Source organism: Legionella bozemanae (assembly GCF_900450575.1).
Classification (GTDB): domain Bacteria; phylum Pseudomonadota; class Gammaproteobacteria; order Legionellales; family Legionellaceae; genus Legionella; species Legionella bozemanae.
Genome location: NZ_UGGY01000001.1, coordinates 405343 through 463013 on the forward strand (window position 1 = coordinate 405343; position 57671 = coordinate 463013).

Genomic DNA, 57671 nt, shown 5'->3' on the forward strand with positions numbered 1-57671 from the left:
CAAGAACTCATGAGTAAAAACATCACGGTGAACAGTCTTTCTCCTGGCTATGTGGATACTCGATTAATGAAAGGGATTAGACCAGATATTTTAGAAGGGATTATCGCCCAGATTCCTGCGAAGCGTTTAGCACAGACTCAAGAAATTGCCTGGGCCGTAGAATTTTTAGTTAGTGAAAAAAGTCGATATATTACCGGGGCTAATCTTAGCGTGAACGGCGGGCTCCATATGTATTAATAAGATTGCATTCTCTTCTTTAATTAAAGATCCATCCTCTTCCATTTTAGGAAGAGGAAAAAAGATGAAGTTTTTAACAATGCAAAATCGTCTAAATATCAAGAGAAAATTATGACTCGATTAATAAAAAAATACAAAAATCGCCGGCTTTATGATACTGAGACAAGTCAGTATATTACCCTTGAAGAATTGCAACGCTATGTAGTAGATGGGGTGCAATTTAAAGTGGAAGACTCACTCACCGAGAAGGACTTAACGAATGCCATTTTGCTCCAAATTATTGTGGAAATGGAGGCTGGTTCCACTCAATTTTTATCTTCAGATATTTTGCGACAAATTATTTCTCTAGCAAATCATCCTATGCATGCTTCTTTAAAACAGATGATGGAACAGATGTTTCAAGTTATGGAGAAACCTTTACAAAATAATCCTTATCGCCAAGCGACTGAAACTTGGAATCAGCAAATGCAAAAAATGATGCAACAATGGCAGAGTTTATTTAAGGGTTAGGTGTCTTGGCTGAGTTTTAACGCAACGGACGATAAGAGGATTTAAAAATTATTTTTTATGCTGCATTGCAAAAAAAAAATTCCTAACCCATTGACAAATTTGTTCTCTATAGACTAATATTAAATTGTGCAATGCAACATAGAGGAGAGTATCATGGCGCAACAAAATTTCGAAAGATGGACTGAAATGGCTAAAAAATTTCAAGAACCTTTTCAAGCTATAGCTGAATTGAATGTGAAAACTTTGCAAGGTATGCATTATCTAAAGCCTGAAGAGATTGCGAGTATTAAAAAGCCTGAAGAACTGTTGGAGAAGCAAATTAGTCTTGCTGTTGAAAATGGCCATAAAGCTTTAGATTACATGCAAAAATCTTTTCAAATTATTGAGAAGGCAATGTTAGGTTTTGTACACGAAGCTAAAAAGGCATCTGAAGTAAAGCATTAATTTAAATATCTTTTTTAAAAAAGCAGTTCCAGTATTTAAGTCTGAACTGCTTTTTTATTTTCATTGATTATAGTAGGTCGGAACCTTGATCGAACAGGTATAGTTGAGTGCAGGATGAACGAAAATTGCTTCGGGAAACGGGGCATAGGCGGCTATGTGAGTATTTTTCCGGAGCAATTTTCGTTTAAGATGCGCCAAATGACTGTTCCTTGATCGGGTGACCTTATACCGCTGATTTCATGCATAATCCATAGCTCACATGAATTTAAAAAGATCAGGAATTGATTTTCTGAAAAATTGATATACTCTTAAGAAAGACTTGTTTAATTTTGAGTCAATAATATGATTTTTTTACCACTTATTAAGGAAAACTATTTTCAAGGAGGGTATCATGCAAGTCAAAGAAATTATGTCATCTAAACCAGAATTCCTACTTACCACTGCTACGATTACTGAAGCAGCTAAAAAAATGCGCGAATTAGATACAGGGTTTTTACCCATTGGCGATAAAGCAAAAGATAAAATTGTCGGTATAGTTACTGATCGTGATCTCGTTATCTCTGCTCTTGCCAATAAGAATCCATTGGATACGCCGGTAAAAAATGTGATGCATAAAGACGTATGGTATTGTTTTGAGAGCGATGATGTTAAAAAAGCATTTGAAAGCATGAAGGAGAAAAAAATACGCCGACTCATTGTGCTTAATAAAGATAAAAAACTGTCCGGGGTGGTGTCTTTAGGTGATATTGCGTTACATTGCGATACCAAACTATCTGGTGAAGCATTGAAAAAAATCTCTGTCCATTAAGATATGTTGACACATTACCTACGTGCTGCGGCACGTAGGTGGAAAAAGCCTATCAGAATAAAATTTGGGTACATTAATCAAATAGAGCATCTAACTCTATATGTCGATTGTATTTATTAAAATTTTTCCAGGGGTTTTCTTTTTTCCCTAAACGCTGAAATATATTCTTCAAATGATAGGATTGGGGGTGTAATGAACGATCATTCAGTTCTTCCCATTCCAGGGGTGTTGCTATAGGAGCTCCCTTTTTGGCACGTAAAGAATAGGGTGCTATTGCTGTCATCGCATAATCATTGCGTAAAAAATCAATAAATACTTTATTTCCACGTTTATTTTTTCGTTGTTCCAAAGTCGTTATTTGGGGATGTCGTTGATGCAGCTTTTCTGCTATTTTTCTTGAAATCTCTTTAATTTTATCAAATTTGTAGTGCGCTTTGATAGGTAAATGTATATGTAGGCCACGGGAACCAGAAGTTTTGACAAAGGTTGTAAGCTCAAATTCATCAAATAGTTTTTTTAAAGCAAGGGCTGCTTCACGCACTTTTTCAAAATCATCATCCTGTGGATCCAAATCAAAAATAATTTGATCGGGTTTTTCGATTGAAGACATAGTTGATAGGGAAATGTGTAACTCCAATGTATTTTGTCCCGCCAAATAAACCAAAGCTTTTTTAGAATGGACGCCCACCATGTTCATTTCTGAATTATTTTGTATAGTGGGTATCGTAAGTTGTTCAATAAAATCAGGAAAATAATCAGGGCGATGTTTGTTATAAAAACCCTCCTGATTAATACCATCAGGGTATCGTTTCAGACTGATTGGTCTATTTTTTACAAAAGGCAGAAGATAATCTGCGATGTTATAAAAATATTCTACAACTTCTTTTTTAGAAATCTTGTCATCTGGATAAAGTTGTTTATCTGGATGAGAGATGTCAACACCGGTAATTTTCATAGGGCTCCTCCCAGAGGTTTATAATACCTATTTTGTATGCTCTTCTCGGTGTACTTCTTTCGCATCCTTGTCCTTTCGAAGGCCCAAAAAACGAGGATGTCTTAATTTTCCATGTTGCGTCCATTCTGTAAAACCAATTTCACCAACAAGATTGGGTTTAAGCCAATGAACGTTCTTCTCTGATTCCTCATATTGACTAAAAGGACAAGATTGTTGTTCTTGTTTTTTCATTTTATTGTGTAAAAAATCAAGAAGCTCATCATTAAAACCTGTTCCTACCCGGCCAGCAAATTTTAATTTTTCGTGTTCATAATAACCAATTAATAAAGCACCAAAACCACTTCGAGTTCCTTGAGGATCTGTATAGCCTCCAATAACAAATTCTTGTTGATTCATGCAATTAAATTTTAACCATTTTTTAGAACGACTATGCTGGTATGGAGCCATGGCATCTTTTGCAATGAGGCCTTCCCAACCTTTTTCGCACGCAGTTTTTAAATATTTTTCCCCTTCTTTATTGCGATGAGGCAGATAACGAATGGGGGTTTTATATTCAAAAGTAGATTTTAAAAGCCCTTTACGTTTACGAAGCGGTAATTTTTCTAATCCATATCCTTCATAATATAAAAAGTCAAAGACATAAGCATACACTGGATATTTTTTGATTAATTCTTGATTTGGATTCTTCACGTGCATTCGATGTTGCAATTGTTCAAAGCTGGTTGTTTTACCACGAAATGCAACCAACTCACAATCAATGATAAAATTGCCCGGAAAATCAAGTAAAGCTTGAGCAATTTCAGGATAAAATTCTTTTTGTTCTTCATTATTTCGTGAAATCATATGAATTTCATTATCTTTTTTATGCAAAAGGCAACGTTCTCCATCGAGTTTTCGTTCGTAGATCCATTGCTCATCAGAGAAATAATCTTGAGTTAGGGTTGCGAGCATCGGAGAAACTTCTTGATTCTGTTCTTTTTTATCCAGCTTATTTTGCATCGAATTGGATAATTGTTTGAATAATTTATTCATCTTTTTTCTCTTCTTTAGCAATTTCATTTAGAGAGCGACCTGTTAATACTGAATTTGGTTTGGTGCTCACAGGATTTTTCCGAGCATCAGCTTCATCATCATCAAGTTTAAAAATGACCCATTGCTCCTTATCTTTTTTTTGTTGGGTACGTGCCATGGCATAACCCCCCTTTATTTTTTCTCCATGTAAGAAAAATTTTAAAGCCCCTTCTTTTAAGGCTTTTTCCATGGGTTTTTTGTCTTCAATGAGTTCATAATGACCAAAGTCCCACACCATAACTGTTCCTGCTCCATACTCCCCTTCAGGAATGATGCCTTCAAATTTAGCATAATCTAGGGGATGATCTTCGGTACGGATGGCCAATCGCTTTTTATTAGCGGCTGTTGATAGTCCTTTAGGAATAGCCCAAGAAATTAATACATTATCGTTTTGTAAACGAAAATCGTAATGCAAATGGCTGGCATCATGTTTTTGAATTACAAAGATATGTTCCTTTTTCTTTGAGGTTGTTCCTTGCGGCTCTTTAGTTTTTCTAAAATCCCTTTTTTGCTGATAATCTTTTAACTGTTTGTTTTTAGACATTATTTAATCCTTATTTTGTGATGTAGAATGAACCTCAACTTTCATATCGAGTTGAGGTCCATTAAATTATTCCTTTATAACTTAGTTGATATTATGGACAATAAAAACACAATATATAAATTTATTGCTCTATTAATTAAATTTCAACAAAATAATCTAGTGAATGGGCGCTTCTAGGGCGGGGAAAAAAGGCTTTTTTAGTTTTCTACAAGAGGATACAATGCCTCAAGATGAGAATGATTCTATAAATGAGATTACTAAAATGGGGGCATTGGGTGATCATTTTTCGTTATTTGGCTAAAGAAGTGTTTATCACTTTGATTTCGCTAACCTCCATACTGGTGTTAATTTTTCTGAGTAATCAGCTGATTCAATATCTCAACAGGGCTGCTTCTGGAAGTATTCCTGGCGTCATTATTATGAAGTTAATGATATTGGAATTGCCCACTTTATTAAGCTTCCTGGTTCCATTAGGTTTTTATATTGCTATGCTGCTTGCATATGGCCGTTTATACGCTGAAAGTGAGATGACGGTATTAGGGGCTTGTGGCTATGGACCAAATCAATTATTAAAACACAGTTTTATTATGGCGACAGGGGTAGCCATTATTGTTGCGGTAATCATGATTTGGGGAAGTCCCTTAATTTATATTGAACGTGCCAAGTTGTTGCGTAGTACAGGAATACAAACTTTAGTACAGACGATTATGCCTGGACGTTTCCATAGCATTAATGATGGTCAGGAAGTATTTTATGTCCAGTCTATGAGCCGTGATCATACTAAGGCAGAGCAAATATTTCTGGCAAAAAAAAGTTCTGTAAATGAACAAACACGTTGGGATATATTATGGGCCGATCAAGCCTTTGCTGAAACAGATGCAAAAACAGGAGAGGACTACATTATTTTGCAAAATGGCAAAGAATACCAGGGAATTCCTGGCCAGGCGGATTATCAAGTCGCAGAATTTGGCCAATATAAAGCACGGCTACCACATCCTGTAATCAAAATTTCTGATGATCTTCGCACAATGAGCACAGCAAGTTTATTACCTTATAATAATGAAAACGTTGCCAAGGCTGCTGAATTACAATGGCGTTTATCGGTACCGATCATGGTATTTACCTTGACTTTAATTGCTGTTCCTTTGAGTCGTATTAACCCTCGTTCAGGAAAATATGCCAAGTTATTACCCGCAATTATTATTTATATTGTATATGCAAATTTATTGTTCATTGCGCGCGATGTAATGATTTCCGGAAAAACGCCACAATGGATAGGTTTATGGTGGGTACATCTGATCGTTATTTGTTTTGGATTAGTACTTAACTGGCGTAATCAGGTGAAGTTGGCATGAGTATGAAAATATTAGATCGTTACATTGCAAAAACAGTTTTAAGCTCTATTGGTTTAGTCACACTCATGTTAGTAGGGCTGCAAATTTTTATTTTATTTGTCGGTGAAATAGGTGATTTAGGGCGAGCTGACTACGGTATTGTGCAGGCAATTTTTTTTATTTTGTTACAAATGCCCTATCAAGTCTATTTATTTTTTCCCATGGCAAGCCTTCTTGGCTGTTTGATTGGGCTTGGGATTTTGGCCAATCATAGCGAATTGGTCATAATGCGTGCTTCAGGAATGTCTATTGGCCAAGTAACTTGGGCAGTTTTAAAAGCATCAGTATTACTTATCGTATTGGTTACGGTGCTAGGGGAAACTTTAGTTCCCTACTTATCTCACTATTCCAATGACTATAAGACTGCTGCAATCAGTGGAGGACAAGCATTAAGAACCGCACAGGGATCTTGGATGCGCTATGGAAATGATTTTATTTCTGTGGGTCTAATACTGCCCAATAATGTCCTCAATAACATTTATCAATTTCGTTTTGATGATCACCATCATTTAAAAATGTCTCGTTTTATTTATGAAGCCAGGTATACCTCAACAGGTTGGGTTGCTTATGGGATACAACAAACAGATTTTGATGCTGATCAAACTAAAGTCCAGACTTTTATTTCCCTTCCTTGGGACGTAGCCGTAAAACCAAAAATCTTAATGATTAGCAGTATTGAGCCTGATGAAATGACTTTAAAAGAATTGAATCGCTACATACGGGAGCAAAAACACAATCATCAGAATGTGCATAATTATCAGTTTGCTTTTTTACAACGAATTATTCAACCACTTACGACCATGGTAATGATGATCCTCGCCATCCCCTTTATTTTTGGTCCATTGCGCTCAACGACTATGGGGTCGAAACTGTTGGTGGGGGCTGCAGTGGGATTTAGCTTTCATATCTTGAGCCGTTTTTTTGGTCCGCTCAGCACTGTATTTCAGTTGCCGCCTGAATTAGCTGCTTTGGGCCCCACTTTTATTTTTGCATTATTGGGTACGTATTTGATGAAAAGAGTCAGGTAGCCTGTCTAAATAGCTATTTGATGATTTACTTCCGATTCTCCTCATCTGTTTTTGTGGTAGAATATTGATCACATAGCATAAAATATCAAAAAAATGAAAATTCAGTGTAAGTTTTGCCGACAACGCATGGAACCCACTGTTTGCTGGGAAAAAAGATTAGTCACTACAGATCAAGCGGTTTATTATTGTAGTTTATGTAACAAGCAATTATTTGTTTTAGGCGGATTTTTGGATAAACCATTTTGGCAGCGCCCCATCTATTTATGGTTTGGTAACTCATTAACCATTGATCTGATTGATTATTGGGAAAAGGCAAAAAATCTTTTAAGTGAGATGCATCTTGGTAAATTAATTTACTTTATTTTATCCATAATTTTGACAGTAATTGCTTATTTCTTTTTTATGTAAAATGACTGTTCCTCTGTTCGCGTATTGCGCGTGTTACACTACTTGCCCAGCGGCCCATCCCGATGACCAAGCCCATTGAAAATTATATCCTCCTAACCAACCGGTAACATCCAAGGCTTCGCCAATGAAATAAAGCCCTGGAATATCTTGAGCTTCCATAGTTTTGGAAGAAATTGCATGGCAGTCTATACCACCAATAGTGACTTCAGCAGTACGATATCCTTCAGTCCCATTAGGTTTTACCAACCAAGAGTTAAGTTGTTTTGTTACAGATTCCAAATGATGATTTGAGAGTTCAGCAAGTTTCTTTTCAGCAAGTTCTGGTGAAATAAAGAGTTCGATAACGCGTTTAGGTAAATGTGTAGACAAGATAGAGTTTAATTGTTTCTGTGGTTTTTCAGTTCGCGCACTTTTTAAGTAATTCAAGAGATTGATTTCAGGCAGTAAATTGATACAAATATGTTCCCCTGCATGCCAATAAGAGGATAATTGTAAAATTGCAGGGCCGCTCAAACCGCGATGAGTAAATAAGGTATTTTCACGAAATTCAATACGCGCATTTTTAACTAAACTATCAATACTAATCCCGGAAAGCAGGGCAATTCTTTCTTTTTCTAATACGTCCAGAGTAAGAGGAACCAATCCAGCGCGCGTAGGCCATACTTTAATCCCAAATTGCTCTGCAACTTTATAGGCAAATGGGCTGGCTCCCATGGTAGGTATGGACAACCCCCCACTGGCAATAACTAGAGATTGACAGTGGAATATCCCTTTAGTGGTATGCAGTTTAAAGCTTTGTGATTTTTGAATTTTTTCTACACTGGTATTTAGGTGGATCTCGACCCCTGCGACATCACACTCTTTAAGCAACATATCTACAATGTCTTTTGATTTATTATCGCAAAATAATTGCCCTAAAGTTTTTTCATAGAAAGGAATTTTATGTTTTTTAACAAGCTCAATAAAATCCCATTGAGTGTAGCGGGTTAAAGCAGATTTAAAAAAATGAGGGTTATGGGAATTGTATTTTTCAGGTTCAATATAATAATTCGTAAAATTACAACGGCCTCCTCCCGACATTAAAATTTTTTTACCTGCTTTATTCGCATGATCCAATACTAGGACTTTACGGTAACGTTTGCCCGCTTCAATGGCACACATTAAACCTGCAGCACCTGCACCTATAATAATGACATCGACTGCTTCCATATTGAATTGACTTGTGTTAAACCTAAACATGTGCAAGGGTAACATGCGATGTGCGTGATTCAAAGTGTTGTTCTTGAGCATAAAGGGATTTTTTATGCAACTTTTTCATTATAAATGCATTTTATGTATGTTCTAAAACGTCTTTTAGCGATCGTATTAGGTGTCATTGTATTGCCATTACGTATCTTGGTATACAATGCGCTTTATGAAGCGATTGCATTTCTTTTGGGAGTTGCTGGGGTAATCAGCTTACCCATTTATTTGGCATCTGTTTTTAAGGATCTCGGGGTTTCTACTGCGAAGAATTTTCTACTGACTACAGTGGTTATTTTTCCACTTGTAGCGGCAGTAATGGCAACTACTTTTGCAGTTATAACCGCTTTTTTGGTTTACAATACTGCAATCAACATGCTTGAATCGTTCTGGCTTGGTTTTAGGAGTGGATTACTGCATGAGATGGATGGTTTTTGGAATGCGTTCGCTTTGCAACATACTTTAACGCAAGACATCGATTTACATACGAGGGCTTTTCAAGCCGGTTTGCATGCAGATGACTTAATCGATGATGTTGATTTTGATGGCTTCCAACGAATAAGAGGAGAATTACAAGATGTTGTTGTAGTAAAGGAGGATTTGGAAGTTCCAGATTTAGAAAGCAAGGGCCCAAGGGAATCCCATACATTATTAAATGATAGTGAATTAGAAAAAATCAACACACTCATAAAGGAATTGACCAATCCCCAAGATCCTTTATCTCCAGAAGAAAAACGACAGTTGGATGCTTTAAAAACTTTGTACACTCAATATAACGATTTATCAAAAAAGCTGGAGGATGTACGAACTGCTTTAATGGAGAATGATAAAACCCGGATTAAGGATGAAATGATAGCCTATAATGAGGTAGAAACACCTATATTATTGGTGAAACAATATATGAAAGAGGAACAGTGGCATAATGTTCCTGCAAACAGCTATGTTACTGATAAGGAAAGTTTATTGCATTGGTTAAAGCAAAATCCAAAACACCCTCTCAACAAAGATCTTCTGAAAAAACCAGAACCTTATAACAAAATGGTAACACGATATACTTGGTATGAACTGACCAAAAAAGATTGCTCCTCCCAAGAATTAACTGAGGCTGCTGCCCAAATGAATGATTTGGTTCATGCTTTAACTCCTCTATTATCTCGGCAAAAAATAAATCGAGGACTAGGCAGCGTACCCCAATCATTTTTTGGTCTAGGGGACAATAATTCTGAATCACCTACAGCACAATTGGATAATACGTTAACAGATCAGATTTTGGGATAATGCTAAGGTAATCTTTTTGCAAGAATAAATTGAACATTATTGTTCTTTTTCTTCTTTTATTCATAATTATGATATTAATTTAAGCTTATACTGTAAGTATTCAAGTGATCTATTTTAAGGACCATCATCATGAATGAACTGGATATTTTGCAATTATTTTATGATGAGATGAAAAATCGCAGTGCGACTCGAGATCAAGTTTTTTTAAATATGGAAGAGGAGGCAGCAGCAATGCTTTCTCAAAAATTAGGACAATCTGTATCTGTTGCCGATCTGCAAAAATTAACGGATATATGCATCGCTAATGAATGGCTGGAGCGAACGACCGCTGATCCTAATTATAAATATTTATCATTAACTGAAGCAGGGCTACAAGTTATTTTAGCGAATCAGTACAGCTAGCCTGGAAAAGCAGTTGAGTTCTATTGTGCCAACTAATAGCACCGAATCTACTGGATTTTTAGCTTGCTCGCTACGAACTCAACTGCTTTTTCTAGGTTAATTGCATATCAAGGGTATAAACTTTAAGCAAAAGTAGGTAAAATGCATCATTTTATTCTTTTTTGTTGTCGATATGCCAAAACGAACCGATATTAAATCCATTCTTATCCTTGGAGCAGGCCCTATTGTAATAGGACAAGCTTGTGAATTTGATTACTCTGGAACCCAAGCAGTACGTGCCTTAAAGGAGGAAGGTTATCGGGTTATCTTGGTCAACTCCAATCCAGCTACCATCATGACGGATCCAGAACTCGCAGATGCGACTTATGTTGAGCCGGTATCCTGGAAAGAAGTAGCACGTATCATTGAAATTGAACGCCCGGACGCGCTTTTGCCTACTATGGGCGGGCAGACGGCGCTTAACTGCGCTCTGGATTTAGTACGTGAGGGAGTTTTAGCAAAGTATCATGTTGAAATGATCGGCGCAACACGAGAAGCGATTGATCGTGCTGAAGATAGAGAAAAATTTCGTCAATTAATGATTAAAATTGGCTTGGATATGCCGCGTTCGGCGATTGCCCATAGCATGGAAGAAGCAATCCAGGTTCAAGCACAATTGGGTTATCCGGCAATTATTCGTCCCTCCTTTACTATGGGAGGCAGCGGCGGTGGTATTGCTTATAACCGTGAAGAATTTGAAGAAATTTGTATGCGTGGATTAGAGCTATCGCCAACTCATGAGTTATTGATTGATGAATCAGTACTCGGTTGGAAAGAATTCGAAATGGAAGTAGTACGCGATAAAAATGATAATTGCATTATTGTCTGTACCATTGAAAACTTTGATCCTATGGGCGTTCATACTGGCGATTCAATTACTGTAGCTCCTGCACAAACACTCACTGATAAAGAATATCAACGCATGCGAGATGCCGCCATTAAAGTGTTACGTGCTGTAGGGGTTGATACAGGAGGTTCAAACGTACAATTTGCTGTTAATCCAGAAGATGGGCGAATGCTTGTGGTTGAAATGAACCCCAGGGTTTCTCGAAGCTCTGCTTTGGCCTCCAAGGCAACTGGTTTTCCTATTGCAAAAGTTGCTGCAAAACTGGCTGTTGGTTACACGCTTGATGAGTTAAAGAATGAAATTACTGGGGGTAAGACGCCGGCTTCGTTTGAGCCAAGCATTGATTATGTAGTCACTAAAGTGCCACGATTTAATTTCGATAAATTCCCACAAACTTCAGATACCCTGACGACGCAAATGAAGTCAGTTGGTGAGGTGATGGCAATTGGATCCAATTTTCAGGAGTCCTTACAAAAAGCAATACGAGGTTTAGAGATAGGGCGTTGTGGTTTGCATCCCTTATTCAAGAAAAGCGATTTAGCGCGTTTAAGAGGCCATTTGCGAGCACCAACTCCTGATAGGCTTTGGTATATCGCTGATGCGTTTAGAAATGAGATGACCCTTGAAGAAATTCATCAGGAAAGTCGTGTTGATCCCTGGTTTTTGGCACAAGTCGAGGAACTGGTCGCTCTGGAGCGTTCTGTGACCGGGAAGAAATTGGCAGATATCGATGCACTTACTTTACGCCTGCTGAAGCGACGTGGTTTTGCCGATGCTTATTTGGCTAGAATATGGTCGTGTACTGAAGAGGAAGTACGTAAGCAACGAAAAGAACTGGGGATTGTTCCGGTTTACAAACGGATTGATTCCTGTGCTGGTGAATTCCCCAGCGATACCGCGTATATGTATTCGTGTTATGAAACCAGTTGCGAGGCTCGCCCTGATTCTGATAAGAAAAAAATTATGATTCTCGGCGGTGGCCCTAATCGAATTGGTCAGGGAATTGAATTTGATTATTGTTGTGTGCATGCAGCCATGGCTCTTAGGAAAGCAGGGTGCCAGACTATTATGGTTAATTGTAACCCTGAAACAGTGTCTACCGATTTTGATACCTCCGATCGTTTGTATTTTGAACCTGTGACTCTAGAAGATGTTTTAGGTATTGTAGATGTAGAAAAACCGGAGGGAGTTATTGTCCATTACGGTGGGCAAACCCCTTTAAAGTTAGCACGGGCATTAGAAGCAAACGGAGTCAAAATAATTGGGACATCCCCTGATGCAATTGATAGGGCAGAAGACAGGGATCGGTTTCAAAAATTAGTCACTGAATTGAAATTACATCAACCTGATAATGGTACTGTGCGTAGTGAGGCAGAAGCCATTGCTTTGGCAAATAAGATCGGTTATCCGTTAGTAGTAAGACCTTCCTATGTTCTTGGGGGGCGCGCTATGGAAGTGGTTTATCAAGAAGATGATTTGCGCCATTATTTATCGCATGCAGTTGCTGTATCCAATGATTCTCCCGTATTGTTGGATAAATTTTTAAATGATGCAATTGAAGTAGATATTGACGCAGTTTGTGATGGCAAAGAAGTGTTAATTGGTGCGGTAATGGAGCACATAGAACAGGCTGGTATTCATTCAGGGGATTCAGCCTGTACTTTACCCCCATTTAGTCTTAGTGTTGTGGTACAACAGGATTTAATGGAGCAAATGCGTCAAATGGCATTGAATTTAGGGGTAGTGGGTTTGATTAATGCGCAGTTTGCTATTCAAGCGGATGACATTTATGTTCTGGAGGTAAACCCAAGAGCTTCACGGACGGTTCCTTTTGTTTCCAAAGCAACAGGATTACCTTTGGCCAAAATTGCAGCTCTTTGCAAGCTGGGTGTTAGCTTAAAAGAACAAGGTTTAAGTCAAAATCACCACATGCCATCCTTTTATTCAATTAAGCTTCCTGTTTTCCCTTTTATCAAATTTTCTGGGGTAGACTCTATTCTTGGCCCTGAAATGAAATCTACAGGGGAAGTAATGGGTATTGCCAGACGTTTTGGACAAGCTTATGCTAAAGCACAATTGGGAGCAGGTTCTAACATACCCAAGCGTCGTCGTGCGTTTGTTTCCGTTAGAGATGCCGATAAAACGCGAGTAGGTGAAATTGCCAAGCGATTGATTGAATTAGGTTTTGAAATCATTGCAACACGTGGCACAGCTTTGGCTTTACAAGCAGCGGGGGTTGATTGTCGCCGCGTATTTAAGGTGAATGAAGGCAGACCACATGTTTTAGATTTTATTAAAAATAACGAAATTGATTTTATTGTGAATACAACTGAGGGCAAGCAAGCGATCGCTGATTCTTTTGCAATTAGACGCAATGCATTACAACATAAGGTTAGCTATACTACAACCTTATCAGGTGCTGAGGCTGCTTGTTTGGCCATGAAATATGAGGATAGAGAAACTGTAACGCGTTTGCAGGATTTACATTAACAAACACACTGCATCCAAGTTACACTTATCGCTAAATTTAATGATCTCATTTTCTCCTGAGGAGCGAATGAGATTAAAAAATAAATTACCAGGGAATTATTTTTTGAGGTAGATATGAGCAAACACCCTATGACAGTTGAAGGTGCGGAAGCACTTAATTCAGAATTACAGCGTTTAAAATTTATTGATAGGCCTCGTATTGTTGAAGCGATTGCGACAGCTAGGGCACATGGCGATTTGAAAGAAAATGCCGAATATCATGCAGCCCGAGAACAGCAGAGCTTTAATGAGGGGCGTATTCAAGAACTGGAGGCAAAATTATCCCATGCCCAAATTATTGATATCAGCAAATTGCCTAATAACGGCAAGGTAGTCTTTGGTTGTACCGTTACAGTATGCCATATTGCAACAGACGCAAAGGTAACCTACAAAATTGTCGGTGAAGATGAGGCCGACATTAAGCAGAATAAAATCTCCTACAGTTCTCCTATTGGCCGTGCTTTAATTGGCAAGGAATTAGATGATACAGTCACCGTAAATACACCAGGGGGTATGGTGGAATATGAAATAATTGATGTGGAATACATCTAAGTAGCCAATCGCCCCTCGCCTTCCATACTTACTTCTTGCCACGGCTCCGCATAGGCTGGGCTGTTAGGCCCAGCTTTATCGATTGTATTGCCCAAATGCGTCATGATGTGACCTAGGTTTCCTTAAGGAAAACCCAGGTTAACTCTTTGATTAAGGTTGAAATACTTCTTGCTGAATACCGCCGACAACCCATTGAGTGCTGTTAGGGAATTGACGGAAATGCCAAATTTCATCAAGTTGGCTAATAGGTTCATCATCTTCTTTTATGGAACCAGTGAAGTGAACGCTTGCAATGAGTGAATTAGATTGTTTTGAAACATCAAGCAACTTAGCGTCTAAAGTGATGACTTCGGTTTTATTCGATGCATTTCCACGCTCTTCTAATTGCATTTTGATTTCTGCAAATACTTCGGGTGCTGTGAATTCACTTAAATCTTGAAGGTTTTTTTGGTCATAAGCAGCTTGTAAACGGTTGAATGTCACTTTAGCTTCACGTAAAAAGCTTTCAGGTACAAAACCTTCAGGGTATTGAGCAAAGTTATTGCCGGAGCTGCTCTCTGAACTGCTGTTAAATGATTGGGTAAAATGATTAAAAGGATTTTGGTTAAAAGGATTGGTTTGTCCTTGTCCTGATTGAAAACCTGGCTGCATTCTTTTACGGAAAAAGCCAATAACAAAAAAGAGAATTGCACCAACAATTAACCAGGACAAGATCCCATTGGCAAAACCATGGCCCATAAATAAACTGGTAAGCAAGCCGCCAATTAATAAGCCACTAAGTAATCCCCCCCATCTGCTGGGATTTTTTGTGCTTTGTCCAAGAATACTTGATTTCTGTACCTTCTTTGGTGAAAACAAGGCACTTTGGGAGCGCTGTATGCCAAAACTTCTGCCGGCACCAAAGCGTTTAGCAGAGGCTTCGTTAACGAGCAGTCCAAAGCTTAGTAAGGCAATAAGTAAACAAGAAATAAACGTACGCATAGTATGAGACCTTCTTTTAAATAGAGTTGATAAGTATATATGAATTCGGATGAATCTGTCTCTTTATGATTAAAATTTTAGCTAAGCTCTGGTTTTAAGAATTAAACTATAGATTCATTCAATGTAAATCCATTTAGAATTCCTGGAGTAAATGGATTAACCTGATTATTTGTTTTTAACAGGTAGCGTCCCGAGTTGCTGTTGATTTCAAAGAGAATTTGCAAGCTGGAACTGTCTTGTTCATCAACGAGAACATTCACTTTTTCGAGCAGTTTAAATAAAGCCCAGATGCCTTGTTCTGCGAGTTCATAGTGATTACCCTCAATTGAATTAAGAGCAAGTTTGGCGTGGGATTGAGGCCAGGTAAAACGAGTAACAGAGTCAGTGCTTTGATTATCAGTTAGTTTTGTGCTGCCAATCTGAAGCTCCAGGTTTGCAACTACAGGATCAAGGCTAATTTTTTGCAGGCTAAAATCAATTTTACTTTCTTCACCATGGTCAGGGAAAAACATATTGGTAATAATATTCGCACGTATCAGCGCATCTAATGTTTCCGATGCGATAGGTAACACGGAGTCATTTACTGCTTTAGGCTTCCATTCTGCATTGGAAATATCCAAAAATGGTTTGACATAGTTTTCAGTAAATGAATTTAATGCACCATGGGTAGAAAAGAAATGATTGAAATCGTTTATTGCAATTTCTTCTTGTTGTGATGCATCAAAAGGATAGCGTCTGGCAATAGTGGTTTGGAATTCTCTATAAACGGTTTGTTGCCATTGTTGGTTGATGTACTGACGACTGTCTTTGATCAGAATTCCCCACGTGTCGCTTGCTAATTGTTTTGTCCAGGTGCTTAGAGGTTCGGGTAATTGTCGTGCTTGATTATAAAGCAAACTTACTGGATCCGAGGCAGTGTCACTAGCAAAACGTGTTTTAGTAATATTAAACGCGGTTTTCCCTCCATCATTTATCATGGATAAAGTAGAAATAAAGCGCTCCAAATCAACGATTTTCAGACTTAATTCTTTAGTGCTGGAAAGGCTCATTAAGTTTAAATCAGTAAATTGATTGGCAATAGATTGATTGAATAGTGATGTGCTATTGCTCAAGTCAGCCTTGGTTTCCTGTTGAATTAAGCTGATCATTTTGCTTAGTGCATGAGATTGTTCCAGATTTTTAACTACCTGTCGGCCTGCTTGATAATCCTGATAATGCAAAGGTTGTGATTTGCGCATAAACGTTTGCCACCAGGTGACATAATCAAAACAATATGCCTGAGTTATCATTTCCTGTAATTGGTTTAAATCATTGCGTGCAAGAACCCAGTTTTCTTTTTGCAGACTGTGGCTAATATCAGGGATTTTTTGCATCACTTCATTAAAACCTGAGCGGGTAAAGTAACTCGGTAATTCGTTAGTAGCCAATACAAAACCATTAATTGCAATTTTTTGTTTGGCATTAGGTAAAAACTCTTTTGCGATAGAGTAATAGAGGTAACTGGTGGGCAATGCGTTTAAATAATTCCTGGCATCACTAATTACTTGTGGTTTTACGGGTATATTTTTGAGTGGTTTGCTTAATAAGTGTTTTAATAGTGCCAACTGTTTGTTTAAAGAACTTTCAGGTTGCTTTTTCCATTGAGCAGCAAACCAATCATGTACTTGCATTGCTGAAAAATGTTCTGGTTGGCTCAGCATCAGATAAATTTTCAAGGCGTTATAACGAACGATAGGGGTGTTCCCTGAATTATTGATTACGTCTTCTAGCTCGCTGATTAATGAGGGTAAAAATTCGCCATGGAGGCGGTTTTCAGCATTGTGGTGCAAATTATGTTTTAATTGATGCACTGTGGGTAGCGACAAGGAATTACTAGAAATATTGCTTATCGTTTTTGCAGCCTTGGATAAATGATAAAGGGCCTGCTTTTCTTTATTTTTCTGACTATTAAGGACATCATAAGCAAGTAATTCTTTACTTGCTTCATCCAATAAATAAGCTGTTTTATAATGGTTGTAGCTTAAGATCAGCAAGCTGATTCCAGCAATACTTGCAGTAATTGCAATAATGGGTTTTTGCGAAAACTTTCTGACTTGTGGAATTTGACTGCAATGTTCCTGAATGGTTTTTAGTGCCCCTTCAACAAAATAGGCTCTGAAATTTGTCGCTTGCGGAAATGTATCTTGGACTACCAATGCATATTCGTGTTGAATTTTCTTATTGAGGCGGTCAATACTCACGCCACCTTGCTCTGCACTACTAAAATAAATGGAATGTAAATTAAAAAGTTTGGGCGAAATCCCCTGAATTAATGCTTGAATAGGAGCACGTAAGCTGGCTACCTGTAAAGGAAATTCTCGAATTAAACTGCGCCTCATTGTAGAACGCGCAGGATGCATTTTGTTAATTACTTGTTGGCCAAGTTGTTCGGTCAGCTGATTGAATTGTAATGAGTATGCTTCTATTTTTTTCTTTAATTCATTTCTGCAATCAAGCGAAAACCCTAAGGGTTTCGATAAATCGGCTGTATGTTCTGATTGGTAAAATTCGGTGAATCCAGCAAGGGTATCCATTTTGGTAAACATCAGCGCAAGATTAATGGAATAACCCAGGTTAGTTCCAAATCGTGCCAACAGTTGCAAATGCGCTTTTTTCTGTTCTGCAAACTGACTTGGATCCGCGATAAGCAAGTCGTTTACATCAATGCATAAAACAAGACCAGTAATTTTTAGATATGTATTGCACCGATTTAATTGCTTCAGGGTAGTCAATAATAAGGTTTTGCTGTTGGTAAGCCAATTTTCACCAAGTTCAATAATGATCCCTTTCTGATTAAAATATATTTTGGCATGTTGTTCGCTAAAAACAGGTATTTCTTCCATATTACTTTGCTTTAATATGGCCGACTTTCCTTGGGCATTTTTGCCGGTAATCACTATAAAAGACAACTGATTGCTTTGTGGCTTTAATTGTGAAAGTATTTTTTTTATAGCATCACATAATGCGCGTAAAGAATTGTCCATCAGCTATCCAGAAGAGCAAGTTGGGTATGTCCAAATAAAACATTTTTTGCTTTATTTTCCAATAAGTACTGGCTGGTCAAAAAAGCAAGTGTTACCACAGTAACCGCCGTAATCAAAGTTATTATGACTGCTTTATAATTTTTTTTAACAACTTTGGGTATAGGGTTTTCATTAAACAAACGGCGTGGTTGATTAAAACGATTTTGCTGAATTATTTGATAAAGATCTTCAATATAGTTATCCAAAACCTGTCGCCCGTCAGGTTTGAGATGGTAATGACCCTCAAAGCCAATGATCAGAAGAAAATAAACCAATTCAATAAGGTCAAGGTATTGGTTTGGCCGTTCTTTTATGTAATTAAGGATTTCAAAAAAACGATGTTGTGGTTGCGCACTATCATTAGAGAGCGGTGTAAAGGCTTTAAATTCAGCAGTAATTTGATAGACACGCATGTAATTTTTACCCAGGATTTCATCTATGGTCGCTGCCATTAAATAATGCGCGATGGCAGCAAAGTCTGCCGGATATTTCGATGCATCCATCTTGCTCTGAAAAGCAAGAAGTTCATGTTCAATATTGTCTCTGATATCCTCAATAGCAGGTAATGAAGGGCTAAGACAGAGTCGTTCTAGCAGCGATAAAAGAGGGCCAGCTGCCGCAACTAAAGCGTTAGTAGAAAAAGGAGCAATAAATAATTTGGAGCGATAGTAACCTTGCGGGACAAGCATTGTTCCCGAATCAACAAGTTGACTGCTGACCAATGAGGCTGGATAATGCGCAACGGTCATGGTCTTGCTCCTAGTAGGTCCTGATTCACGCATGAATTCTATTGCAAACACTCGAAGTTTAAAAGAAGATGATACGTTATATATCGCTTATAGTTCAAGTGAGTCAAGTTTTTAAACTGGTAATGTGCTGCTAGCCAAAGTCACGATCTGGATTGCCGATGCTTTACCTAGAGAATGGGCCTTAAGGATGGTCTCTCTCATCTACAGGAATGACACGTATTCCTTGTACCAAAGTTAAAATGAGAACAGAAATCCAATAGAGTTGCTGTTATTGTTGAATTTATTTGCATCCCTTATGAACAATAAGGTACTATTCGGGTTTGCCAAATATAGAACTATTTTGGTACTATATTTATAATATGGATAGAAAATTGATCAAGCGGGAGTTTTGTTTCAAATTAAGACTTATTTAGTACTAGATTATTCGATTTTGAGGTGTTATGCTGCGCATCAGCAAGTTGGCCGATTATGGAACAGTTGTGATGGTTTATCTCGCCAGGCACGCGCAAGAATTATGTAATGCTCGTGACATTGCATTACATACTCATCTGACTGTACCTACGGTAAGTAAAATTTTAAAACGTTTAACCAGTGCAGGTTTGTTAACTTCAGTACGCGGAGTGACTGGAGGATATCGATTGCGACGGCCTGCAACTGAAATTTCTGTGTCGCAAATAATTTTTGCATTGGAAGAACATCGTGGTTTCACAGAGTGCAGTTTGCAACCTAATGATTGTTCATTACAAGGTGTTTGCACTATTCAGGGTAATTGGCGATTAATTAGCCAAGCAATTGAAACCGCTTTGGATAGTGTAAGTTTAGCCACTTTGGCTAAACCAACTTTGCAAGCACATGATGTGGAGCGAGTTCTACAATTGGCAAGTGGAGTTAATCGTGGCTAAAAGCAGTGAGCAAATTAATTCTCTGCTCGATAGAGAATATCAACATGGGTTTACAACCGACATTGAAGTAGATACTTTTGAGCCTGGACTGGACGAGGACGTTATTCGTCGTTTGTCAGCAATTAAAGGTGAGCCAGAATTTTTGCTTGAATGGCGTTTAAAAGCCTATAGGCATTGGTTAACCATGTCACCTCCTCAATGGTCCAGCGTGCATTATCCGCCTGTGGATTATCAGGCTATTTCGTATTATTCAGCGCCTAAAAAGAAAAAAGATGCGCCCAAGAGTCTGGATGAGGTTGATCCTGAGTTACTAAGAACTTATGAGAAACTGGGCATTCCTTTAAGAGAACAAGAAATGCTGGCTGGCGTTGCTGTAGATGCTGTTTTTGATAGTGTTTCCGTGGCAACTACGTTTAAAGCGAAACTCGCTGAAAAAGGGGTTATTTTTTGTCCTATCTCTGAAGCAGTACATAAATATCCAGAGCTGCTCATGCAATATTTAGGCTCAGTGGTACCTTATCGTGATAATTTTTATGCTGCTTTGAATTCGGCTGTATTTAGTGATGGTTCTTTTGTGTATGTTCCCAAAGGGGTGCGTTGCCCGATGGAATTATCGACTTATTTTCGAATTAATGCTGCCTCTACAGGACAATTTGAGCGTACTTTGATTATCGCTGATGTGGACAGTTATGTTTCTTATCTTGAAGGCTGTACCGCACCCATGCGTGATGAAAATCAACTCCATGCTGCTGTAGTAGAATTGGTTGCTATGGATGGGGCACAAATTAAATATTCTACGGTGCAAAACTGGTATCCAGGGGATAAGGAAGGAAAAGGAGGTATTTATAATTTTGTGACAAAACGCGGCGCTTGCCGAGGCAAACGTTCCAAAATTTCCTGGACGCAAATTGAAACAGGCTCAGCAATTACCTGGAAATATCCCAGTGTGATTTTACAAGGAGATGATTCCGTTGGAGAGTTCTATTCAGTTGCCTTAACCAATAATTATCAACAAGCTGATACCGGCACAAAAATGATCCATATTGGCAAAAACACGCGTTCAACGATTATTTCCAAAGGGATCAGTGCTGGACGTGCACATAATGCTTATCGCGGTTTGGTTCGTATTGCACCAACAGCAACGAATGCGCGTAATTATACTCAGTGCGACTCAATGCTTATGGGCTCTGAATGTTCCGCACATACTTTTCCTTATATAGAGGTCAAGAATCCTACAGCACAAGTAGAACATGAAGCAACTACTTCCAAGATCAGTGAAGAGCAATTGTTTTATTGTCAACAGAGAGGAATCGATACAGAGGATGCTGTTTCGATGATTGTAAATGGTTTTTGTAAGCAGGTATTAAAAGAATTGCCTATGGAATTTGCGGTGGAAGCGACTAAATTGCTAGGTCTAAGTTTAGAAGGGGCAGTAGGTTAATATGTTAAAAATCAAAGACTTAAATGTTGAAATAAATGACCAATCCATTTTAAAAGGCATTAATCTTCAGGTAAATGCAGGTGAAGTTCATGCCATTATGGGACCTAATGGTTCAGGCAAAAGTACGCTGTCTAAAGTATTAGCTGGCCATCCTTCTTATCAAGTGATTAGTGGAGAAATAAATTATTTAGGACAGGATTTGACCCCATTGTCTCCCGAAGAAAGAGCGCGTGCCGGTATTTTTTTGTCGTTTCAATATCCAGTGGAAATACCTGGTGTCACGAACGTGAACTTTCTTAAAGCTTCTGTTAATGCAGTACGCAAAGGCCAGGGGAAAAATACACTGGATGCCATTGAATTCCTGTCATTCATTCGGGAGAAATGCCAGTTACTGGAAATGGATGAAAGCTTTCTTTATCGCAGCATTAATGAAGGGTTTTCGGGCGGAGAAAAAAAACGTAATGAAATTTTACAGATGGCCGCTTTGGAACCAAGGCTTGCTATTCTTGATGAAACCGATTCAGGCTTGGATATTGATGCGCTACGTATTATTTCGCATGGTGTTAATGCAATGCGTTCCCCAGAACGTTCCATTATTTTAGTGACGCATTATCAGCGCTTGCTTGATTATATTGAGCCAGATTTTATCCATGTGCTGGTAAATGGTCGTATTATTATGTCTGGGGATAAATCATTAGCACTTGAATTAGAGAAAAAAGGGTACAGCTGGCTTGAGGAAACGGTGTAGTGATATGAGCGAGATTTTGGATTTTTACCAACAACGAGCAAAAGCGGGGCTATCTACTTTGCCCTGGCTTGCCCAATTGCAAACTAAGGCATTAATGGATTTGAATCGACGTGGATTTCCAACGCGACATGATGAAGATTGGAAATATACCAGTGTCGAGGCATTATTAAATCAGCCTTTTATGCGTTTTAATACTGCAGATAACCTCAAGGAACCTGCAGCTGCGGCCTGTACGGATGACATAAACTCTGATTTACCAATAAATCAGTATATGTTGATTCGCAACGGACTCATTTCGGGTGTGGAGCAGCTTGCCAAGACCTTACCTAAAGGGGTATTAGTTCTTCCTTTAGCTGTTGCATTAACACAACATCCAGAATTGCTTAAGCCTTATCTGGGAACTGTTTTAAAACAAGAGCATGGTTTTCATTATTTAAATACAGCGATGATTCACTGTGGTGTGTTGATTTATATTCCATCAGGTATTGTTCTTGAAGAACCCATAGCCTTAACTCATGTGCAGACACAAACGAATCAAGCAGTTTATTTGCGACATTTGATTGTTGCTGAGGAAAACAGTCAGGCTGTAATAATTGAAGATTATCAAGGTTTGGCTGATTGTTGCTATTTGACGAATACGGTAACCGAGATTGTTGTTGGTGCTGGTGCAAAATTAACGCATTATACCCTGCAAAGAGAAAGTAAATCTGCTTTTCATATAGGTCATCTTTCGGTGAAACAATCAGAAGGCAGTGAATTTGCCAATCATTCTTTAAGCCTTGGCGGACAATGGGTTCGTTCTGATATCAGTTTGTATTTGCACGAAGAAAAAGCACATTCTTTGATGAATGGGATTTATGCTCCTGCTGAAGGGCAACATGTGGACCATCATACCACCGTGCAGCATCTGGTGCCTTCTTGCAGTAGTGAACAGGATTATAAAGGAATTCTCACTGGGCGTTCGCGTGCAGTATTTAATGGTAAGGTATTTGTTGCTAAAGATGCACAGCATACTGATGCCAAACAACAAAATAAAAACCTATTACTCTCAGCAAATGCAGAAGTGGATACCAAGCCGCAGTTGGAAATTTTTGCTGATGATGTACTGTGCTCTCATGGTGCAACGGTTGGACAATTGGATGAGGAAGCCTTGTTTTATTTGGCAACTCGTGGGATTGGTCGGCTTGAAGCATCGCATTATTTAATTCATGCTTTTGCTCGTGATAATCTGCGGCTTATTCCCCATCGCCAATTAGCGGACTACATGGGGCATTTATTAACACAACAGTTGGGGTAAGCGAAATGGACGCCTTGGATATTCATGCAATTCGTAGAGATTTCCCTACACTCAATCAAAAAGTAAATGATTTTGATTTAATTTATTTTGATAATGCGGCAACGGCACAGAAACCTAAAGCGGTAATTGAGGCTATTTCTCATTATTATGAACATGATAATTCGAATGTACATCGCGGTGTGCATACTTTAAGCGTCAGAGCAACAGAAAGTTACGAAGCTGCCCGCTCCAAAGTGAAGCGCTTTATCAATGCAAATTCACCACGTGAGTGCATTTTTGTACGTGGAACAACTGAAGCGATTAATTTGGTAGCACAAAGCTTGGTTGCACCGCGTATTTTACCTGATGAAGAAATATTAATTACGCATATGGAACATCATTCCAATATTGTTCCTTGGCAGATGGTTTGTAAAAAAAGCGGAGCCAAGCTGCAGGTTGCGCCCATTTCACTTGATGGTGAAATTTTATTGGATGAGTTTGCCAAGAAATTAAATAAGAACACTAAATTTGTGGCAATTTCGCATGCTTCTAATGCTTTGGGCACTATTAATCCCATTAAAGAAATGATTAAGATGGCGCATGAGTATGGAGCCGAAGTATTAGTTGATGGCGCACAAGCGGTCCCTCATTTTTCTGTAGATGTGCAAGATTTAGGATGCGATTTTTACGCTTTTTCCGGACATAAGTTATATGGCCCTACAGGTATTGGTGTGCTATGGGGTAAAGAAGAGCTTCTGAATGCCATGTCTCCTTATCAAGGAGGGGGCGAGATGATTAATTCCGTTACTTTTGAAGCAACAGAGTACGCTGCAGTGCCAAGTAAATTTGAAGCCGGTACCCCTGATATTGCCGGCGCAATTGGCTTAGGCGCTGCTATAGATTATTTAGAATCTTTGGATATGGAAGCAATCATCGTTTATGAACAAGAGTTGTTAGAATATGCAACGGCCGGAGTTCGGGCGAGCGGATTTAATATTATTGGAACCGCCAAACAAAAAGTTCCCGTTGTCGCTTTTGTACATGGAACAATTCATGCTCATGATATTGGCACTATTTTAGATAGTGAAGGAATCGCAATACGGAGCGGCCATCATTGTGCCATGCCGTTGATGGATTTTTATAATGTTGCGGCTACTTCACGTATTTCTCTGGCATTTTATAACACCAAAGAGGAAATTGATGCATGCATACACGCATTGCATCGGGTTAAAGAGGTATTTGCATGAGTGCTGAATTGCGAGAACTTTATCAAGAAATCATTATCGATCACAATCGCAATCCGCGTCATCATTATGAAATGAAAGATGCGACGGCACAAGCGAATGGTTTTAACCCTTTATGCGGGGATAAATTAACGGTGTATGCCAAAATAGAAGGGGATGTGATTGTTGAGTTAAGTTTTCTGGGATGTGGTTGCGCTATATCCCAAGCATCCGCTTCTTTGATGACTGACTCGATCAAAGGGAAAACTATAGAAGAAGCGCATGAAATGTTTCATCGCTTTCATCATATGTTGACTCAAAATGAAGAAAGTCAGTTACGTTATATGGATAAGTTGACGGTACTTGCAGGAGTAAAGGCTTATCCGGCACGGGTAAAATGTGCTACCTTGGCGTGGCATACTTTGGAAGCTGCATTGAATAAAGACAGCAATGTGGTGAAAACAGAATAAGGACAGTTTCCATTTCTACTATCTTGGCCAAACTGTCCTGATTTTCTGCGATCCGATGCTCACATACTGCATGTATGCTGTGCTTCGGTTCTCGAAAAATCAGGCCATTTTGGCTCAAGCTAGCGAACTGGGGAAAAAGTCCCAAGGGAAATATCAGACCGTAGCCCGGGTGCAGCGAAGCGAAGCCCGGGAATAATGACATCACCGATCCCGGGTTTCGCTTCGCTGCACCCAGGCTACAGTTACCCAGAAAAACGTAGGTACTTTATGTTTGGTTTTAAGAAAAAACAGGATAAGGAATTACTGGAAGAAGCCATCGTTAATGCGCTTAAGGGTATTTATGACCCTGAGATTCCTGTTAACATTTATGATTTAGGTTTAATTTACAATGTTTCGATTGATGATGATGCGCATGTCGCAATTCAAATGACCTTAACTACTCCTGGCTGCCCTGTGGCACAAACTTTTCCAGGGACAGTAGAGCAAGCAGTCAACAAAGTAGAAGGTGTTCGTGATTGCTCTGTAGAGTTGGTCTGGGAGCCGCCTTGGACTCAAGAAAGAATGACCGAAGCAGCACGACTTGAATTGGGAATTTTTTATTGATGTGGCACCCTTCAGCACCGATCGAATTCTTACGCCAACGCGCCGAATTATTAGCAAAAATACGTTTTTTCTTCACCGAACGCGGTTATTTGGAAGTAGAAACGCCAATTATGGGGCGCTATGGAACGACTGATGTTTATCTAAGTAATATTAAAGCTACGTTTCGTGGTGAAACCTATTGCTTGCAGACCTCCCCTGAATATCATATGAAGCGGTTACTTGCTGCAGGAAGCGGTTCTATTTTCCAAATAGCACGAGTATTTCGCGATGATGAATTAGGGCGTTGGCATAATCCAGAGTTTACTCTGTTGGAATGGTACCAGCTGGATGTTGATCATCATACCTTAATGGACGAAATGGATCTTTTTCTGCAAAGGGTAATGCAGTCTAAGCCGATGATCAAAAAAACGTATCAACAAGCGTTTCTTGAAGCATGTGCTGTCGACCCATTGTTCGCATCGACAGCACAATTTCGTGAGATATTGCGGCGTTATGATTTGGATAATGTATTGCCTCCGCAAGAAGAAGATAGAGATCAGTATCTTTTTTTATTGATGAGTCATGTTGTAGAACCTTTTCTGGGCAAGGAAAGCGCCCCAGTGGCTGTATATAATTTTCCGGAATCACAAGCTTCTTTGGCAAAAATTAGTAATGGTGTTGCAGAGCGTTTTGAAGTTTATTATCAAGGGGTTGAGTTGGCTAATGGTTTTCATGAGTTAACCGATGCTGCTGCCCAAGCAAAACGTTTTGCTCAGGACCAAAAAATAAGAAGCGAAAAAGGCTTTCCTTTCATGGAAGCAGATCACTATCTTTTGCAGGCTTTAGAGCATGGTTTGCCTGCATGCAGTGGTGTCGCTTTAGGCATTGATCGGCTCTTGGCTTTAGCTTTAAAGCAACCTGAAATTGCTAAAATTATGTCTTTTGATTTTGCCCGGGCGTAGCATTGTATGCTGCGTCATCTTTATTTTATCGTTTAAATCGTGTTGAACTTTCCTGAGAGAAATTTAAACTCATTGGACAACTCATTTAAAAATGATTGCTTTTATTTGCAAATCAAACAAATTTATAGATCGAGTTAACCCAAGTATTGACAATAAAAGCCAATAATTGATAATATTTTGAACATAAAATTCATTTTTTGATCTAAATTGCAAGAAGGCCGAGGTTAATTATGAAAGGTAGAGAAGAAATAGTACACTGGAAACGCCATGATAAAAGAATTACGAAAAATAAGCACACAGTTATCACTTCGCTAGATGGAAAAAAGCAATATCAATTGATGGGTACTCTAGATGAAGAGGAATCAAATGCTCTACAACAGCAGCTTGGGGTAAGTTTAAAAGGCAAAGTAATATTAGGTACAGGACAGTTCGGGAAAGTTCGGTTAGTACGTGATGAAGAAGGAACGTTTTTTGCGGTTAAAAAAATAAAGTCACCTGTTGAGATGACAAAATCTAATTTTGATGCACAAGCCTTGCCGCGAGAAGATCAATTTAATGAAATTTTACGCGAGAAAAACATCAGCGGGGTGATGAGGGCAATAGATGCATTTAGCACGACTGACAGCCAAGATAAAACAGTAATGTTCCAGATTATGCCCATTGCGAATCTAAGAGATGGAGAGAATTTCAGGAAACTTCAATCTCTTCTGGAGTCTGGGATGAATAATAAACCTGAGTTATTTGTCGATTTGATACAACAATTGGAATCCTTTAATAGCTCTATTGAAGGAGAGTCTGTTATCAAAGATGAAAAACACAATGAGAAGCAGGCTGGTAGCGAGGAAGCAAGTGAAACAGCTGATGCGGATTTGTTAGAAAGCAGTGACGAAGAACATGATGCTGACCTGTTAGAAAGTAGCGACGAAGAACATGATGCTGATCTGTTAGAAAGCAGCGATGAAGAACATGATGGGGAGCTGCTCGAAAGTAGTGATGAAGAAATCGATGTAGGTGTGGAGGCGGTCAGTAAAAAATCAGCACCTAATCCCAGTGATTTATTCGCAAAAGTCATTTTATTTCATATAACACACTCCTTAGTAAAAACAGTTAATGAAATGCATCAAAACGGTATCTATCATCGCGATATTCATGGAAAAAATATTTTATTTGATGGTAAAGGACGAATTTATTTATCTGATATTGGTACTGGTATTGCTTATGGTAAGGACACCGTTCAAGTTACAAGTAAATTGCAGTCAGATATCCTTCCTCCAGAAGCAAAATTTCCAAATGATAAAAAATTACAATAAGAATTTAGAAAAGGAAGCCAGGCATCTCAGCAAAGTATTGATCAATGGGAGCTTGGATGCACATTACTTTCTTTTATTACCCCTGAACCAACGGAGTTATTGAAAGAATTAAAAATGCCATTGCGGGAAATACAAAAAACGAGTTTCACAGGAAAAGGCACGCAGTACCAAAATTATGTAAGCTATTTAGACAGAAAATTAGAGAAATTTGATAAAGAAGTTTTATCGACAATGGAGATGCATCCTTCAGTAAGAAAAGTGATTTTAGGTTTATTAAATCCTGACTACAAAAAACGGATGTCTCTTGAGCAAGCAGCCAATATTATGAGCGGGGCTAAGTTGCCCAATGATGAGATTATTTCTACGGCTTTTCATGCATTAGTACAGTATCAGGCGAAGCAAGAAAATAAATTGGAGTCACAAAATAGATTTTTTACTGATACTAAGCAAAGCGATGCACAACCAACACCATTTACTCTAACAATAAAATAGAGGTGATTAAGCAGCACTTAATGTGCTGCATTCATGGCATTTAAATTACGGAAGAAAAATCAACTGTGGTAGGGGCTGCTTTGGTAATATGTTGTTCCTGTTGAAACGCAATATAAGCATTTTTTTCTTTCTCAGTGAATGTTTGAAACTCAGTTATTTTTGCAGTGATTCTTTCTGCGAGAATCCGTTGATATTCAGAATAATCCTTAGCATTTTTCACAAAATCTTTAGGAGTATGATAACAATAATGAATATGATCAAGCTGATTTTGCGCTGCTTCAGTAAGCGTAGATTTTGTTGGAGTGCAGCTAAAAAAGCCTTTAAGCGCCAAAATAAACGGTGCAGTAATGAGCTTTTGTAATTCTTGAGCGATTAAATTAAACTCTTCAATTCGTATTACAGGAATACGGTCTAACTCCTCATTAATGAATTCAACATAATCTGCTCTTAATTTACTAGAAAACGTCATGATATATAAGCTCAGCAAACATTAATTGTCCGCATTATATAAATTTTGCTCATAAAATTGCAATAGAAGAAATTTGTCCCCACATGGATGTCCTTCTACGCTTCCTGTCCCTATAATTGCGATTTGTATCAGTGTTCCTTGTTAGGCAGTTGTTTGTATGTATAGATCACGCTGTGTAAGCTGAGTTATTAGCTACTTGAAGTCCATTTCATAATAAGCAGGATTTGCTTTGGTATAATGATTATTCTCTGTGGTTAATTTTATAATTAAACGTTGACACTCTTTTTCTGAAGCACAAAGGGTTAAGCTTAAAGAACATAAATTAGGCTTTATTTCATCAGCAGGCAATACGGCACACAAGCCTCCTTTGGTTTTAATGACATCAGGGTTCTGAACTGAAAATAAAGGGGCGTAATTATGGCAATCTTTACTTATTTCGACAGTAGAAGAATACAGTGATGTTTTACGGGTATTGATTTTGATTACAGAGATTAAATCACTTTTTTCCGCATATAAATTGTTTAATGCCAATTGGCAATAGTCTGTTGCAGCGAACGCAGTACCGATGATAAAAGAAAAAAGCAGCGACGAGGCAATTTTAATCATGAGGATGGGGTATTGATTGGAGCTCCTCTAATTATATTAGAGATTGGAATGAACCGATAGTTTTATCCCAATCTCATATTTTCAAAAGAGTATTTTCTAATGAGCAACAACATCAGCTTTTTATATTGTTCCAAATAACCGAAAAAATACCTGAGTTAGTTAAAACTTCCGCTGCTACTAAGCTTTGTAGATGATTTATGGTCAAAGTCTAATTCATCTTCATTCTGATAAGAGCCGTACTCATATGGTTCAGTTGTTATTACTAATTCCGGAGTTGTTCTTCTTTTCTTACTAGAAGTAGTTAGTCCATACCAGCGAAATATTCCATATGAGTGATCGACAGTTGGATCGACTAGAGAACCTGTTTCGCTGTTTTTCGAAGCTTCAATTTCCAAGTCCCTTTCATCTATTTCTTCTTTAATGCCTTGATAGTTTGGAGTCAGCTCCGCACAAGGTACATATCGTACATTCATTTTTCCAGCTTTATATTGATCTACCTGGATCCTAAATGGCAGCATAAACAGCTCTTTTTTCCCGTTCACATCAAATGCCATTAAATCCTGACTTTCAGCAAAGCGTAATTCATCATTTTCTCGGTGGTGCTTTTCATAATCTGGAAAAAACTTCGTTAAAGTATCTCGTATTGAATTACCATGTCCTACGACTATCATATCGCGTGGGTCATTATTATCTATTTCATCTACTATTTCTTTTGCTAACCCATTTTCTCTTTGTGCGTCTGTTGTATGAGTTACATCAGAGGGTTGTGACGTCTCATCAAGTGCTCCGATGGTATCCAATGCTTCTTGTTTTGCACTCTTATTGTCTTCTAACGTGCTTCCGAGAATAGCGTAACGAATAAATGAGAAAAAAAGCAAAACTCGATGAAAAAACTTCACATCAGAAAATGGATTAAGCAATGGGCCATATTCACGCCAGTCCATAATATCAAATCCGGAAGGCCCTTCGGCAATTTCTGTTATTTCACGTGAGGATTTTGCGGTTACCTTTTTGCCATGAGCACGTAAGCCTGCAATAAAGTTTGCTGCGGTTACTGTAGCTCGTGTCATAGTAGAAAATACGACGTGAGTATCAGCTTTTTGATTACGCAAAAGTACTGAATAATCAAAATGCTTCATATTTGCATCGGCGGCTGGATTAATATTTGCATTTGGTTTGAATCCATATCCTTTATCCGTGTTCGTACATTCTCCATGTCGAAATAAGTGAATGACTTTAAAATTATCAGCATCTTTCGTGCAGGTTTTTTTAAGGTAGATTTGCGTGAACAGATACAAATCATCTATTAATTGTTTATTATTCAGTGCAGTAGGTGCTGATAATTGGTTATATTGTTTTATACGCTTCTGTATTCTTACTTGGTATTCTTGCAGACTCTTATCTTGTGGTTCTGCGTTAATTTTTATCTGTGACATCTTATTCTCATTACATTTACTTCATAGGCGTACATGATAAAACATGCACCTTAGGTGATTATTAAATGACCGATAAAATAATTTATATGTCAGTAAGTCTTAAGGACTATGGGGATGTTTCTGCATCTGCATACAGGGAATTATCGTGATTAGGTGCCGCATAGTGATTTGCTTTCAGCAATAATGGAATAGACTTCATTGTCCCCGATCACGATATGATCGAGTAAACGGACGTCAACCAACTCCAATGCTGCACGGATGCGCTCAGTTACGACGATATCCTGATGGCTAGCGTCGGATAGGCCTGATGGGTGATTGTGGGCAAGAATGAGTGCCGCTGCATTAAGTTGTAAAACGCGTTCTATGATGGGTCTGGGATGAATTGTTGCGGTGTTGATTGTACCTGAAAAAAGCTCTTCATAGGCAATAACGCGATATTGGTTATCAAGAAATAAAGCAGCAACGGTTTCATTTTTATAATCGCGTAAACGTTTTTTTAAATAAGCATAGGTTTGTTTGCTGTTTGTGATTTGGGTTTCTTTTTTTAATTGTATAAAATCACTGCGCCGACACATTTCCTTGATTGCTTGCAACTGGGTATACCGTACCTCACCCAAACCAGATACTTGTTTGAAACGCTCTTTATCGGCATTAAGGACACCACGTAAATCACCCAAATGTTTAAGCAGGTCAAATGCTAATTGCACACAGGATTTCTTACTATTGCCAGAACTGATAAAAATTGCGAGTAATTCAACATCTGAAAGGCTTTGCGCACCATATGTGATCAGTTTTTCACGCAGATCTAACTGCCGTGTTGATTGGACAAACGTCATTTTTCTATTCCTTTATTGCGAAGTTTATGCTTTGATCGGAGCTATTCTTATCAAAAACGTTGAGTCATGCAAGATTTTATTGGGAAAAAAATATTGCTTGGGGTTTGTGGAGGGGTTGCCGCCTATAAATCAGCGTACCTGATTCGGGAATTAACTCGAGCCGGTGCGGAGGTAAAAGTGGTGATGACGCAATCTGCCCAGGAGTTTGTTAGTCCTTTGTTGATGCAGGCTTTATCAGGAAACGATGTACGTACTGATTTATTTGATGCTCAGGCAGAGCGCGCCATGGGACATATTGAGTTGGCACGTTGGGCTGATTACTTGGTTATTGCTCCTGCTTCAGCCAATTGTCTTGCCAAATTAGCACAAGGTATTGCCGATGATTTGCTCTCTACTTTATATCTTGTTGCAGAAGTGCCAGTGATTATTTGTCCTGCTATGAATCGCAGCATGTGGGCGCATCCTGCAACTCAGGCTAATGCTAAGCTTTTGCAAGAAAGAGGCGTTATTCTTGTTGGTCCGGAAGAAGGGGCTCAAGCATGTGGTGAGCAAGGTTTGGGACGCGTAAGTGAAGTGGAACAAATCATGAGTGCTTTACGTTTATATAATGTCCACCGGTTATTGGCGGGTAAAAAAGTACTTGTGACTGCAGGGCCTACTCGTGAGCCTATGGATCCAGTTCGTTATATCAGCAATTACAGTTCCGGAAAAATGGGCTACGCCATAGCAGAAGCTGCTGCAATGGCAGGAGCGCAGGTTACTTTGATTAGTGGACCAAGTGCGTTACAGGCTTCAGCGAAAATTAAGCGGATTCTCGTTGAGTCGGCACAAGAAATGCTGGATGCAGTTATGCAGGAAATGCCAACAGATGGTATATTTATAGGAACAGCTGCTGTTGCAGATTATCGGGTTGAGTCGCCTGCGTCTGAGAAAATGAAGAAAAAAAATCAGGATGAAATGACGCTTAAATTGATAAAAAATCCCGATATTCTCAGTCGTGTTGCTGATTCAGCTAGGGCTTCTTGCGTAGTTGGATTTGCTGCTGAAACCACGGATGTTGTGCATTATGCCACTGAAAAATTACAGCGTAAAAAACTGGATATGATTGTGGCAAACTCAGTAGGAAAAGGACTTGGATTTGACAGTGAAGTGAATCAAGTTACTGTAATTACAAAAAACAAGCAAATCGAATTACCCTTAACCCATAAAACACGGTTAGCAGGACAAATTATTGCAATCATTGCTGCAACTCTGCAAAATGATGCGCATTAATATTTATAGGAAAAATGATGACCCAAGCGATTCAATTAAAAATTCTTGATTCTCGAATAGGTAATACTATTCCGCTGCCTACGTATGCAACCCACGGTTCAGCCGGATTGGACTTACGTGTTTGTATTAATGAGCCAATTCAAATTGCACCGCAAGAAACGGTATTATTGCCGACAGGATTGTCAATTTATATTGCTGATCCAAAATTAGCGGCTGTGATTTTACCCCGTTCAGGTTTAGGACATAAAAATGGTATCGTTTTAGGGAATTTAGTTGGACTCATTGATTCTGATTATCAAGGAGAACTCAAAATTTCTTGTTGGAATAGAGGAATTGAGCATTTCACAGTGAATCCCGGAGAGCGTATTGCGCAATTAGTTTTTGTTCCGGTTGTGCAAGCTGCTTTTGAAATAGTTGATGCATTTACTGAAACCTCCAGGGGTGACGGTGGATTTGGAAGTTCAGGGAGGAATTAAAATGAAATATCAGCAAAAGCAAGTAACTCGTTCAGTGTTCCGTGCTTATGATATCAGAGGCATTATTGGACAGGAATTGGATGAAAATGCTTTTTATAGCATTGGACTGGCTCTAGCCTGTTATTTGCGTGATTTGCAGCGCCAGCAAATTTTTTTGGCACGTGATGGTCGTCTCACTAGTTTTGCTATGGCTTCCGCCTTAAAACAAGGGTTACTGGACAGCGGAATCGATGTATTTGACTTAGGCGCGGTTCCTACGCCGGTTATGTATTTTGCAATTCATACTCAAGGCCTTGATTGTGGATTGATGGTAACAGGAAGCCACAACCCAGCAAATTACAATGGCATTAAAATGGTCTTGTTGGGTAAGACTTTAATGCAAGAAGATATTGATATTTTGTATCAACTGGTTCTTGACGGCAAGCGTGTTGTTGGCCAGGGTAAAGATACAGCATTTGATGTATTACCTAAATATGAGCAACGTATTAAAAGTGATATAAAAATCAAACGTCCATTAAAAGTGGTAGTTGATTGTGGCAATGGGATTGCTGGTCCGATTATACCGCAAATGCTTCGCGAACTGGGTTGTGATGTTATTGCACTTTATTGTGATGTAGATGGTCACTTTCCTAATCATCATCCCGATCCAACCATTGAGGCTAATTTAGCTGATTTGAAAACTGCAGTAGCAGCCCATAAAGCAGATTTGGGTTTAGCTTTTGATGGTGATGCCGATCGCTTAGGTTTAATTACGAATAACGGTGAAATGATTTGGCCTGATCGTTTGATGATGCTTTATGTTCGCGAATTATTAACTCGTCTTCCCGGAGCTACTGTAGTTTTTGATGTTAAATGCTCCAGTCATTTAGAGGCTGTGATCAAAGAAGCGGGTGGCATACCCAAAATGTGTCCTACAGGTCATTCTATTGTGAAACACGTGATGAAAAAAGAAGAGGCGGCTTTGGCTGGTGAAATGAGCGGCCATTTGTTCTTCAAAGATCGTTGGTATGGATTTGATGATGCCCTGTATAGTGCCTGCCGTTTACTTGAAATCATTAGCGCATCGGATATGACTGTAAGTGAGCAATTTGAAGCGATTCCCAATAGTATCAATACACCTGAATTGAAAATTGCTATAGCGGATGATGAGAAGTTCCAGTTTATGAAACGATTTAATGAAATGGCTGAATTTCCTCAGGCACGCGTTATTGCAATTGATGGATTACGTGTTGAATTTGATAAAGGTTGGGGGTTATTACGTGCTTCGAATACTACTCCTTGTCTCGTTGCTCGTTTTGAAGCGGAAGATAAGGACAATTTAGAGCAGATTCAGCAGTTATTTAAGAAACAGATGCATTTGTTAGATGACACATTGGAGTTGCCATTCTAATGTATGGTTGTAGCTACGTTCCGCGGCTTGTCCGCGGAATCCAGGAATCTTGCTCTGTGTCCGAATTTCTGGATCCTGCGGATAAGCCGCAGGAAGTAGGAAAGCTCAGTTTGTACAGCTTTATTGAGGGTTACAAAATTCCACGTAAATTATTTTGTTGAAAAGTCTTATAAAAAAGCACACACTAAGCTCAGTTACCGGCAAATTTTTACTATGATAAATGGAGTTTACGTTGGAACATTTAAAGTCTCTCAATACTCCCAAAACGATTAATCCTGCAAGTATGAGCAAGGTAGACATGCCCATAACAATTGGCTATGGCTGTCAGTTGACTATTGCTTCTTCTCAAGCATTGGCACATCATTCATCGCCAGTAGCTTTGCCACCCAAAGCCATGGAAGTCATAGATGCTTCATACCAGTTTTTGAAAGTTCACGTTGATTCAAGAGTTCCTATTTATGGTGTCAACACAAATTTTGGTGATCAGGTGCGTTATATTGATACGACGCTCAAAGATACTGATGCATCAGATTATTATGACTCGATTAATGAACGACAAGAAAACATTCTTCGCTCTCTTTCTTGCGGTCTAGGCGCAATTGTTTCACCTCATATTGTACGAGTAGCGATGATGCTGCGTGCACATTGTCTGGCACAAGGATATTCGGGTGTCCATCCTGAATTAATTAATTCACTTCTAGATTTTCTTAATGCAGGTATTACTCCTGTAGTTCGTTGTTATGGTTCTATTGGTGCCAGTGGTGATCTTATTCCTCTTTCTATGATTGCAGCAGCGCTTATTGGCGAACCTGTTGCAGTGACTTATCAGGACTGCGTGATGCTGGCACCCGAAGCGATTCAGTTAGCTGGCCTTAAGGCATATAAACCCGTAATGCGTGATGGGCTTGCCTTGATCAATGGCACGTCCTTTATGACGGCAATAGCCAGTTTGGCAGTCTATGATTTGCATCATTTATTCAAGCAAATGTTGGCTGCTATTGCCATGGCGTTAGAGTCTTTACTTGTGATCAGTAGTGCTTATCATCCTGTGGTACATCAACTAAAAAAACAGAAAGGTGAAATGACAATCAATCAATTTTTTATTGATTTCTGGGAAGGAAGTCAATTATTGATTGATTTAGATGAATTAAGAGCAACGGATTATACCTATAAACCAGTACAAGATTATTATTCAATTCGTTCTGTTCCCCAAGGATTCGGCCCATTCCATGAGAATTTGGAACGCGCAATCTGTTGGATAGAAAATGAAATGAATTCTGTGAATGATAATCCTGTTATTGATGTTGCTGCGAACAATATTTATCATAGCGCAAATTTTATGGGTTTTTATATCACTGATGCCTGTGATATTTTGAAAATGGATATTGCCCAAGCTTCAACCTGGATGCATGCATTGCTCGCTAATTTAGTTCATCCTCGTAAGAATCATGATTTACCGGTGAATTTAGTGCCTAATCCAAGTAAACATAATGGTTTTCGATCAATGCAGCTGTTAGCTGCAGCACTTGCAGTACAAAATCGCAAATTGGCCCAGTCACATCAGGCATTTACCTTACCTACAGAAGGTGATAATCAGGATGTAAATAGCTTGGGAACCCACGCTGCTTTTGATTTTCAAGAGTCAGTCGCCAATTTGGAGCGCCTCACAGCAATTTTGTTGCTGGCAGCAACGCAAGCACTTGAATTACGTGGTATTGAAAAAGCAAGTAAAAAAGCTCAATCTATTTATTACACAGTTCGTCAATATTCTCCAAAAATAGAAGATTGTAGGCCGATGTCAGAAGAAATTGAGATGGTTATTAATTTATTAAGGAATAATAAAATATAAAAAGGTAAGTGCTCAAATCCAATCGTCCTGCAGAAGTCAACATAAGACAGCCTGAGCTATTACTGTAAAGGAGTAAAATGTGTGTCGAGTGTCTCATTTATACCTAGGGCTTTTTTCATTCTTTATCGCTTCTCCAGTTTTGGCAACATCCGATTTTAACCTGCCTTTTGTCAATTCAGCGGGTTTGGGTGTTGCTTATGCTGATTGGGCAGCGGCTGCCAGTGATGCAAGTACGGCTTATACAAATCCAGCAGGCCTTGTTAAACTGCCTCATCAACAAATAGTGGGTAATGCATTAGGCATCATAGGCACTGCTCGATTCACAGGCTCTGCAGTTACCCCAACCTTTCCCTTTCCGTTTCCTGTTACACAGTCTGGAGAAGCACATAGCCAAATCAAGGCCTTTTTGCCTTCATTTTATTATTCAGCCCCTCTTACTCGACGCGTTGCTTTTGGTTTTAATTTGACAACTCCGTTTGGATTAGGCACAAATTATGGTTCTACACGGTCATCCATTGCTCGTTATGCTTCAACACGTTCTCAAGTTGTGGGTATTGATATAGGTCCAAGTTTGGGTGTGAAAATAACAGACCGTTTTTCTCTAGGTGCGGGATTTGATGCACTGCATTTGGCATTTACACTGAATAATATGTATGGCCCGCCTGTTTCTTTTCCCTTAGACTCAAGACTCGAAAATCATTTAAGTGGCTGGGGATACGGCGGTCATGGCGGCATTTTATTTGATTTTTCACCAGAAACTCGGGTTGGAGTGAGTTATTATTCTAAAATCTCGCTGACGACTAGAGGCCATAGCACCGTACATACGCCTGCGATAGGGCCCATGGTAGCAATCTTTAGAACCAATCAACAAGAAACAAAAGCGGCTTTGCCGGCCCGAGTCCAACTGAGTTTACAACATGATTTCACCAAACGCTGGACAGGAGTTGGCACAGTTTTTTACACCAATTGGAGAACATTTAATCAAATCACGATGGAAAATACGGAAACTCCTACTGGAGAAACGCGTTCAGTAACGATTCCTTTTAATTACCACAACTGTTTTGATTATGCAGTTGGTGCTACCTTTAAGGCAACTGAAAAAATATTATTCCGCGGCGGTATTCAATTCATGAGCACTCCTTCTAATGATCGTGATCGTGGTATTGCCGATCCTGTAGGGAGTGCGACTATTGTGGCAGTGGGAGCGCATTATCAACAAAATGCAAATTTAGGCTACGATGTGGGGGTTGGCCATTCGTTCTTTAACCAAATGCCGGTAAATCTAATTACCCCTTTGACCTCACTTAAAGGGCATACCAATACACAAACCACAGCGATTGGCGGACAAATTAACTGGAGCTTTGCATAACAAGCGTACGAGATTTTATTACCATAACTTGTTCTATGGAAATACCGGATTCGAATATTAATCGTTTAATAAAAAGGGGTTTATATTTGAGATTGTGAAGGATGTGGCAAGAAAAAGTCCCGTATTACGTTTCGCTAATACGGGCTACGCTTGACGGTCAGGGGTCAGACAGCGATGAAAGTTTTTTTTACATCACTGTTGGCTATAGAATAAATTTTGTGAGCATATCTCAGTTTTTATACATGGTATCCAGAGAGAATTAGATCTCAGATTCTGCAGTACTAAAACGCAGAAGTTTCTCAGTAATTTTTTGGATTACTTTTGAGCGTATTTCTTTTTCTCTTATAAAAAGATGCCCACTATTAAATTGATGAAATTCACAATGTCCTAATGAATGAGCGGACCATCCTAAATGATCTTCTGGAGAGACCCAGGTATCTTCTGTGCCTAAAAACACGGTAATACTTACTTTTAAAGGGGATTCATCCTGATAAGCATAGCTTTTTACAATGTTCATATCACCGATAAAAATCGGTAATAAGACTTTGATAATACTTTTGTTCATTCGTTCATCGCTGTAATCGACAATGCCGTTTTCTTTAAATACTATGGATAAAGCCGTTAATTGTTCATCGTCTAACCCACTGATTCGCTCTGCGTTTAAATCAAATAAGTTGATATTCATTTGGCGCAGTTTTGCCAAGAGATTATCCAAGCTTTTAGAGGGGATACGTGGGTCAGGATAGGCTGATGCAAAAAGATGGGCAGGTTGTGGCAAATTATGACGACGTAAATAGCGACTCAGTTCAAATCCAATAAGCGAACCAAAACTATGACCAAAAAAAGCAAAAGGTAAGTTGAATTGAGGTTTAAGTTGATTCGCCAATATTGAAACCAAAGTCTCAAGGTCAGCAAGAGGTTGCTCTTCCATCCGATTTTCCCTACCTGGTAATTGGATGGGGCATACTTCAATGAAATCAGGAAATTCCTGTTGCCATTCGCGATAAATTGAAGCGCCGCCACCGCCATAAGGAAAGCAAAATAAACGTACTTGCGCATTCTTCTGTATTGTTCGATTAGCGACCCAGAGAGTGGAGCTCTTTGGGGACTCTACTTCAGAGGAGAATTGCTTCGTCGATACAGTACTCGAATCCTTATGCGGCTGTGGGTACACTCTGGTGCTGTACTCTGTAGCGAGTTTCCGAAGAGGTCTATCAAAATGAGATTGTGGTTCAGGTGAGTCTTGTTGGGGACCTGGCCATTGGCTTGCTAATACATACTCAACAATCTCATGAATGGATGGACCTTGCATCATTAAGGGCAGAGAATAAGTAATACCTAAGTTAGTTTCTATGATTCGGATGACAGCAAGTGCCATGAGTGAGTCCATTCCCAGTTCATGTAGGGATTGGAATGGTTTGATGTCGTCTTGCGGCATTGAAAAGATAATCGCAAATTGCTCGGTTAAGTACTGAGTCAATTTGTTTTGACACACTTCATAAGGCAATGAGAAATCGAGTTGGAACTGGGATTGAATCTCCATAATTTGGTTAATTTGCAGCGTATCATTGAGCACGGTCATGCGCAGATCATGACATGCAGCGATCAAAGCATGATTTTTATCCAGCAAGTACCAGTCAGCAATGATGTATTTCCCTTCTGGATGCAGTTCTTTTAATACTGTGTAAATATATTTCTGATCTTCTAATGAGCCATAAAACTCAAGAGTTCCCATATGTGATGCAATATAGGGTTTGGTGAATTGCTTAGGCAATAATAAAAAGAGGGTCTGAATACAGGCATCAATAATGCCTGGATGCATCTGGGTAATAAATTGCTTCCCACGTTCTGAGGGCTTGGGTTCGCGTAACTCACAAAACAGTTCATCCTTATTGGCCCAATATTGATGCGCCCAACGAATGGTATCACCGGCGGGCATGCCCATACCTGTTATTCGGTTATAAAACGTTTCCGTAGTCCCTGAGATGGGGAGTCGCTGCAGGAGTTCGTACTTGGGTTCAAGTTGATTGAAGGAGGGTGAGCTATTCAGGGTTAAAATACCGTTTGCATGCTCTATCCAGGATTCGTTGCCATCATTGCTGTAAAAACGACATGATAATATGCCTTCTTCACCTGTTTGGATGATAAGTTGTACCAAAATCGTTTTCCCATCCAGAACTAATATGGGTGATAAATAATTGAGGTTTTGCACTGTAAAAGAAGCTTTTTGCGATAATTGCTTTGTTGCATACGCTAACATTTCCAGATAATAACCCGCATGTAACACATAAAAGGTATCCTGAACCTCAGGCATTACTTTAGTATCAAAGACAAATTCAAACTGTCGAGCTGGTAAAGGTGAAACAAGAATTTTGCCTCGCATCGGATAGGTTGTATTGATGCTTTCATTAAGACCTTGCTCTAAGGTTGGCCAATATGTTTTATGTTGCCATGGATAAAACGGCATATCCAGAGGTGCATAAGAACGATTTTCTTCATATTTTTTCCAATCAATCTGCGCATGGGACACATAGTTCTTCGCTAAAGCATGCAAATCCAGCGTGGAAAACTCAGATATTGGGATTGGTGTAGGAGATTTTTTTTGCTCGTGATTGATAAACACAAACTCATTTGGGACATCTGGACTTGTACGCAACGCAGCCAGCTTTTGGTAAAGATCAGTAACTGAATCCGTGATGATTGCTAGGCGTTGTGCATAATGAGAGCGCCTGATATGGAGGTTATAGCAAAGCTGTGCCAAATTTGTTTCCGGATTATTCTTTAAATAATCACACCAGCGCTCAATTAAAGCAAATAATGCAGATTTTTCTTTTGCGGAAAGAGTAAACAGTTCTTTATTCCTGGGGATTTTATCGGTAAAAATGGGTTCTTCATTTGAAGAAAGCTCGCGTAATACAAGATGTGCATTTGCACCACCAAAACCAAAGCCACTTACTCCAGCAATACCGACATCGCTGTATCTGGGTAATTGTTCTGGTTGCTTGGGAATCTGCAAAGAATAGCGTTCAAACGGAATATGGGGATTGGCCTGGTTAAAATTAAGATGTGGAGGAATTAAACCATTTTTTAAGACTAAAGCCGTTTTAATCACACTGATAATGCCCGCAGCAGGCTCCAAATGACCCATGTTGGTTTTAACAGAGCTAATCCAACATGGCTTATCAGTACCGCGATTTTTGCCGATTACTTCTCCTAAGGCTTGAACTTCAATCGGATCGCCAAGGAACGTGCCTGTTCCATGGCATTCGATATAGGAAACATGGGCAGGATCTGTTTTGGCTGTTCGATAAGCCGCTCTCAATAATTGCTCTTGCTGCAAACCATTAGGCGCTGTTAAGCCGTTTGTTTTGCCATCTTGATTTACTGCACTGCCAGTGAGTACTGCATAGACTTTGTCTTTATCCTGTAATGCCTTGGCTAGCGGTTTCAAAATAATGGCGCCTGCTCCTTCCCCTTGCACGTAACCATCTGCTTTGGCATCAAAAGTATGGCATTGTCCGGTAGGGGAAAGCATGCTTGCTTTGGCTAAAACCGAATGAATGGAAGGCAATAAATTGATATTTACTGCACTGACTAAGGCGGTATCACATAATTTTGCATGCAGGTTTAAACACGCTAATTGAATGGCGATGAGCGAAGACGAACATGCAGTATCTAATACCAGACTGGGGCCGCGCAAATCGAATAAATACGACAAACGGTTTGCTGCCATGCTGATGGCGCTCCCTGTAGGAATAAACAAGGCATCCATATCTGAATCCAGTTTTTGCAGATGGCTGAACTGACTGGCATACACACTGGAAAAAACACCCATATTAGAACCTGCTAAGGCATCAACAGTCAAACCCGCATCTTCAAATGATTCATAGGATACCTCCAATAGGATGCGTTGTTGCGGATCCATTCGCATGGCTTCGCGTGGGCTAATGCCAAAAAAATACGCATCAAACGCGTTAATCTGGGGTAAATAGCCTCCCCAATAAGCCAAATTGGCATCACGTTGAGCCATTTCGCGGGTGCCTTTCAACAGCTCCCAGCGTGTGTCAGGAATTGGTGAAATGACATTTTTGCCCTGGCATAATAAATCCCAAAATTCTTGCGGATTATTGGCTTCGGGCAAACGACAACTCATCCCAATAATTGCAACGGGGGTAAATAATTTTTCATTCTGTTCTTGCAAAAGCTTTTTGAGCTTTTGGATCATCAACAATGATTTTTTTAAAGTTGTTGTATCATTCATAAGTCAGCTCTAATTCTTTTAATTCCAATTCAAGCAGTTCATTGAGTTGGCCGTCATTTAATTGATCCAGATCAAGAGTTCCTTCTGCACTAAAAAGTGGTGCAGGTTCTGGTTCGCAGTTGATTTGCACGCGCTGTAGGATGTAATCAGTTAATTGATTTAAAGTGGGATAGCGATATAAATCCATCGGTGCGACTACATCAGGGAAATGCTTACCCAGTTGTTCGGTATAATCGATACCCGTAATGGAGTCCATTCCATAGTGTTGGAAGGGTGTTTCGCGGTCAATTTCAGTGGCTTCCAATCCTAATACCGAGGCAAAGCAATGTAAGACTAATGCAGTAATTTCTTCCTGGTTTAATGAGGAAACAACTGCTGCTTGGACGCTTGCAGCATGTTCGGCAACAAAATGGGTAAAGAAATCAAGTTGCTTGGCTGTTGCATTAACGTGTAAAAATTTTTTCCATTGAATGTTACATACTGTAATCTCAGCTGGGTTGAGTCTTAGCAAGGTATTAAATAAAGCGATTCCTTCTTTAATACTTAGAGAGGCCATCCCAACAGCATCTAAAAATGCATCATGACTGTGTCTATGGCTCATTCCTTTTTCTGACCAAGCTACCCAGTTAATACTTGATGCAGGTAACTGCATACTACGGCGATATAAGGCAAGGCCGCTCATAAATTCATTCGCCACTGCATAAGCACTAAGTCCTGCCATCCCAAAATGAGGAACTGCCGCGATGGAAGAAAACAATACAAAAGAAGACAATGGGGCTTGCAAAAAGAGTTCATGCAATACCATCGAGCCTTGTATTTTTACGCGTAATACATCACGCCATAATGCTTCATCCATATCAGCGATCGTGACATTATCCGTAGTGATTCCAGCTAAGTGAAAAACCCCATCAATAGATTGTTGCCACGCTTGTTCAGCGCCCATGATTACTTGGCGCATTTGTTCTTTATCAGCCACATCAACTGCAGCGTAGCGAACTTGTGCACCTTGGGCTTCTAGCTTTTTGAGCAAGATATTTTTTTCAGGCGTTTGTAGCGAGAGTTCTGTCGTACCGGTAAGTAAAATAAAACGTGTCCCTTGCGCTACAATAAATTCTGCGACTTCATAGCCTAAAGCGCCTAAACCACCGGTAATTAATGCAGCTGCGGGAGCTTTCCAGACAGGAAGTACTTTATCGTTTTGTGACCGTTCATGAAGAAGGAAGCGAATGGTATACCTTTCGGAGGCACGGTAGGCAATATGATTTTGTTTGCTTTGGTATAATCCTAACTCCTTAATCAGGATCTTGACATTTTGTTCTATGTTTTCATTCGCATCCAAATCAAGCAATAAAGCCTGGTATTTTGCTTGTTCGGCGGCAAAAATACGGGTCATGGACCAGAGATGATGTTGCCAGATATTAATGGTATCTGCGGAGGTAACGTGCTGCGCCGATTGCGATGTAAGACAAAAGGTTAATTGATGCGGCCAAGAATGCTGTACCATTGCTTGAAATAAATAGAGTAATGCCAGACTTGGATCGGCATGGTTTTCTTCATTTGAATCATCTATAGAGCATAACTGCTCGCATGCCCCTACGTCCCGCGGCTTGCCCGCGGGAGCCAACGATGCTATGGAATTTCTGGATCCCGCGGACAAGCCGCGGGACATAGTACGAGAGTGGGTAGTTACTGCGGAACATAAATAAATGACACCTATTAAATTGTCTTTGTGTTGCGCATGAAGTGTTGCAAAAAGCTGCTCATAATCTGCTTTTTGTGCGGCATTGATGGTGTACTCATAAGTATCAATTGAGGCAAATTGATTGCGGGCAAAACAATAAATACCCGCTTGTTCCCCAAGTTCTTGTTTTAATACAGGGACTGCCTCCGGTTCACAGAATATAAGCCATTTCCCTTTAGACCTCATTCCAAACTCTACTGCGGAGGTGAATTGCTTCGTCGATGCGGTGCTCGAATCCTCATGTACTGGCGTGTATACCCCGGTTCTGTGCTCCGTGTCGCCTCGCACTTCACTTCCCTCAGCGAGTTTGGAAAGAGGTCTAATTAATGCAGGCGGAGCCATTTGCGGATTTTTCTCCCACTGAGTGAGGTAGAGCCAATCTTGGATATCGACCAGCTCTGTATTGGCAACAGGAGGTTGAATTGCTGGTTGCAGCGTTGTCTGAGTTATAGGAGGTGTTTCTACCTCTTTTGTAGGTATCCAGCAGCGTCGTTTCGTAAATGGATAAGTAGGTAAAGAGATAAGGTTGGGTATTTGTTGGTATAATCGTTCCCAATCAACCTTTACCCCATTAATCCAATGCTGAACTAGTTCTTCATAGCGCTCAGTGCTGATTAATTCTTCCACGTGGGGGACTATTGGGTGGTTACTGTGCGCATTATGATTTACCCAGGTATTTGCTCCCTTGTCATGCGGATAATTTGCCAGGGCAGTAAGCAATTCATCTGTATTTGTTACGACTACCGCAAATCGCGCTGCCATGTGCTCTCGCCCTGTTTGTAAGGTAAAGCATGCATCTCTGAGCCACTCTTTATTTTGTGTATGGCTATTTTGTTGCACATAACGCTGCATTTGCTGTATTTGTATTGCCAAACGTTCTTCATTTAATGCAGATAATAAGAAAATATATGGGCTATTTACTGTACTTTGAGGTTTTATTGAGGGAACGTATTCTTCAATAATCATATGCACGTTGGCGCCGCCTGCACCAAAGGAGCTCACCCCAGCACGGCGCGGCGAATTATTCTCGGGTTGCCAATCGCTCAGTTCTTGCTGAACATAGAACGGTGAGTTTTGAAAATCAATAAAGGGGTTTAATTGCGTGCTATGCAATGTCGGCACTAATTGTTGGTGACGCATTTGTAAAAGTACCTTGGCCAATTGCGATATGCCTGCTGCAGACTCCAGGTGTCCAATATTGGATTTGACGGAACCAATCGCACAAAATTGCTTGTCTTCGGTATAGTGTTCAAAAGCATCTTGTAAGCCGCGAATTTCTATGGGATCACCCAATGCGGTTCCTGTGCCATGCGCTTCGATATAAGATATTGTTCGTGCGTCAATATTGGCATTTTTTAAAGCTTGGAGAATTACAGCAGCCTGGGCATTAGGGTTAGGAACAGTGTAGCCGCTGGTTTTGCCTCCATGATTCATGCTGCTTCCTTTGATTACCCCATAAATCCTATCATTATCGGCAATTGCAGTAGCCAAAGGTTTTAATAATACTGCGCCAACCCCTTCTGCCGGCACATAACCTGTTCCACCTTCAGCAAAACTCGCACAACGTCCTTGTTCCGACATAAAGTTAAAACTGCCCAGGAAGTGATACTTACTGGGGTGTAATGACAAATTAACGCCCCCAGCAATCGCCATCGCACAATCACCACGCAAGAGGCTTTCACAGGCTAAATGAATTGCTGCCAAAGAGGAAGAGCACGCTGTATCGACAACAAAGCTTGGACCATTTACATCAAGGAAGTAAGAAATCCGGTTTGCGACTGAAAACGATTGCACATCCAGCGGCACCCGGTTTCCTTTTTGCCACTCTTCGGCGATAAATAATGGGTAAAAATTATAAGTCACCCCAGCAAAGACACCGACTGAATTTTGGGCTTTACGTTTTAATTTGTCACGGGTGTAGCCCGCGTCTTCCAGGGTGGACCATACGGACTGCATGAACAAGCGTTCCTGCGGATCCATAAGTCCTGCATCGCGGGGTGAAATATTAAAGAACAGTGGATCAAATTTATCGACATCGGGAATAAAACCCCCATAAGGGAAATAGTGTTCTTTGCCTCCAATCGCTACAGGGTACTCTTTATAATTCCAGCGATCAGCAGGAACTTCACTGACACAGTCGCGTCCTGAACTTAAGTTTTGCCAAAACTCATCCATGGAGTTGGCCATAGGAAAGATACCGCTTAAACCGATAATGGCTATATCACGAGATGAATGACTTACTTTGGGCGTAGGGGCCATGGGTTTAACTATTTCCATTTCAAGAGGTGTTGCTACTGGCATGATGTTGCCTGCGAACACCAGGGTGGATAATTTTTCTTTATAATTTTTGAGCAAATAGTTGGCTAAATCGTTTAGTCGATTGCGTTCGTAGAGTAAGGTTTTAGGTAAGCTGCCAAAATCTTTTTCCAAGCGATTGGTAATTGCCAAGCCAATCAAGGAGTCTACTCCAAAAACCTCATAAGTTTCATCTGCTTGAATGAGTTCGGGAGAGGTATGTAATTGTTCTGCGAATATCTGCTGTAAATACATCAGGGTGTGTTGATAATTTATTGGAGAACTCACGTCTCGCACCTTGTGCGTGGGTTCCGTGGATGCCGTGGACAAACCACGGCACGGTGAGATCATAGAGGTTTGTGGCGTAGGCATGAAATTGAATTCCAAATCATACCAGTAACGCTGTTTGATAAATGGATAAGCAGGTAAAGAGCCCAAACGGTGTATCTTTTCTCCGAGATATACCTGTTGCCAGTCAATGACATAATGTTTCGTATATAAATCTGCCAGAATAAATAATTTATGACGATATTGCTCTGAATTTTCTGGTTGAACTAAGGCTTTAATTGCTGCCTGATACACTTCATCAAATACCGGCCCCTGGATCGTCCAGGTTTGCCCTTCATTCATCATGCAATACTCGGGAATTTCATGGTTGACTAATAAAGTCAACGCATTCACTAACGCATCAAGAGAATCTACTACTAGGGCACAGCGGTAAATAAAATGCGCTCGACCCGCATTGAGCGTAAAACTCAGTGCAGGCAGGGAAACGGTTTCTTTATTTTGATTCAGCCATTGCTGCAGATCCACTATTTTTTGCTGCATGCTTTCCTGCTGTTTGGCAGAAAGCGTGATTAAATAGTAGGGTTTTGCTTGCCGGTTTTCTGTCTTTTCCTGATGGGGGCGGCCTTCCTCAAGCACAATATGGGCATTGGTTCCACCAAAGCCAAATGAGCTGACTCCAGCACGCAATGGAATCTCATTGCCAGCTTCATTTTTGATGCGCTGCCAGGTTTGGGTTTCTTTGGGAATATAAAACGGTGTACCGGTTAAATTGATGTAGGGATTTAATTCATGCAAATGCAAAATACCCGGGAGGGTTTCATGAGTCATGGCCAAAATCAGCTTAATCACTCCTGCAATTCCTGATGCTGGTTCTAAATGACCGATATTCGTTTTTACAGAACCTAAGGCAATCGAGTTTTGCTTGGCGCCGGACGACAGTAACGTCGCAAATGCACGTTTTAAACCTTCAATTTCAACAGGGTCACCTAAGGCAGTACCTGTACCATGAGTTTCAATATAAGTTACCGTACCAGGGTCGAAATGGGCTTGGGTATAGGCACGAATCAATAGCTCGCTTTGTGCCGCTGCATTGGGTGCAGTCAAAGATTGCGCCTTACCGCCATGATTTACTGCAGAGGCTTTAATGACTCCATAGATATGATCTCCGTCTTCTTGTGCTTGCTTTAAAGGTTTCAGTAAAAGACCGGCTACACCTTCTCCTTTAACATAGCCGTCTGCGGTTTTAGCAAAAGTTTTGCAACGACCCTCTGCGGACAAGGCTCCCAGTTGGCTGGTGACTACTAGAGTATCAGGACTCAATATAAGGCTCACGCCGCCTGCAATAGCTAAATCGCATTCGCCATGACGAATTGCTTGTACTGCACGGTGGATTGCAACTAATGAGCTTGAGCATGCTGTATCAATGGCTTCACTTGGGCCTTGAAAATTGAAAAAGTAGGAAACACGATTGGCAATCATGCTATGTGAATTACCCGTAGCGATAAAGCCATGGTGTTCTTTTTGTTGTTTGGCAATTAATGTCTGATATTCGCTAAACTCAACGCCGGCAAAAACACCAATGTTCTGTGAGGATAATGCAAAGGGATCATAGCCTGCATCTTCAATGGTTTTCCATACAATTTCCAAAAAGAGTCGTTGTTGCGGATCCATAAGATTTGCTTCGCGGGCGGAAATATTAAAAAATCCTGCATCAAATTGATCGAAATTGTTGATAAAAGCGCCCCATTTGGAGTTACTTTGATGTGCTTGATTTCCGTAATAATCACGCCAGTCCCAGCGTTCTATAGGGATCTCGGTCACTAAATCATCACCTTGGAGCAAATGGTGCCAAAATGCTGCAAGATCATCGGATTGCGGAAAAAGCCCATGCATGCCAATAATGGCAATTGATTGGGCTCCATCAGTTGCTATGTGCCTAGGCTTGACCGCAGGAACATGAGTTGGCAGTTGCGCTGCTGCCTGATGTGTTTTGGCTACAGTTTCTGGAAATTGGTTCATTAGGTATTGACTGATTGCGCGCACGCTACTGTGCGTAAAAAAGACGGCAGGGGTAAACTCGATTTGGTAGTGTTCGCTGATCTTTTTAGCCAATTCAATAAAATGCACTGAATCCATCCCATATTCACCAAGATTTTTTTCTGGTGCAATTCGGTGTTGGTTCATTTTCAATATTTGGACGACTTGCCGAGTAAGAAACGAGCTTATCTTGTCGATAAGTGCATTGTGCATTAATGGCAAATGGGTTTGCCTTTCTTGAGTTGAACTGCATTGGTTCACATCAGAGTACCAGTAACGTTCCTTGGCAAAAGGATAAGTAGGCAAGGATATTTTTTTCTTGGATTCATCTGCATGGATTTGCTTCCAATCCAGATCCTGGCCTTCTACATAGAGTTTTGCCAGAGCCAGTAATGCTTCTTTATATTGAGAAAGCTGAGACAATTGATGCATCAGAAGCGGCAATAGAGTGGGTGTGGTTTCAGGCGTGTTTGCTCCATTAGACCTCACTCCAAACTCTACTGAGGAGGTGAATTGTTTCGTCGATGCGGTGCTCGAATCCTCATATACTTGCATGTACACTCCGGTTCTGTGCTCCGCGTCTCCTCGTACTTCACTCTCCTCAGCGAGTTTGGAACGAGGTCTAATTATTTGGAGAAACAACTGGGCAGGCTGTTGTTGTGCTTTAAATTGTTGGATGAAGCGGATTGCCTCCTCCAGCGAACTGACTACCATAGCACAACGACAATCAAAATGAGTTCTGCCTGCATTTAATGTGTAACTGACTTGTTCCAGTTCTGCGGATGGATTGTTTCCCAACCAATCCAATAAATCATCCAGACGTTGATTTAATGCAAGTTCGGTCTTGGCAGAAATTGTGAGCAAATAATGTGATTTGCTTCTTGTCGGTGCCGGCAATACTTCCGGTGCTTCAGATAAAATCAGATGGGCATTAGCACCTCCTGCCCCAAAAGAGCTGATTCCGGCAATGCGCGGGGCATTGGCTAATGGTCGTTGCCATTCACTGACAGTTTGCTGCACGCGAAATGGTGTGGTGGACCAATTGATGTTGCTATTTAATGGTTCAGAAAAAAGCGAGGGAACCAGGGTATGATGTTGCAATTGCAAGACCACTTTGGTGACGGCAGCAATCCCTGCAGCAGATTCACAATGACCAATATTGGATTTTACTGAACCAATAGCACAATATTGTGGCATTTTTCTTTGGCCAAATACCTTATTTAGCCCGGCAATTTCAATGGGATCGCCGAGGGATGTTCCAGTGCCGTGCGCTTCAATATAGCTGACTTGTGCTGGGTCAATGTCGGCTTTTTGGTAGGTTTCAGCAAGCAAGTCTGCTTGTGCATTAGGATTAGGCACGGTGTAACCGTTTGTTTTTCCACCATGATTGAGGTGGCTGCCTTTAATCACTGCATAAATAAGGTCGCCATCTGCAAGTGCTTTATCTAGGGGTTTTAACAGGATTGCACCAACAGCTTCGCCCGGCACATAGCCATCCCCACCCTCACCAAAACTGCGACAATGCCCATCACGTGCTAAAAATTTTCCATGGCTTAGTAAGAGGTATTTATTGGGATGCAGGGATAGGTTTACTCCTCCAGCAAGGGCCATCTCGCATTCGCCTTCATGAATGCTTTGGCATGCTAAATGGATTGCTGTAAGCGAAGAAGAACACATCGTATCCAGTGCGATACTCGGACCATGAAAATCAAAAAAGTAGGAAACTCGATTGGCAATTGAAGCAAATAACGAGTTTGTTGGGATAAATTGACCGGAATCAGAGGGTTCGCTATCAAACAACTGATACTGTCCATACATGACTCCGACATACACACCAACTTTTTTCCCCACTAATGCGTCACGCGCATATCCGGCATCTTCTATAGTTTTCCATGCGGTTTCTAAAAACAATCGCTCCTGGGGATCCATTAATGCGGCTTCACGTGGTGAAATATTAAAAAAGAGGGGATCAAATTGATCTACATCCGTTAAAAAGCCACCCCATTTACTGTACGTTTTACCCGGATGATTCACATCAAAATAGTCCGCTAATGCCCATCGCTCCTTGGGAATTTCGCGAATACAGTCTTTGCCTGCATACAGATTGTGCCAAAATTCGGTTAAATCTTTCGCTTCAGGATAACGCCCGCTAATCCCAATAATGGCGATAGGCTTTTTCGAAAACGCTACTTCAGAGGCGAATTGCTTCGCCGATACGATGTGCGAATCCTTATGGGATTGCATGTACATTCCGGTTCTGTACTCTGTGTTTCCTCGCTCTTCGCTCTCTGTAGCGAGTTTCTGAAGAAGTCTAATATCCTGTGATTTTGTCGTATTTTTTGTAAAATCAAGACATCTGGGTGCTGTCATTGAGTTAAGGAGTTGTGTCATTCCCGCGTGGGTGGGCGTCTTTTCCTGAATTGGCATTGGAGTTTGATTCGTGTTAGATCTCCGGTTGTGCGAGGATGCCATTTCCGCATTAGATAAACGCTGAATTAATTCATCTGCCTCATGTTTCATGAAGTATTCAGCTAAATCAACCAAGTTTTGATATTCAAAAAATAATGTTTTGGGTAGTTCCCTGAATTCATTGGCCAAACGCTGATTCAGTTGAATGATCATCAACGAATCAATGCCATAATGTTCAAAAGGCAAATTCCTATCGATTTGCTCTGGCAAACACTTTAAAGTTTCAGCCAGTATTTTTCTTAAAAAATCCTCGGTTTGTTCCTGTAAATTGGGGTTGATCTCCTGGGGCTGAGTGGCTAGTGTTTGTTTCAGTACAGAGTTATTTTGTAAGGCGTTGATGAGTTTTTGTTGATAGCCTGGAAGAACAATACAATTTGGGAGATTGTTCTGTAATGCCTGCAAGAATGCGATGAACCCCTGTTGTGTAGATAAGCTTAAGATGCCTATGGTTTTTTCAAGTTCTTGTTGGTATTCAGGAGCAATATGTAATCCCCCTTCTTCCCAAAGTGGCCAGTTAATCGAAACAGTATATCCGGAACAATGGCCAAGTCTTCTTTGCTGTTCCCGTTCGTGAGCAAATTCATCTAGAAAACAATTGGCATAGGCATAATCACTTTGCCCTGCATTGCCAAACACGGCTGCTACAGATGAAAACAGCACAAAGAAATCTAAAGATTCTTTCAGTGTTGCGGCATGCAGATTGCTGGCGCCATAAATTTTAGGTTCTAAAACTTTTGCTATTTCGGGGACTGTTTTATTCACAACAAACTCATCATGGGTAAGGCCCGCAGCATGAATAATACCGTTAATTGTGCCAAAATGTTCTTTAGTGTTTTGAATAAGAGCCTGGACTTCCTCGTAAGATGATATATCAGCGGGTACATAAACTACCGAGGCATTTTGCTTTTCCAGCTCTGCAATTCGGTTTTGGTAGTGAGCAGACATAGGGGCGCGACCGGTTAATACGATTTTGGCCTGATAATGTTCTGCTAAATATCTTGCGAACAAATAACCTAGTCTTCCCATTCCGCCAGTAATTAAATAAACCCCTGACTTTTTGAGAGTTGGTGTAACCGTTAGGGGTGGAGTAAAGGCTTCGTAACGTCGAATATAACGGTGATTCTGTTTATCGTATCGAACTTCAATTTCATTTTGGGTTAATTCCTGGGCAAGTAGACTCAGATCATGCAATTCAATAAAACGACATGAAATGTTGGATTGTTCTTGATGCAGGCTTTTTGCAAATCCAACTAAAGCACGTGAAAAAAGAGAAGGTTCTTTACCGATACAAATTAATTGGACTGGTTTTTTAGGTTTTAATTTACTGATCTGGGTTACTAACGTATGAACCAGGTAATAGGTTTGCTCCAAGTTTTTTTGGATCTCTTTAAGCGAAAAGAGAGGGTCATTGAATTCTTCCAGAGCAATAATAATGTAGTCGCTCAATGAGGCTAGAGAAAGATGGGCGGCCTGGGAATCCTGTATTCGTTGACACGATGTAGTATGCTCAGCAAATTGTGTTTTTATCAATCGTACTGACTGTTCATTATTTCCTAGAATCAGTATGGAATCTGGATGTTTTTTTGTTACCGAATGCAAAGGTTGGGCAACCCATACAGGAGAATAGTGGGCGACAGTTGCCTCCGGTTTAGTGGAGTCATGTACTGCACTTAAGGTAAATCCTGTAATAACCAACAAGAGTGTCCCTTTGGCATCGGTGACTTGAATATTAAAAACGGGCATATGCTGATTATCTACAGAAGAAACCAGATTGGCATATACGTAACAGGTATTTGGTAAAGGCTTATAAATATCCACTTGGGTAATAGAAAAAGGCAGATAAAGCACTTCACGATTTTTAAGCAAAGCCTGGGTTGTTTGTAACATTCCATCGAACAAACAAGGATGTACTATAAATTCACCATTCCTGCTGGACAAAGAGGAAGGCAGGGTTAGTTCTGCCAAGAGATTCGTCTCATTAAAATGGAGGGTCTGAATGACACGGAAGCTCGGGCCATAGCTTATGCCTGCATTCTCAAAATAAGTATAAATGGTATCGGGATCTTGAGTATGGGGTAATGCTAATTTTAATTCCTCAATGTTCAGGCTGGTATGAGGCACATCAGGAGAGTTATCCGGATAATGCATATTTCCGCTAGCATAATGAATCATTTCCTCTTTGTCAGTGATTGTAAATGAGACTCCATCAGTTTCAGGAATTATGCGGACATACAGTAGCTTGGACCAGTCCGAGGTTTTTATTGGCTTTTTCCAGATGATTTTGCTTAAAGAGGTTAGTTGCTGATTACCTAAAGCCAAACTGGCGGCAACCTGAGCCATTTCCAAGCATACGGCGCCAGGCAATACGGGTTCATCATGTACTCGATGCTCTCGCAAATAAAATTCATCTCCTGAAAATTGTTCACTAAAAATAGATGGGGAACAGGCAGAGCTCTTTTCGTCTTTGAAAAGAGCTCTTTTTTTGCTCGCTACCCAATGAGATTCTTTGGCAAATGGATAAGTAGGAAGTGAGATTTTCTCTTGATAATCCCCATAGATTGTATGCCAGTCAATCGATTTGCCCTGCAGGTAATTTCTGCGTACCTGATGTAAGGCAGCATTATCATGATTTGTACTGGATGATTCTTCCATAAATATGTGACGCTCTAGATCCTCACTGGATAAACTAGATCGCAATTGCTCTTTTAATTCGGCGACTGTTTTCACGATGACACAAAAGCGTTTGGCAAAATGTTGTCTGCCTGCATTTAAGGTATAACTGAGTGAAGCCAGGCTAGCTAAATCCTGTTGCTGATCCAGCCAGTTGAGCAAATCAGCAATCCGCTGCTGCAAAGCGGTCATTGTCATCGCTGATAAACAAATCAGATAAGAGAAATGATTAGGGGATGGGGCGTGTGTGCGTTCTGGACTTTCCTCAAGGATAATATGAGCGTTTGCACCACCAAAGCCAAATGAACTTACTCCCGCTCTTCTGGGAGTATCTGCTGTTTTCGGCCATTTAGTTGTTTTATTAAGGAGATAAAATGGGCTGTCTTCGATTTCAATATAAGGATTTAATTCATGGAAATGCAAATTCGCGGGTAATATCTCATGGCGCATAGCAAGCAAGGTTTTAATAATCCCTGCAATACCTGCTGCAGACTCCAAATGGCCAATATTAGTTTTTACGGCTCCTAATCCACAATACTGTTTTGGCAAGGCTTCCAGCTGCTGCTCTAATGCCAGGTGTTGAAATGCTTTTTTTAAGCCATTAATTTCGATGGGATCCCCTAGTGGCGTTCCGGTTCCATGGGTCTCGATATATTGAATGCTGTCGATGGGTATTTGAGCGCGTTGACATGCAGAAATGATTGCTTCTGCTTGAGCATTGGGATTGGGTGCAGTAAGCGTATTAACATGCCCGCCATGATTCACTGCTGTTCCTTTGATTATCCCATAGATGTGATCGCCATCGTGCAACGCCTGGGTTAATTTTTTCAATAGAATGGCACCTGCACCTTCACCGCGAACGTATCCATTGGCGTTTTTATCAAATGTTTTGCAACGCCCATCGTCACTTAACATGCCCGCTTGATTCGCTGCAATAAAGGATGTGGGGGTGATTAACGTATTTACCCCTCCTGCAAGTGCAAGCTCACAATCACCTTGCAAAATCGCATGGACTGCCTGGTGAACAGCAACCAGAGAGCTGGAGCATGCCGTATCAATTGTTTCACTCGGTCCGCGCAAGTTTAAAAGGTAGGATATACGATTAGCAATCATACTATTCATGGTGCCCGTAGTAAGATAGGCATCCATTACCTCATTTTTTTGCAACAACTCGGCATAATCATGGTTAAATACACCGACAAACAAGCCTGTTTTCAATGCAGCAAGAGTGGATGGGGCGTACCCTGCATCTTCAATTGTTTTCCAAACAGTTTGTAAAAATAATCGTTGTTGGGGATCAATTAATTCTGCTTCGCGAGCTGAGATATTAAAGAACGTTGCATCAAATTGATCGATATGATCAATAAAACCACCCCAGCGTACGGTTAAATCTTGCCAGTTCCAGCGTGATAAAGGTACTTCACTGATACAATCTTTTCCCTGCAATAAATTATCCCAAAAGGTATCTATATCGGGTGCTTGCGGGAAAATGCCGCTCATTCCAATAATGGCGATGTCGTTTGTTTCCTTAATAGGGTATTTTGCCTCCTCCGCTACAGACTTCCCGGTTTTTTTATCTAATAAATCCGTATAAAATTCTGCTAAAGTAGTATATTCATACAAAGCTGCGGGGGATAATGAGAGCTGGTAGGTCTCGTTAAGTAGGGCTGTAAGCTGAATGATATTAATTGAATCAAAGGAGTATCGGCTCAGAGGTGCACCCAAGTCGATTTCTTTTTCATCTATTTTCAATACATTGGCTATCAGAGTCGTAAATTGATGTTCCTTGTCACGGGTTGCATGCTGATTTCCCGTGAGCTTTTCTGGTGAGTCTTGGGTTAATATGGCAAGGTTTTGCTCATTGAATAATCGTTGCGCTTTTTTCCGTTGCAGTTTGCCGCTACCTGTTTTGGGAATTGCTCCTTGAGGGCTTAACACGACTTCATGAACTTCCACACCATGATGTTTGGTAATGGCATGACGAATCGCATTCTTGATTTTAGGCCATAGTGATGCAGGGGTTTCTTCAGACAGTTCCTGCACAATAATAATTTTTTCTTTACCCCCATTTTCTGTAGAAAAGGCGACTTGAGGGAGTTTGATCTGGAGTTTGGAAAGGGCATTGGCGACGGTGATTTCCAAATCCAGTGGATAATATTTTTTTCCATAAATAACAATGACTTCTTTTAATCTTCCAGTTAAATAAATTTCATTATCCAGGATAAATCCAAGATCCCCGGTTTTAAAATAGCGGAGATCGCTGCCAGGTATCGTTGCATTGAATACTGCTTGGGTTTCATCGGGTCGTCGCCAATAACCAAGGGCCAATGATTTGCCGGATAACCAAATTTCACCAGTTGCCCCAGCAGCAACGGGCTGTTTTGTTTCTGGATTAACAACGATTGCCTGCAATCCCCTTAATAATTTACCACTGCTGACCAATCGTCGTTGTAGGGGATTCGCATCATCTTGGAGGGATAAAAAATGCGGTTCACTATCAAAAGATGTTACTGCGATTGCGCCGGATAATTCAGACATACCGTATGCGGAACAAAATTGTTTTAATTGAAAACCACAGGCTTGGAATTTGGAAACGAAATCCATAAGCGTTTGGTGTTGAACACTATCTCCGCCATTGATTGCTACTTTCCAGTGTTTTAAATTAAGCCCCGCACGCTCTGCATCTTTAATGTCGCGTACACACACATCGTAACCAAAATTAGGACAACCACTGTGTGTTACACGATATGTTGAAATAGCAGATAACCAGCTAATAGGTCTGTTGATGAATGCAGCTGGAGGTACAATAAAAGCGGGGGTTCCGTGGTAAAGCGGTACCAATATGCCGCATACTAACCCATATACATGGGTATGGGGAGCCCAGGTCAAGGTCACACTCTTCTTGGTGTAATGCCAAACCTTTATGGTTTCTTGCAAACTATGCTGCAAGTTTCCATGGGTGATAATTGCTGCTTTAGGAGCGGAAGTTGAGCCTGAGGTATATTGCAAATAGGCTATGGTGTCCTTATTAATGGGAATTGATTGGAAATTTGAAGTTGATTGGGTCTTGAGCACATCAGTAGCCAATATCAGTGCTTTTCTTTTCAGGATTGATTCAATGCGTGAATGGTACAAAGACAAGCTTAAAACGGCAGCAATATCGGCATCTTCAGCAATGGCATTCAGGAATGCCTCATGTTTCAAAAAGTCATCAATTTTAGGGCAAGGTATTGGCACGGCGATCACGCCAGCATACCAACATCCCAGCAAACTCGTTATAAACTCGACTCCCGTTGGATAAAGAAGAATGACGCGATTACCACTTATTTGATGAGTTTGTAAATGGGCCGCAATAATTTTTGCTTGCTGATCCAATTCAGCTAAAGTAAGTTCTGCGGTTTTGTGCTCCCCGTCTTCCAAATAGCAAATGGCTTTTTGATGAGGATGTTTTTGCGCCCTATTTTGTACTACATGAACAATATTTTGCATGAGCAACTTCCGTTTGCTAAGTCAATCACTTAATTTGCATCATGCTATCAATACTCACGGATAATGTCATCTGCTATCAAGAATCAGGGGCTGTAAACAGACCCCGGTTTTTTAGATATATTATTACCAATTAGTTAAAGTTTCGTAGGTATTTTGGGAATGGGTCTTTAAAAATTCAGTAAAATCTTTGGTCCCTAAAGGTTTACTAAAGTAAAAACCTTGCATTATGTAA

40 protein-coding genes (2 of these 40 only partly in view) are annotated in these 57671 nt (G+C 40.1%); 26 read left to right on the forward strand and 14 right to left on the reverse strand.

Going from position 1 to position 57671, the window contains the following annotated elements; translation table 11 throughout:
- The 4 genes from phbB to DY223_RS01880 form a co-directional block, all read left to right on the forward strand.
- Positions 1 to 237, forward strand: partial view of an acetoacetyl-CoA reductase gene (gene phbB / locus DY223_RS01865; protein ID WP_058458052.1) — the 3' end only. The gene continues 510 nt to the left of window position 1, outside the view; 237 of the gene's 747 nt are visible here — the last part of the coding sequence; its start codon lies beyond the left edge, outside the window; it ends in the stop codon at positions 235 to 237.
- Positions 238 to 348: 111 nt separating this feature from the next.
- A complete protein-coding gene (locus DY223_RS01870; protein ID WP_058458053.1) occupies positions 349 to 747 on the forward strand; it encodes a polyhydroxyalkanoate synthesis regulator DNA-binding domain-containing protein in 399 nt (132 codons plus the stop codon).
- 153 nt (positions 748 to 900) lie between these two features.
- Positions 901 to 1191, forward strand: a complete 291-nt coding sequence (locus DY223_RS01875; protein WP_058458054.1) for a phasin family protein — start codon at positions 901 to 903, stop codon at positions 1189 to 1191.
- Positions 1192 to 1582: 391 nt separating this feature from the next.
- Positions 1583 to 1999, forward strand: a complete 417-nt coding sequence (locus DY223_RS01880) for a CBS domain-containing protein (RefSeq protein WP_058458055.1) — start codon at positions 1583 to 1585, stop codon at positions 1997 to 1999.
- Positions 2000 to 2072: 73 nt separating this feature from the next.
- Here the strand turns inward: DY223_RS01880 and ligD (DY223_RS01885) are convergent, their stop codons facing one another.
- Genes ligD (DY223_RS01885) through DY223_RS01895 form a run of 3 tightly spaced genes read right to left on the reverse strand, consistent with a single transcriptional unit; the run spans position 2073 to position 4569 of the window.
- Complete coding sequence (gene ligD / locus DY223_RS01885; protein WP_058458056.1) at positions 2073 to 2954, reverse strand: non-homologous end-joining DNA ligase; 882 nt, start codon at positions 2952 to 2954, stop codon at positions 2073 to 2075.
- A 27-nt stretch (positions 2955 to 2981) separates the two neighbouring features.
- Positions 2982 to 3986 carry a non-homologous end-joining DNA ligase gene (gene ligD / locus DY223_RS01890; protein ID WP_082642387.1) on the reverse strand — a complete coding sequence of 335 codons (1005 nt, stop codon included), beginning with the start codon at positions 3984 to 3986 and terminating at the stop codon, positions 2982 to 2984.
- A complete protein-coding gene (locus tag DY223_RS01895) occupies positions 3979 to 4569 on the reverse strand; it encodes a DNA polymerase ligase N-terminal domain-containing protein (RefSeq protein WP_058458057.1) in 591 nt (196 codons plus the stop codon). Before DY223_RS01895 ends, ligD (DY223_RS01890) begins: the two co-directional genes overlap by 8 nt.
- A 275-nt stretch (positions 4570 to 4844) precedes the next feature.
- Here DY223_RS01895 and lptF point away from each other — a divergent pair, with 275 nt between their 5' ends.
- The 3 genes from lptF to DY223_RS01910 all read left to right on the forward strand — a co-directional run bounded on the left by lptF (position 4845) and on the right by DY223_RS01910 (position 7399).
- Positions 4845 to 5924: an LPS export ABC transporter permease LptF gene (gene lptF, locus DY223_RS01900; RefSeq protein WP_058458098.1), complete on the forward strand. Its 1080-nt coding sequence runs from the start codon at positions 4845 to 4847 to the stop codon at positions 5922 to 5924.
- A complete protein-coding gene (gene lptG / locus DY223_RS01905) occupies positions 5921 to 6991 on the forward strand; it encodes an LPS export ABC transporter permease LptG (protein ID WP_058458058.1) in 1071 nt (356 codons plus the stop codon). The genes lptF and lptG overlap by 4 nt, the downstream gene beginning before the upstream one ends.
- Positions 6992 to 7084: 93 nt before the next feature.
- The gene (locus tag DY223_RS01910; protein WP_235810456.1) at positions 7085 to 7399 is read left to right on the forward strand and encodes a hypothetical protein; all 315 of its coding nucleotides are present in this window, start codon (positions 7085 to 7087) and stop codon (positions 7397 to 7399) included.
- Positions 7400 to 7432: 33 nt separating this feature from the next.
- On the opposite strand, the gene DY223_RS01915 is transcribed toward DY223_RS01910, so the two are convergent.
- The gene (locus DY223_RS01915; RefSeq protein ID WP_058458060.1) at positions 7433 to 8608 is read right to left on the reverse strand and encodes a BaiN/RdsA family NAD(P)/FAD-dependent oxidoreductase; all 1176 of its coding nucleotides are present in this window, start codon (positions 8606 to 8608) and stop codon (positions 7433 to 7435) included.
- A 123-nt stretch (positions 8609 to 8731) separates the two neighbouring features.
- Between DY223_RS01915 and DY223_RS01920 the strand changes: the two genes are divergently transcribed.
- The 4 genes from DY223_RS01920 to greA all read left to right on the forward strand — a co-directional run bounded on the left by DY223_RS01920 (position 8732) and on the right by greA (position 14288).
- Entirely contained in the window at positions 8732 to 9919 is a 1188-nt protein-coding gene (locus tag DY223_RS01920; RefSeq protein WP_064115058.1) for a hypothetical protein, read from the forward strand.
- A 129-nt stretch (positions 9920 to 10048) separates the two neighbouring features.
- Positions 10049 to 10321 carry a hypothetical protein gene (locus tag DY223_RS01925; protein WP_058458062.1) on the forward strand — a complete coding sequence of 91 codons (273 nt, stop codon included), beginning with the start codon at positions 10049 to 10051 and terminating at the stop codon, positions 10319 to 10321.
- A 172-nt stretch (positions 10322 to 10493) separates the two neighbouring features.
- The gene (gene carB / locus DY223_RS01930; RefSeq protein WP_058458063.1) at positions 10494 to 13697 is read left to right on the forward strand and encodes a carbamoyl-phosphate synthase large subunit; all 3204 of its coding nucleotides are present in this window, start codon (positions 10494 to 10496) and stop codon (positions 13695 to 13697) included.
- A 114-nt stretch (positions 13698 to 13811) separates the two neighbouring features.
- Positions 13812 to 14288, forward strand: a complete 477-nt coding sequence (gene greA / locus DY223_RS01935; protein WP_058458064.1) for a transcription elongation factor GreA — start codon at positions 13812 to 13814, stop codon at positions 14286 to 14288.
- A gap of 150 nt (positions 14289 to 14438) precedes the next feature.
- Here greA and DY223_RS01940 read toward each other — a convergent pair whose 3' ends face one another.
- The 3 genes from DY223_RS01940 to icmH form a co-directional block, all read right to left on the reverse strand.
- Positions 14439 to 15269: a Tim44 domain-containing protein gene (locus DY223_RS01940; protein ID WP_058458065.1), complete on the reverse strand. Its 831-nt coding sequence runs from the start codon at positions 15267 to 15269 to the stop codon at positions 14439 to 14441.
- A 101-nt stretch (positions 15270 to 15370) separates the two neighbouring features.
- The gene (gene icmF / locus DY223_RS01945) at positions 15371 to 18292 is read right to left on the reverse strand and encodes a type IVB secretion system protein IcmF (RefSeq protein WP_058458066.1); all 2922 of its coding nucleotides are present in this window, start codon (positions 18290 to 18292) and stop codon (positions 15371 to 15373) included.
- A complete protein-coding gene (gene icmH / locus DY223_RS01950; protein ID WP_058458067.1) occupies positions 18292 to 19080 on the reverse strand; it encodes a type IVB secretion system protein IcmH/DotU in 789 nt (262 codons plus the stop codon). Before icmH ends, icmF begins: the two co-directional genes overlap by 1 nt.
- Before the next feature lie 440 nt (positions 19081 to 19520).
- Here icmH and DY223_RS01955 point away from each other — a divergent pair, with 440 nt between their 5' ends.
- The 10 genes from DY223_RS01955 (at position 19521) to DY223_RS02000 (ending at position 28486) form a co-directional block, all read left to right on the forward strand.
- Positions 19521 to 19982 carry an SUF system Fe-S cluster assembly regulator gene (locus tag DY223_RS01955; protein WP_058458068.1) on the forward strand — a complete coding sequence of 154 codons (462 nt, stop codon included), beginning with the start codon at positions 19521 to 19523 and terminating at the stop codon, positions 19980 to 19982.
- Entirely contained in the window at positions 19975 to 21423 is a 1449-nt protein-coding gene (gene sufB / locus DY223_RS01960; RefSeq protein WP_058458069.1) for a Fe-S cluster assembly protein SufB, read from the forward strand. Before DY223_RS01955 ends, sufB begins: the two co-directional genes overlap by 8 nt.
- Position 21424: 1 nt before the next feature.
- Complete coding sequence (gene sufC, locus DY223_RS01965; RefSeq protein WP_058458070.1) at positions 21425 to 22171, forward strand: Fe-S cluster assembly ATPase SufC; 747 nt, start codon at positions 21425 to 21427, stop codon at positions 22169 to 22171.
- 4 nt (positions 22172 to 22175) lie between these two features.
- Positions 22176 to 23468, forward strand: a complete 1293-nt coding sequence (sufD, locus tag DY223_RS01970; protein ID WP_058458071.1) for a Fe-S cluster assembly protein SufD — start codon at positions 22176 to 22178, stop codon at positions 23466 to 23468.
- Positions 23469 to 23473: 5 nt separating this feature from the next.
- Complete coding sequence (locus tag DY223_RS01975; protein ID WP_058458072.1) at positions 23474 to 24694, forward strand: cysteine desulfurase; 1221 nt, start codon at positions 23474 to 23476, stop codon at positions 24692 to 24694.
- Positions 24691 to 25140, forward strand: a complete 450-nt coding sequence (gene sufU / locus DY223_RS01980) for a Fe-S cluster assembly sulfur transfer protein SufU (RefSeq protein ID WP_058458073.1) — start codon at positions 24691 to 24693, stop codon at positions 25138 to 25140. Before DY223_RS01975 ends, sufU begins: the two co-directional genes overlap by 4 nt.
- Positions 25141 to 25407: 267 nt before the next feature.
- Positions 25408 to 25743: an SUF system Fe-S cluster assembly protein gene (locus DY223_RS01985; RefSeq protein WP_058458074.1), complete on the forward strand. Its 336-nt coding sequence runs from the start codon at positions 25408 to 25410 to the stop codon at positions 25741 to 25743.
- Positions 25743 to 26684, forward strand: a complete 942-nt coding sequence (gene epmA, locus DY223_RS01990) for an elongation factor P--(R)-beta-lysine ligase (protein ID WP_058458075.1) — start codon at positions 25743 to 25745, stop codon at positions 26682 to 26684. Before DY223_RS01985 ends, epmA begins: the two co-directional genes overlap by 1 nt.
- Positions 26685 to 26914: 230 nt before the next feature.
- Positions 26915 to 27994: a protein kinase domain-containing protein gene (locus DY223_RS01995; protein ID WP_058458076.1), complete on the forward strand. Its 1080-nt coding sequence runs from the start codon at positions 26915 to 26917 to the stop codon at positions 27992 to 27994.
- 99 nt (positions 27995 to 28093) lie between these two features.
- Positions 28094 to 28486 carry a hypothetical protein gene (locus DY223_RS02000; RefSeq protein ID WP_131744459.1) on the forward strand — a complete coding sequence of 131 codons (393 nt, stop codon included), beginning with the start codon at positions 28094 to 28096 and terminating at the stop codon, positions 28484 to 28486.
- Positions 28487 to 28526: 40 nt separating this feature from the next.
- On the opposite strand, the gene DY223_RS02005 is transcribed toward DY223_RS02000, so the two are convergent.
- The 4 genes from DY223_RS02005 to radC form a co-directional block, all read right to left on the reverse strand.
- The gene (locus DY223_RS02005) at positions 28527 to 28955 is read right to left on the reverse strand and encodes a hypothetical protein (RefSeq protein WP_058458078.1); all 429 of its coding nucleotides are present in this window, start codon (positions 28953 to 28955) and stop codon (positions 28527 to 28529) included.
- A 192-nt stretch (positions 28956 to 29147) separates the two neighbouring features.
- Positions 29148 to 29561 carry a hypothetical protein gene (locus DY223_RS02010; RefSeq protein WP_058458079.1) on the reverse strand — a complete coding sequence of 138 codons (414 nt, stop codon included), beginning with the start codon at positions 29559 to 29561 and terminating at the stop codon, positions 29148 to 29150.
- Between the two features lie 155 nt (positions 29562 to 29716).
- The gene (locus tag DY223_RS02015; RefSeq protein ID WP_058458080.1) at positions 29717 to 30997 is read right to left on the reverse strand and encodes a hypothetical protein; all 1281 of its coding nucleotides are present in this window, start codon (positions 30995 to 30997) and stop codon (positions 29717 to 29719) included.
- A gap of 149 nt (positions 30998 to 31146) precedes the next feature.
- Positions 31147 to 31833 carry a RadC family protein gene (gene radC / locus DY223_RS02020; RefSeq protein ID WP_058458081.1) on the reverse strand — a complete coding sequence of 229 codons (687 nt, stop codon included), beginning with the start codon at positions 31831 to 31833 and terminating at the stop codon, positions 31147 to 31149.
- Positions 31834 to 31899: 66 nt separating this feature from the next.
- On the opposite strand from radC, the gene coaBC reads away from it, so the two are divergent.
- The 5 genes from coaBC (at position 31900) to DY223_RS02045 (ending at position 38189) form a co-directional block, all read left to right on the forward strand.
- Positions 31900 to 33105, forward strand: a complete 1206-nt coding sequence (gene coaBC, locus DY223_RS02025; protein WP_058458082.1) for a bifunctional phosphopantothenoylcysteine decarboxylase/phosphopantothenate--cysteine ligase CoaBC — start codon at positions 31900 to 31902, stop codon at positions 33103 to 33105.
- Between the two features lie 17 nt (positions 33106 to 33122).
- Positions 33123 to 33581, forward strand: a complete 459-nt coding sequence (gene dut / locus DY223_RS02030; protein WP_058458083.1) for a dUTP diphosphatase — start codon at positions 33123 to 33125, stop codon at positions 33579 to 33581.
- 1 nt (position 33582) lies between these two features.
- Entirely contained in the window at positions 33583 to 34971 is a 1389-nt protein-coding gene (locus DY223_RS02035) for a phosphomannomutase/phosphoglucomutase (protein WP_058458084.1), read from the forward strand.
- Between the two features lie 232 nt (positions 34972 to 35203).
- Entirely contained in the window at positions 35204 to 36820 is a 1617-nt protein-coding gene (locus DY223_RS02040) for an HAL/PAL/TAL family ammonia-lyase (protein WP_058458085.1), read from the forward strand.
- 79 nt (positions 36821 to 36899) lie between these two features.
- Positions 36900 to 38189, forward strand: coding sequence for an OmpP1/FadL family transporter (locus tag DY223_RS02045; protein WP_058458086.1), 1290 nt, complete (start codon positions 36900 to 36902; stop codon positions 38187 to 38189).
- Between the two features lie 259 nt (positions 38190 to 38448).
- On the opposite strand, the gene DY223_RS02055 is transcribed toward DY223_RS02045, so the two are convergent.
- From DY223_RS02055 to DY223_RS02075, 3 genes are all read right to left on the reverse strand, one after another.
- Positions 38449 to 42450 (reverse strand): beta-ketoacyl synthase N-terminal-like domain-containing protein, encoded by a 4002-nt coding sequence (locus DY223_RS02055; RefSeq protein ID WP_058458087.1) that lies wholly within the window; start codon positions 42448 to 42450, stop codon positions 38449 to 38451.
- Entirely contained in the window at positions 42443 to 57439 is a 14997-nt protein-coding gene (locus tag DY223_RS19365) for an SDR family NAD(P)-dependent oxidoreductase (protein ID WP_064115054.1), read from the reverse strand. Before DY223_RS19365 ends, DY223_RS02055 begins: the two co-directional genes overlap by 8 nt.
- 123 nt (positions 57440 to 57562) lie before the next feature.
- Positions 57563 to 57671 carry the end of a putative bifunctional diguanylate cyclase/phosphodiesterase gene (locus DY223_RS02075; RefSeq protein WP_058457817.1) on the reverse strand. Its footprint extends 1973 nt past the window's final position, so 109 of the gene's 2082 nt are visible here — the last part of the coding sequence; the start codon falls outside the window, past its right edge; the stop codon is at positions 57563 to 57565.

What these genes read in the sequence shown, in the direction of transcription:
- DY223_RS01870 (WP_058458053.1), top strand. Translation starts at nt 349, where the DNA reads ATGACTCGATTAATAAAAAAATACAAAAATCGCCGGCTTTATGATACT.
- DY223_RS01875 (WP_058458054.1), top strand. Translation starts at nt 901, where the DNA reads ATGGCGCAACAAAATTTCGAAAGATGGACTGAAATGGCTAAAAAATTT.
- DY223_RS01880 (WP_058458055.1), top strand. Translation starts at nt 1,583, where the DNA reads ATGCAAGTCAAAGAAATTATGTCATCTAAACCAGAATTCCTACTTACC.
- ligD (WP_058458056.1), bottom strand. Translation starts at nt 2,954, where the DNA reads ATGAAAATTACCGGTGTTGACATCTCTCATCCAGATAAACAACTTTAT.
- ligD (WP_082642387.1), bottom strand. Translation starts at nt 3,986, where the DNA reads ATGAATAAATTATTCAAACAATTATCCAATTCGATGCAAAATAAGCTG.
- DY223_RS01895 (WP_058458057.1), bottom strand. Translation starts at nt 4,569, where the DNA reads ATGTCTAAAAACAAACAGTTAAAAGATTATCAGCAAAAAAGGGATTTT.
- lptG (WP_058458058.1), top strand. Translation starts at nt 5,921, where the DNA reads ATGAGTATGAAAATATTAGATCGTTACATTGCAAAAACAGTTTTAAGC.
- DY223_RS01910 (WP_235810456.1), top strand. Translation starts at nt 7,085, where the DNA reads ATGAAAATTCAGTGTAAGTTTTGCCGACAACGCATGGAACCCACTGTT.
- DY223_RS01915 (WP_058458060.1), bottom strand. Translation starts at nt 8,608, where the DNA reads ATGGAAGCAGTCGATGTCATTATTATAGGTGCAGGTGCTGCAGGTTTA.
- DY223_RS01920 (WP_064115058.1), top strand. Translation starts at nt 8,732, where the DNA reads ATGTATGTTCTAAAACGTCTTTTAGCGATCGTATTAGGTGTCATTGTA.
- DY223_RS01925 (WP_058458062.1), top strand. Translation starts at nt 10,049, where the DNA reads ATGAATGAACTGGATATTTTGCAATTATTTTATGATGAGATGAAAAAT.
- carB (WP_058458063.1), top strand. Translation starts at nt 10,494, where the DNA reads ATGCCAAAACGAACCGATATTAAATCCATTCTTATCCTTGGAGCAGGC.
- greA (WP_058458064.1), top strand. Translation starts at nt 13,812, where the DNA reads ATGAGCAAACACCCTATGACAGTTGAAGGTGCGGAAGCACTTAATTCA.
- DY223_RS01940 (WP_058458065.1), bottom strand. Translation starts at nt 15,269, where the DNA reads ATGCGTACGTTTATTTCTTGTTTACTTATTGCCTTACTAAGCTTTGGA.
- icmF (WP_058458066.1), bottom strand. Translation starts at nt 18,292, where the DNA reads ATGGACAATTCTTTACGCGCATTATGTGATGCTATAAAAAAAATACTT.
- icmH (WP_058458067.1), bottom strand. Translation starts at nt 19,080, where the DNA reads ATGACCGTTGCGCATTATCCAGCCTCATTGGTCAGCAGTCAACTTGTT.
- DY223_RS01955 (WP_058458068.1), top strand. Translation starts at nt 19,521, where the DNA reads ATGCTGCGCATCAGCAAGTTGGCCGATTATGGAACAGTTGTGATGGTT.
- sufC (WP_058458070.1), top strand. Translation starts at nt 21,425, where the DNA reads ATGTTAAAAATCAAAGACTTAAATGTTGAAATAAATGACCAATCCATT.
- sufD (WP_058458071.1), top strand. Translation starts at nt 22,176, where the DNA reads ATGAGCGAGATTTTGGATTTTTACCAACAACGAGCAAAAGCGGGGCTA.
- DY223_RS01975 (WP_058458072.1), top strand. Translation starts at nt 23,474, where the DNA reads ATGGACGCCTTGGATATTCATGCAATTCGTAGAGATTTCCCTACACTC.
- sufU (WP_058458073.1), top strand. Translation starts at nt 24,691, where the DNA reads ATGAGTGCTGAATTGCGAGAACTTTATCAAGAAATCATTATCGATCAC.
- DY223_RS01985 (WP_058458074.1), top strand. Translation starts at nt 25,408, where the DNA reads ATGTTTGGTTTTAAGAAAAAACAGGATAAGGAATTACTGGAAGAAGCC.
- epmA (WP_058458075.1), top strand. Translation starts at nt 25,743, where the DNA reads ATGTGGCACCCTTCAGCACCGATCGAATTCTTACGCCAACGCGCCGAA.
- DY223_RS01995 (WP_058458076.1), top strand. Translation starts at nt 26,915, where the DNA reads ATGAAAGGTAGAGAAGAAATAGTACACTGGAAACGCCATGATAAAAGA.
- DY223_RS02005 (WP_058458078.1), bottom strand. Translation starts at nt 28,955, where the DNA reads ATGACGTTTTCTAGTAAATTAAGAGCAGATTATGTTGAATTCATTAAT.
- DY223_RS02010 (WP_058458079.1), bottom strand. Translation starts at nt 29,561, where the DNA reads ATGATTAAAATTGCCTCGTCGCTGCTTTTTTCTTTTATCATCGGTACT.
- DY223_RS02015 (WP_058458080.1), bottom strand. Translation starts at nt 30,997, where the DNA reads ATGTCACAGATAAAAATTAACGCAGAACCACAAGATAAGAGTCTGCAA.
- radC (WP_058458081.1), bottom strand. Translation starts at nt 31,833, where the DNA reads ATGACGTTTGTCCAATCAACACGGCAGTTAGATCTGCGTGAAAAACTG.
- coaBC (WP_058458082.1), top strand. Translation starts at nt 31,900, where the DNA reads ATGCAAGATTTTATTGGGAAAAAAATATTGCTTGGGGTTTGTGGAGGG.
- dut (WP_058458083.1), top strand. Translation starts at nt 33,123, where the DNA reads ATGACCCAAGCGATTCAATTAAAAATTCTTGATTCTCGAATAGGTAAT.
- DY223_RS02035 (WP_058458084.1), top strand. Translation starts at nt 33,583, where the DNA reads ATGAAATATCAGCAAAAGCAAGTAACTCGTTCAGTGTTCCGTGCTTAT.
- DY223_RS02055 (WP_058458087.1), bottom strand. Translation starts at nt 42,450, where the DNA reads ATGAATGATACAACAACTTTAAAAAAATCATTGTTGATGATCCAAAAG.
- DY223_RS19365 (WP_064115054.1), bottom strand. Translation starts at nt 57,439, where the DNA reads ATGCAAAATATTGTTCATGTAGTACAAAATAGGGCGCAAAAACATCCT.